The sequence below is a fragment of the Pinisolibacter sp. DMC100 genome, from assembly GCF_056313705.1.
In genome coordinates this window covers 846,264-901,744 of the sequence record NZ_JBQUZT010000002.1, presented here as the reverse complement: position 1 = coordinate 901,744, position 55,481 = coordinate 846,264, and the positions used below count along the sequence as shown (strand labels likewise).

Sequence of the window (55,481 nt, the reverse complement as noted above, 5' to 3'; positions counted from 1 at the left end):
CGAGACCGGGGAAGTCCGAGGCGATCACCCGCGAGATGCCGATGAAGCGGTCGGTGTGGTCCGACAGCGCCAGCGAGCCGGCGACGACGGCGACCTTGCCCTTGCGCGTGCCGATGAAGCGGCCGATCAGCGAGCCCGCCGTGCGGCCCGCCGCGATGTTGTCGATGCCGACGTAGCGCGCCCGATGGGAGGCCGGCACGTCGGAGACCAGCGTGATGACGTGGATGCCCGAGGCCATCAGATCGTCGATCGCCGCGCGCACCAGCGGATGGTCGAGCGCCACGACCGCGATGCCGTCGTAGCGGTGGCCGACCTCCTCGAGCGTCGAGGTGAGCGCGTTCGGATCGAAGACGTCGGTCTCGACGATGTCGACGAGCGTCCGCCGCGCCGTCAGCCAGGCGCGCTCCTTGATGACGGTCTCTTGGATCTCGCTCATGAAGGCGTTGAGGCTCTTCGGCATGACGAAGCAGAAGCGGTAGCTCTTGCCCCGCGCCAGTTCCGCCGCCGCCGCATGGGGGCGGAAGCCGAGCCGGTCGATCGTCTCCTCGACCCGCTGCACCGTCGCCTTGCGCACGCCCGGTCGGCCGTGCAGCACGCGGTCGACGGTGGCGAGCGACACGCCCGCCTCGCGGGCGACGTCCTTCAGGGTCGTGACGGAGAGATCGGCTTGCGTGTTCATGCTCCGATGGATCGCGCAATTTTCTGAGGTGCGCAACTCAATTCGTCGCTGCACCGCAAATGCCGCGCTGCGGCGAGGCCGGCGCCAATGCGTGACGTGTCGGCCGAAGGCGCGCGGAAGCGCCCTCGCTCGAGGCGTCGAGGTACCCCTCAAATCGGCCGAAACTCAACGCGCCAGGAAGCGATAGACCGTGCGTTGGCGATAGGTCTCGCCCGGCGCCAGCCGCGTCGCCGGGAACTGGCGGCGGTTGGGCGCGTCGGGGAAGTCCTGCGCCTCGAGGCAGAAGGCGGCGTGCGCCCTGTGGACGAGGCCGCCGAGCGGTGCCGCCGAGGGGCCGAGGAACTGCCCGGTGTAGAGCTGGATGCCCGGCCGGTCGGTCTCCACCTCCAGCGCCAGCCGCCCGTCGGGGGCGATCACCTCGGCCGCCACGACCGATTCGCCCGGGCTCGCCGCGATGGCGAAATTGACGTCGAAGTCGTCGGCGATCCGCCGCGCGCTGCGGAAGTCGTGACGGCTCGCGTCGACCGGCAGCACGGCGCCGGTGGGACACGTACTGTCGTCGCAGGGCGTGTAGAAGTCGGCCAGCAGCCTGAGCCGATGATCGCGGCTGTCGCCGCCGTCGTTCATGGTGAAATAGGCGTGGTTCGCCACGTTGAAGACGGTCGGTGCGTCGGTCGTCGCGGTGATCTCGTAAGTCAGCGTCGCCGCTTCGGTCAGCGTGTAGGTGCAGCGCACGACGACGCGGCCGGGGAAGCCCTCGTCGCCGTCGGGCGAGACCAGCGACAGGGTGACGGAACTCTCCGTCGTCGCCTCGAGCATCCAGTTGCGGCGCGAGAAGCCCTTCGGCCCGCCGTGCAGCGTGTTGCGGCCGCCGTCGTTGATCGGCAGCGTGTGGTCGCGCCCGTCGAGGCGGAAGCGGCCGCCGCCGATGCGGTTGGCGTAGCGCCCGACCATGGCGCCGAGATAGGCCGGATTGTCGGCGTAGGCCGTCGGGTCCTCGAAGCCGAGGACGACGCGGCGGCTGGAGCCGTCGGCGAGCGGCGCGACGAAGTCGCGGATCGAGGCGCCGATCGAGCAGATCGAGACGATGCCGCCGCCCGGCGCCACCAGTTCCACCGCCACGACGGGTTCACCGTCGCGCTTTCCGAATTCGCCGATGCGGTTCATGTCGTCCTCCGTGGCGCGCCGATGTTCGCACCTCGCACGAGGCCGAACGATAAGCCGATCCGCGTCGCTCCGCGAGAGGGGGCGACGTCGCGGAACGCGGCGATATTCCGCGCGCCGCCGCCGCATTCCGAAATCGGGGCTTGCGAGCGGAGCGATATGCGCTATCTCGAGGTGCGCACCACGAAAGTCCGCGCACGAAGTCGCGCGTTTGCGAGGAGACGTCCCATGAAGTCCCGCATCTTCGGCCGCACCGGCCATGCCGTTTCGGAAATCGGTTTCGGCGCCTGGCAGATCGGCGGCTCCTGGGGCGACGTGGCCGAGGCCGACGGCCGCGCCGCGCTGAACGCCGCGCTCGACGCCGGCATGACCTTCGTCGACACCGCCGACGTCTACGGCGACGGCCGTTCCGAGCGCATCGTCGCCCAGGTGCTGGCCGAGCGCGGCGGCAAGCGTCCCTTCGTCGCCACCAAGGCCGGCCGGCGGCTGAACCCGCACGTCGACGCCGGCTACACGGCGGAGAACCTCGAGGCCTTCGTCGATCGTTCGCTGAAGAACCTAGCCGTCGAGCGCCTCGACCTCGTCCAGCTCCACTGCCCGCCGACCGAGACGCTCTATCGCCGCGAGGTCGCCGACGCCATGGAGGCGCTGAAGGCCAAGGGCAAGATCCGCGACTGGGGCGTCAGCGTCGAGAAGGTGGAAGAGGCGCTGAAGGCGATCGAATACCCCGGCTGCGTCTCGATCCAGATCATCTACAACATGTTCCGCCAGCGCCCGTCCGAGCTGTTCTTCCGCGAGGCGAAGGCCAAGGGCGTCGCCGTGATCGCCCGCGTGCCGCTCGCCTCCGGCCTGCTCTCGGGCAAGATCACCGCGGCGACCACCTTCGCCGCCGACGATCATCGCGCCTTCAACCGCCACGGCGAGGCCTTCGACGTCGGCGAGACCTTCGCCGGCGTGCCCTTCGAGGTCGGCCTCGCGGCGGTCGAGGAGGTGCGTCGTCTGGTGCCGGCGGGCGCCTCGATGGCGGCCTTCGCGCTCAAGTGGATCCTGATGGCCGACGCGGTGACCGTGGTCATCCCCGGCGCCCGCAACGCCGAACAGGCCCGCGCCAACGCCGCCGCCTCCGATCTCGCCGCGCTCTCCGACGAGACCATGGCCGCGGCCCACGAGATCTACGTGCGCCTGATCGCCCCGCACGTCCATCACCGCTGGTGAGGAGGGCGGCGAAACCTCGCCGCTCGACCCACTTGCAGAGGCCCTTCATGCTGAGGTGCCCGACGAAGTCGGGCCTCGAAGCGCGAAGGGCCGCGTGGCAAGGCCCGTCGTGGCGAGGCCCGTCGTGGCTTCGCCCTTCGAGGCTCGCTCTGCGAGCACCTCAGGGTGAAGCCGAACGAGGACGTTCGGCGGGGGCGGCATGGACCCCCGCCATCGTCGTCATGCATACCGATCCTTCACGGCTCGAGGCGCATCATCGCCGCGTCGGGGAAAGCCGCGCGCAGGCCGCGTGAAATCCGCTTCGCCGACGAAGGGGAGGGGGCCGTTTCGCGCGCTGCCGCGACCGCCCCGCGGGAGGACGCCATGGCGCAGCAACTGCTCGACTACTGGACGGGCGCACCGCTCGTCGCCAATGCCTTTCTGCTGTTGCATCTCCTCGGCGCCTCGGCGGTCGGCCTGGTCGTCGGCTACGAGCGCACCTATCACGGCCGTGCCGCCGGCATGCGCACCTACACGCTGGTCTGCGTCGCCTCCACCATGCTGACGGCGATCTGCGGCTATCCGGCCCAGTGGTTCGGCGGCCATGTCGCGAGCCCGCTCGCCGCCGATCCGACGCGCGTCGTCCAGGGCATCGTCACCGGCGTCGGCTTCCTCGGCGCCGGCGTGATCATGAAGGAGGGCTTCACCATCCGCGGCCTGTCGACCGCCGCCTCGATCTGGATGACCTCGGCGATCGGTGTGCTGATCGGCGTCGGCTTCTACGGCACGGCGATGGGCGCCACGGTGATCACCATCGCCGCCATGACCGGCCTCGGCGATCTGGAGAAGAAGCTGCCGCATCAGACGACGCTGCATCTGACGCTCGCCTACCCGCACGACGACGTGCCGACCGGCGAGCAGATCCGCGCGATGATGCGCGACTACGGCTTCGAGGTCGCCGACTGGACCTACGACTACGCCCAGAAGGCCGGGCGCGTGCGTTGGGAGCTGGTGCTGCGCGCCGACGGCAAGGGCCGCGCCGACGCTCTGGTCAACGATCTCGCCAGTTCGCACGAAGTGCTCGAGTTCCGCCTAGCCCCCGCGCGCGCCTGACGCGCGCCGATCCAAGAGTGCCGCGCGCCTGACGCGCGCCGATCCAAGAGTGCCGTGCGCCCGAGCGGATGAGCGAACGGCGGACCCTTCGGCCCGCCGCCCGTACGCCCGTCCGCGTCGCCGCGAGGCGACCGATCCCCCCGGACGGGGCGTTCAGGTGCTCTCCTCGACCATGGCGATGGCGCCGCAGGGGCATTCGGTGGCGCAGACGCCGCAGCCCTTGCAGTAGTCGAGATCGATCTCGAAGCCCTTGCCGGGTCCGAGCTTGCGGATCGCGTTGTCCGGACACACGCCGTAGCAGTTGTCGCATTCGAAGCAGTTGCCGCAGGACAGGCAGCGCCGCGCCTCGAACACCGCGTTGGTCTCGTCGAGGCCCTGCACCACCTCCTCGAAGGTCGAGGTGCGCCGGGCGATCTCCAGCGTCGGCCGCATCTCGCGCGGCGCCTCGCCGTAGTACCAGGTGTTGAGCCGATCGAAGCTCGCGAGTTCGTTGCGCGGACCGGGCGCCCACGTCTCGCCGCGCAGCCAGGCGTCGATGTGGCGGGCCGCCTGCTTGCCGTGGCCGACCGCCACCGTCACGGTGCGTTCGGACGGCACCATGTCGCCGCCGGCGAAGATGCCGGGCGCCCCCGTCATCATGTCGGGGCCGACCTCGACCACGCCGTCGGTGACCGTCAGGCCTGGAACCCCGTCGAGGAGTGACAGATCGACGTCCTGACCGAGCGCGAGTACGACCGAATCTGCCTCCAGTGTCTCGAATTCGCCGGTCGGCTGCGGGAAGCCGGTGTCGTCGAGCACCATCTTCTCGACCGTGATGGAGCCGGCCTCGACCTGCTTGATGGTCGACAGCCACTTCATCATCACGCCTTCCTCGAGCGCCTCCTCGACCTCGAAGTCGTGCGCCGGCATGTGGTCGCGGGTGCGGCGATAGACGATCAGCGCCTCCTCCGCGCCGAGCCGCTTGGCGGTGCGGGCGACATCGATGGCGGTGTTGCCGCCGCCGTAGACGACGACGCGACGGCCGAGCAGCGGCTTCTCCTCGCCCTCCATCGAGCGCAGCACCGAGACCGCGTCGATCACGTGCGCCGCCTCGCCCGCCGGGATCCACGCCCGCTTGGCGATGTGGGCACCGACGGCGAGGAACACGGCGTCGAAGTCGCCGGCCTCGCGCACGCCGCCGATGTCGTCGATCTTGGCATTCAGCTCGATCGTGACGCCCATGGCGGCGATGCGGGCGACCTCGGCGTCGATCACCTCGCGCGGCAGGCGATATTTCGGAATGCCGAAGCGCATCATGCCGCCGGCCATCGGGCCGGCCTCGCGGATCACCACCTCGTGGCCCCGGCGGCGCAGGTGATAGGCGGCGGCGAGGCCCGACGGCCCGGCGCCGACCACCAGCACGCGGCGGCCGGTCTCGTTCTTCGGCTGGTCGAAGGCCCAGCCCTTCTCGAGCGCCAGATCGCCGAGGAAGCGCTCGACCGAGTTGATGCCGACGGCGGAGTCGATGTCCTTGCGATTGCAGCGGCCTTCGCAGGGGTGATAGCAGACGCGGCCCATGACGGCGGGCAGGGGATTGTTGGCGGTCAGCGCCCGCCAGGCGCCTTCGTAGTCGCCGGTCTCGGCCAGCGCCAGCCAGCCCTGGATGTCCTCGCCCGCCGGGCAGGCATCGTTGCAGGGTGGCAGCCGCCGGACGTATTCCGGCCGCAACGAGCGCCACGAGCCGGTCCGGTTGGCGAGCGACGAACCGGCGTCGAGGGTGATGGCGTAGGGTCGTGCCATGGGTCTCTCCCTCACTCGGCCGTGTCGTCGAGGAGGCCGTATTCCTCGATGTTGGCGTCGCACATCGCCTGCAGCCGCGCGATCCGCGGGTCCTCGCCCGCCTTGAAGAGATGGGCGAAGCGGCGCTGCAGCTTCAGGTATTCGGTGACCGGCTTGGGCTTGCGGATCTTCCGCACGCCGGTGACCCTGCCGTGCTCGGCCTCGAAGATCGGATAGAAGCCGGTCTCGACCGCCAGACGGGCGAGATGGATCGTCTCGTGCGACTGCGCCCCCCAGCCGAGCGGGCAGGGCACGTCGATCTGGATGTAGCGGGCGCCGCGGATCGACATCGCCTTCTCCACCTTGCGTTCGAGATCGTGCAGATCGGCGACCGAGGCGGTGGCGACGTAGGGGATGCGGTGGGCCATGGCGAGGCGCGGCACGAACTTGCCGGTGCCGAAGACGTTGCCCGGTTCCTCGCCGATCGCCGGCGTCGTCGCGGTGCGGGCGGCCGGCGGCGTGGCGGAGGAGCGCTGCACGCCGGTGTTCATGTAGCCCTCGTTGTCGTAGCAGACGTAGAGAACGTCGTCGTTGCGCTCGAACATGCCCGACAGGCACTGGAAGCCGATGTCGGTGGTGCCGCCGTCGCCGCCCTGCGCGATCACGCGGGTCGAACGCTTGCCCTTGACCCTGAGCGCCGCCGCGACCCCGGTCGCCACCGCCGCCGCATTGCCGAACAGCGAATGCATCCACGGCAACTGCCACGAGGTCTCGGGATAGGGCGTGGTGAAGACCTCGAGGCAGCCGGTGGCGTTGACCGCGATCAGCTGTCCGCAGGTCGCCCGCATCGCCGCGTCGAGCGCATAGCGCGCGCCGAGGGCTTCGCCGCAGCCCTGACAGGCGCGGTGACCGCAGGTGATGGCGTTGGAGCGTTCCTCCGAGGCCTGCACCGTGCGGGCGGAGGCATCCACCAGCCGATTGCCGACGGTGAAGGTGCCCTTCTGATAGTAGCGCAGCTTCTGCGCCGCCTCTTCGGCCGGACGCGGGGTGTCGACGACGTCGGTCATGGTCACGACCTCCCTTCGGCGTTCAGCTGGGCTTCCAGCGCGAGATGCTTCAGCACGGCTTCCGCCGTCGGGCCGGTGCGCCGCTTCTTGCCGACGCGGTGGATCTCGCGGCCGACGACGCGGACGTTGAGATCGACGAACTGCGTCCCCTCCCAGGGCTGGACGATCGCGTCGCGGAAGAGCTTGGCGAGCGAGCTCTTCAGGATCGGCCGTCCGCCGAGGCCGGCGACCGCCGAATGGAGCTGCGGTGGATGCGGCAGGTTCCGCAGCGCCTCGTCGACGTCGATGGCGAGCGGTCCGCCCATGCCGACCGAGATCGCCTTTTCGACGACGACGATGTCCTTGGCGCCGGCGAGCGCGTTCCGCAGCGCCGCCGACGGGAAGGGCCGGTAGGAGACGAGAGTGACGAGGCCGATCGGGTAGCCCTCGTCGCGCATCTCGTCGATCGTGTCCTTGATGGTGCCGCAGACCGACCCCATGGCGACGACGATCGTCTCGGCGTCCTCGGTGCGATAGGTGCGGATCAGCCCGCCGGACTCGCGCCCGAACTTGGCGCGGAACTGACCGGCGGTCTGGGTGATCAGCCGCAGCGCCTGCGTCTGCTTGTAGTGGGCGAGGAACTTCACCTCCATGAAGGCCTCGGGGCCGACCATGGCGCCGATCGAGATCGGATCGTCGACGTCGAGCACCTGCACCGGGTCGTAGGGCGGCAGGAAGGCGTCGACGTCGGCCTGGGTGGGCACGTCGACCCGTTCGACCGCATGGGTCAGGATGAAGCCGTCGACGTTGACCATCACCGGCATCGACAGTTCTTCGGCGATGCGGAAGGCCTGGATGTGCAGGTCGACCGCCTCCTGGTTGGTCTCGGCGAAGAGCTGGAGCCAGCCGGAATCGCGCACCGACATGGCGTCGGAATGGTCGTTCCAGATGTTGATCGGCGCACCGATCGCCCGGTTGCCGAGCGTCATCACGATCGGCAGGCCGAGACCGGAGGCGTTGTAGACCGCCTCCATCATGAACAGCAGGCCCTGCGACGCCGTCGCCGTGTAGGCGCGTGCGCCCGCCGCCGAGGCGCCGATGGCGACGGAGAGGGCGGCGAACTCGCTCTCGACGTTGATGAACTCGCAGTTGGCGAGCGTTCCGTCCTTCACCAGCTCGCCGACGCCCTCGACGATGTGGGTCTGCGGCGTGATCGGATAGGCGCAGATGACCTCCGGGCGGCAGAGCGCGATCGCCTCCGCCATCGCCTTGGAGCCTTCGATCTGTTTCAGCATCGTCGTCTCCTCAGAGCGCCGCCGCGTGGGCCTTCACGCCCGCGGCATCCTCGCTCGCCACCACATGGGCATGGGTCTCTTCCGCCGCCGCGACGTTCGCGACGCCGACCCGGCCGGGGAAGGCCTCTTCGATCGCCTTGCGGACGCTCTCGAAATGGACGAGTTCGGTCAGCGCGGCGAAGGCGCCGAGCAGCGCCGCGTTGGGCAGCGGCCGGCCGACGTGGCGTTTGGCGATCTCGCTCGCCGGTACGGTGATGGCGTGGCCCGGCGGCAGACGGCGGGCCTGATCGGCGATGCCGAGGGCTTCGAAGTCGAGGGCGGAATTGACGATCAGGAAGCCCGACGGCTTCAGACCGGCGAAGACGTCGACGACCCGAAACAGTGTCGGGTCCTGCACGATCAGGCAGTCGGGCGCCATGATCGGTTCGCGCAGGCGGATCTCCCTGTCGGCGATGCGGCAGAAGGCGACGACCGGCGCCCCCGTCCGTTCCGAGCCGAAGCTCGGGAAGGCCTGCGCGTGGCGCCCCTCCAGGAAGGCCGCGACCGACAGCATCTCCGCCGCCGTCACGGCGCCCTGTCCGCCGCGTCCGTGGACGCGTACCTCGAACATGTGCCTCTCCCCGGTCACGTCGCCGGAGCCGCCGGCCATCGACCGACGTCTCCCGCATCCCCATTGTCCCCTGCGTGTTGGATAGAATTTCTCAGAGGTCGCCAGCAATTCGTGTCGCTACGGATCGGCGATCGCGTCGTGCGTCATCGTTTTCGCATGTGCGAACACTTCAGAATTCGATGACGACGTCGCGTCGATGCGCGCTGTCGTGCGACGATGTCGCGACAACGCAAGCATATCGCAGGCGCGAAGCGAACGTATATCGATTTTGATCGGGAATATTGCCGGGTGAAAACTCGCGGAACGACGTGAAGCTGGACTGTCGTCCAGCCTCCGCGCAGGGCTGCGACGGGACGCCACGGCGATGCCCGCGGCGGTCGAGACGCTCGCCGTCGGGGCCAAGCCTGTGGCCCGACGACGAAGCTCTTGTCTGCGCTCTCAATGCCGCGAGAACAGGTCCTTGAGCTTGCACAGCGTCGTGGTGATGTCGAAGCGTGGATCGGGCAGGGCCTCGCCGGCGAGGATCCGTTCGATCGCCTTCGTCGGATCGCTCTCGCCGGTCAGCAGCACCTCGGTGCCGCGCTTCTTCAGATGCCGCACGAAGCCGTCGCCGGCACTGCCCGCGACCACCACGTCGACGCCGTCGAGCGGATGCGGTCCTTCGTCCCGGAAGTGATGGAAGACCTGATCCTTGCTCAGCTCGACGCGGGCGGGAGTGGGCAGCGGGCGACCTTCGCGATGGTCGGCGAGGTCGAAGACGAGCCAGTGGCGCGCCTGTCCGGCATGGGAGCCGACGGCTTCCCAGTCCCTGGTGGGTACGGCGATCTTCATGGGGGCTCCTCGGTCGGGATCGGACGAACGAGCCCGCCGGCGGGCGCGACGGACGCCCCATCAGACCTCGAGAGCCGCCGTGCCCGCAAGCCCCGCGGCGAGCGACGCGACGTCGCCCCGCACGTGAACGTCGACGGTGAAAGCGACTCGCGATCAGGCACTTGGGCGCATCGGCGGAATCGGATCGAGAGCGACTTGAATCGCAGTCTCAGCCGCTTGAATCGGTCTCTCAGCGGTTTGAATCGGTCTCTGAGCCGCTTGAATCGATGCGCGAGGCGGGGCGGGTGCGAGCGGAATCGTCACATGAGGCGACCGCGCGGAAGCCGCAGCCCACCGTGCCCGATCGCCCGACTCTCCACCGGAGCTTCAGCCCTGCCGGCGCCTCATGGCCTGGAACATCGGGCCGCCGAGACGCGCCGGCCAGCCGTAGCCGTTGAGGAAGACGAGATCGATGTCCGAGGCCCGCGCCGCGATGCCTTCGGCGAGGATCGCCTCGCCCTCCGCCGCCATGGTGGCGACCAGTCGGTCGACGATCTCGTCGGCCGTGAAGGGGCGACGGGCGATGCCCTTGCGCGCCGCCTCCGCCTCGATCAGCGCCGTCACCTCCGGGTCGACGGTCTTCTTCCCCTCGGGATAGGCGTACCACCCCCGCCCGGTCTTGCGGCCGAAGCGGCCGGCCTCACACAGGCGATCGGCGATGTCGACGTAGCGCTCGGCCGGATCGCGCGTCGCCGCCTTGCGCTTGCGCAGGCTCCAGGCGATGTCGAGGCCGGAGAGGTCGAAGACCGCGAAGGGGCCCATGGCGAGGCCGAAGCCCTCCATCGCCGCGTCGATCTCCTGCGGCAGCGCGCCGTCTTCCAGCATGTATTCGGCCTCGCGCCGGAACCGCGCCCAGATGCGGTTGCCGACGAAGCCCTCGCAGACGCCGGTGACGACGGCGAGCTTCTTCAGCCGCTTGGCGACGGCGAGCGCGGTCGCCAGCGTCTCGGCCGAGGTCGCGCGGCAGTCGACGACTTCCGCCAGCCGCATGACGTTGGCCGGCGAGAAGAAGTGGATGCCGACGAAGCGCTCGGGCCCGGCGACCACCTCGGCGAGATCGTTCGGATCGAGATAGCTGGTGTTGGTGGCGAGGATACAGTCGGGGCCGACCACGCCCGAGAGCCGGGCGAAGAGGTCGCGCTTGACCTCGCGATCGTCGAACACCGCCTCGACCACCAGATCGGCGTCGGCGAGCGCCGCGAGGTCGGTCGCGAAGGCCATCGACGCGAGCTTCGCCGCGCGCGCCTCTTCGCTCAGCCGGCCGGAGGCGACGGCGCGCCCCCAGACCTCGGCGATGCGCTCGCGCCCCTTGGCGAGGAAGTCGTCGGTGGTCTCGACCACCGTCACGGCGTAACCGGCATCGACGAAGGCGACGGCGATGCCGGCCCCCATGGTGCCGGCCCCGACGACGCCGACGCGGGTGACCGGGCGGGCAGCGACCCCGTCCGTCTTGGCGACGCGGGCGACCTCGCGCTCGGCGAAGAAGACATGGCGCAGCGCCGCCGCCTCGTCGGAGGCGACCAGCCGCAGGAAGACCGCGCGTTCCGCTGCCTGCCCCTCGGCGAAGGGGAGATCGGCGGCGGCAAGCGTCGTGCGCGCCGCCTCGCCGGGCGAGATCTGGCCGCGCGCCTTCTTCTCGATCGCCGCGATGGCGCCCTCCGCTTCCGCCCGGTCGAAGGGCGGCACGGCGAGATCGCGGACGCGGGCCGGCGGCTTGCCGACGAGCGTGCGGGCATGGGCGATCGCCGCCGCGAGGAGATCGCCCTCGGCGATCGCGTCGACGAGGCCGAGCGTGTGCGCCTCGCCGGCGCCGATCGGCTTGCCGGAGGCGTTCATCTCGATCGCCCGGAGCATGCCGACGAGCCGCGGCAGTCGCTGCGTGCCGCCGGCGCCGGGGATGATGCCGAGATTGACCTCCGGCTGGCCGAACTTCGCATCCGCCGCCGCCACGCGGGCATGGGCCGCCAGCGCCAACTCGCAGCCGCCGCCGAGCGCCGTGCCGTGGACCGCGGCGACGACCGGCTTGGGGCAGTCCTCGATGGCGTAACAGACCTCGAACAGCACCGGGGACGCCGGCGGCTTGCCGAATTCGCGGATGTCGGCCCCGGCGGTGAAGGTGCGGCCGTGGGCATGGAGGACGACCGCGTCGACGCCCTCGTCCGCGCCCGCCCGCGCCATCGCCGCGACCAGCCCGGCCCGAACCGCCTGCGAGGCGGCGTTGACGGGCGGATGATCGACGCCGACCAGGGCGACGCGATCGCGGATGTCGTAGGTGATGCAGGCGGTCTCTTCGCTCATGGTCTCTGCTCTCGTCGGTCTCATGGGGCGTGGGCCGATGGGAGGGTGGGGCGGTCTCGGGGTCCGTCGCGGGTGGCGAGTGCCGAACGGGCGGCGTCTGTCCGTCCCGCCTCCGGTGATGCCGGCACGCGCCGCGGTCTCGCCGCCGCCCCGTCCTCCCTGTCGGCTGCCTCGCCGTTCTCCCTGTGGCCCCTGCCGGACATCCGGTCGGCGCTCTGCGGCTTCTCTGCCGTTCTCGTCGAAAACGGTGCCGTCACCCCCGCGCCCGGTCAACGGATCGGGTGTCCGACATACGAACAAGTATCGCATACCGAACAAATCGGAGGCGGGTCGGGATCGGGGGCAGGTGCGAGGGCTAAGGCTAAGGGGGAGGGCGCAGGAGGAGCCGGGGCAAAGGGCAGGCGGGGGATGGCGGATGGGGCGAGCGAGCGTCGAAGCGCCGGGCGTCGCGGGCGCGTAAGACGTCGGCGCATGGGGGTATGGATTGTGGCGAGCGAGGGCTCGGCGAGAGGCGGGCGGATGCCGGTGGTCTCGGAAGGGGCCGTGGACCGCGGCGGGACGCAGGGCCACGGGCACGACGTCGACGCGCCCCCGCATCCGCGTTCCGTTCGCCGCGCTGCCGGAAACGCGATTTCACCCCGCCGATCGCCTCTTTTCCCGCTCCGCGCGCCCGAAATCCCCCGCCGCGACTGGAATCCGCCGCCCGAATGCGTCACAGAGGAGCGATCCAACGACGCGGACCATCATGTTCCTCACGCTTCTCGATCTGGTCGGAACCTTCGCCTTCGCGCTCTCGGGCGGCACGCGCGCCGTCGAGCGGCGGCTCGATCCGTTCGGCATCGTCTTTCTCGCCTTCGTCGCCTCGACCTCGGGCGGCATCGTCCGCGACCTGCTGATCGGCCGGGTCCCGCCGACCGCCATCGCCACCTGGCACTATGCCGCGGTCGCCTGCGTCGCCGGGCTCGCCTGCTCGCTCGCCTATCGCCAGATCGCCCGGCTCGCGGCACCCGTGGCGATCTTCGACGCCATCGGCCTCGGCTTCTACGCCGTGGTCGGCACGCGCATCGCGCTCGATGCCGGCCTCTCGGCGCCGATGGCGGCGCTGCTCGGCATGATGTCGGCGATCGGTGGCGGCATCGGCCGCGACGTGCTGACCGCCCAGACGCCGATGGTGCTGCAGAAGGAGATCTACGCCGTCGCCGCGCTCGCCGGCGCGCTGGTGCTGGCGCTCGGCGACGGCATCGGCCTGCCCGACGCGATCACCGCGCCGGTCGGCGCCGTCCTGGCGACCGGCGTCCGCTTCATGGCGATGAAATGGGACTGGAACCTGCGCCGCCCGCTCGACCACGTCGCCGCCCGCGACGACGACCCGGCGAGCGGCGACTGAGCGCCTCAGGCGACGCCGTCGATCAGCTCGGCGACGCCGCGGCCGAGCGGATCGGCCGGGTCCATGAAGCGCTCGAGCAGGGTGAAGTGATCGGCCCCCTCCGAGACGATCAGAGGCGCCGAACGTCCCGCCGCCTCCCACGCCGCGGCCATGTCGCGCGACTGGGCGACGAAGGCGGACGTCTCCATGCCCCCGACCGCGAAGAGCGCCGGGCAGGGCGCCTGTGCCGCCCGGTGAACGGGTGAAGCGGCCCGCGCTGAATCGGCGTCCAGCTTCAGGGCGCGGTTGAGCGACGTCCCGACCAGCCGCGACAGTTCGTAGACGCCCGAGAGCGCCAGCACGGCGGCGATCGGCGAGGCGGGAAGCCCCCATGTCGCCGGATCGGTCAGGGCGAGTTCCACCGCCAGATGCGCGCCGGCCGAATGGCCCGAGGCGACGATCGGCGGCACCCGACCGAGGCGTGCCTCGGCATCCGCCCGGACCACCGGCACGATCGTGCGGACGGCCTCCGTGATCTCGGCGATCGAGGCATCGGGCGCGAGCGGGTAGTTCGGCAGCACGGTGTCGCAGCCGAGATCAGCGAAGCGGTCGCCCATGAAGCGGAAGAGGGCCTTGTCCCGCATCTGCCACCAGCCGGGGTGGAGATGGACGACGACGGCGCGAGGGCCCCCCTTCGCCGGCACGAAATCGAAGACCTGACGCGGATGCGGCCCATAGGTGACGTCGCGGCGGACGCCGGCGCGCTCCGCCGTCGCCTCGCTCGCGCGGGCGAAGCCTTCGATCAGCGGCGGCCACGAGGGCTGCACCTGACCGCCGACGAAGTCGAATTCGGCGGTGGGGTCGATCGCGGCATCGGTCATGGACGGCCTCACAGTTCGAGGTGGCGGGCGGCGAGGCTGCGGTCGCGGGCGATCTCGCTCGACGGACCCTGCCAGACGATGCGACCCTTCTCCATCACCACGTGACGATCGGAAAGCGCGGCCGAGGCGTCGAGATGTTTGTCGACCACCAGAATGGCGAGCCCGTCGCGCTTGAGAACCGCGAGCGCCGCCCAGATCTCGTCGCGCAGCACCGGGGCGAGGCCTTCCGTCGCCTCGTCGAGGACGAGCAGCGCCGGATCGGTCATCAGCGCCCGGCCGATCGCCAGCATCTGCTGTTCGCCGCCCGAGAGCTGGTCGCCCATGTTGCGCCGCCGTTCGGCGAGGCGGGGGAAGAGTTTGTGGACCCGTTCGACGGTCCACGCCGCGCCGGCTTTACGCGAGGCGGTGGCGACGAGGTTCTCCTCGACGCTGAGCCGCGGGAAGATCTGCCGCCCCTCCGGCACCAGCCCGAGCCCCTCGCGCGCCCGGACATGCGGCGCCGCCCGCGTCATGTCGCGGCCTCGGATCGTCACGCGGCCGGCGGTCGGGGCCAGCAGGCCGAAGAGCGTTCGGATGGTGGTGGTCTTGCCCATGCCGTTGCGCCCCATCAGCGTCACGGTCTCGCCGGGGGCGACCGAGAGCGACAGGTCGAAGAGCACGCGCGCCTCGCCGTAGCCGGCCGAGATACCTTCGAGGGCGACGAGGGCGGTCATGCGGCGCTCTCTCCGAGATAGGCGCGGCGCACGGTCTCGTCGGCGCGGATCTCGTCCGCCGAACCGGTGATCGCCACAGTGCCGGCGATCAGCACGGTGATGCGGCTCGCGAGGCGGAAGACCGTCGCCATGTCGTGCTCGACCAGCAGCATCGGCACGGAGCCGGCGAGCGAGGCGAGGAGTTCGGTCAGCCGATCGGTCTCCTCGCGCCCGGTTCCGGCCATCGGCTCGTCGAGGAGCAAGAGTTTGGGTTCCTGCACCAGGCCCATGGCGAGTTCCAGCGCCCGCTTCTCGCCGTGGGAGAGCGCGCCGGCGCCGATGTTCGCCCGATCGGCGAGGCCGACGCGGTCGAGCGCCTCGCGGGCGCGGGTGCGGGTCTTCGTTTCCGACGTCGCCGGGCGGAAGAAGCGGAAGGGCGAGCCGTCCTTGGCGATGGCGGCGAGCTGGACGTTGTCGAGCGCGGTGAAGCCGGGGACGACATGGGCGGTCTGGAACACCCGGGCGAGTCCGGCCCGCGCCCGCGCCGCCGCGTCGAGCCGCGTCACGTCGTGCCCGGCGAAGATCACCCGGCCGCGGTCGGGGGCGATGGTTCCGGCGATCTCACCGACCAGCGTCGACTTGCCGGCGCCGTTCGGCCCGATCAGCGCATGGATCTCGCCCGCCTCGACCGTGAGCGAGACGTGGTCGGTCACCGGCAGCGCGCCGTAGGATTTGACGAGCCCGTCGAGGGCGAGGATCGGCTCAGCCATTGGCCGCCCTCCGAGGCCAGAAGGCGCGGAAGTCGATCACCCGGGCGAAGACCACGGCGAGGATGAGCAGGCCGAGCCCGGCCTTCCAGTATTCCGTCGTCGAGCCGAGGAACTCCTCGACCAGCACCACGGCGATCGCGCCGACGACCGCGCCGGAGAGCCGCCGCGCCCCGCCGAGCACCACCATGACGATGAGTTCGCCCGAGCGGTGCCAGTTCATCAGCTGCGGCGAGACGAAGCCGGTCTGCTCGGCCATCAGCCCGCCGGCTACGCCTGCGATACCGGCCGCCAGCACCCAGGCGGCGAGCCGCACGCGGAAGACCGGAAAGCCGAGCGCCGTCGTCCGCGCCTCGGCGTCGCGCGCCGCGCGCAGCACGAGGCCGAAGCGCGCGCGCACCACGGCGTGGAGGAAGAGCGAGGCGACGGCGAGCGCGCCGATCGCCACCCAGGCGACGTTCGCCTCCCAGCGGAAGAACTTGGCGCCGAACAGCGTCGCCTTGCCGGCGAGGCTCATGCCGTCGTCGCCGCCGAGCGCCGACTGCGCCGCGAAGACGAAATAGGCCATCTGCGCGAAGGCGAGGGTGATCATGATGAAGTAGACGCCGCGCGTCCTGAGCGCCAACGCCCCCGTCGGCCAGGCGAAGAGCGCCCCCGCCGCGAAGGAGAGCGGCAGCAGCGCCGTCACGTCGCGCACCCCCATTTCCCCCGCGATCAGCACCGCATAGGCGCCGAGCCCAAAGGGGGCGGCATGGCCGAAGCCGACCATGCCGCCCTGGCCGAGCGCGAAGGAGAGCGACAACGCCGCGAGCGCCAGGATCGCCGCGCGCGCCGCCAGCGTCACCCAGAAGCTCTCGCCGAGGAACTGGCCGGCCGCGGTGAAGGCGGCGAGCGCCAGGATCGCCGTCGCCGGATGGACGAGGACGCGCGCGAGGCGGTCCGAGAGGGCGGGGGACGTGGTCTCGGTCATGGCGTGCGCGTCCAGGCGCGTTCGCCGGTGAAGAGCCCGGTCGGCCGCACGATCAGCACGATCGCCATCAGCACGTAGATCGCCATCGAGGCGACGGCGGGCCCGGCCTGCGCCGCGGTCGAACGGTCGACGACGAGGCGCAGGATGTCGGTGGCGAAGGCCCGGCCCAGCGTGTCGACGAGGCCGACGATGATCGAGGCGACGAGCGCCCCGCGCACCGAGCCGATGCCGCCGATGACGATGACGACGAAGGCGAGGATCAGCACCGTGTCGCCCATGGCGGGTTCGACCGACAGGATCGGTCCGGCCATGGCGCCGGCGAAACCCGCCAGCATCGCCCCGAAGGCGAAGACGAAGAGGAACACCCGGTCGATGTCGACGCCGAGCGCCGAGACGATCGACGGGTGGGTCGATCCGGCGCGCAGCAGCATGCCGGTCCGCGTCCGCGTGATCAGGAACCACAGCAGGAAGGCGACGGCGAGCCCCGATCCGATGATCATCAGCCGCCACACCGGATAGGCGAGGCCGGCCATCAGCTGCACCGAGCCGTCGAGACCGGCCGGCAGGCGGAAGGGCAGGGGTGCGGCGCCGAAGATCGCCTTCACCGCATCGGTGACGACGAGGATGACGGCGAAGGTGGCGAGCACCTGTTCGAGATGGTCGCGCCGCGTCAGATGCCGGAAGAGCAGGAGCTCGAACAGGAAGCCGAGCACCAGCGATCCGCCGAGGCCGAGGACGAGGCCGAGGCCGAAATGGCCGGTCTTCGCCACCGCCACCGAGGTGAGGTAGGCGCCGAGCATGTACTGCACGCCGTGCGCCAGATTGACGAAGTCCATCACGCCGAAGACCAGCGTCAGCCCGGCGGCGACCAGGAACAGGATCAGCCCGAACTGCAGCCCGTTGAGGATCTGGACGGCGAGAAGCGTGAAGGACATCGGCGGCGATCTGGTGAGGGCGTCGTCTCCCTCCCCCCCTGGGGAGGGTCGGGGAGGGGCTGAGGTTGGGGTCACCCGTTCGGCTTCACCCTGAGGTGCTCGGCTCTGCCGGGCCTTGTGAGGCGCGAAGCCCCGACGGGCCGTGCCACTCGGCCCTCCGCCCTTCGAGGCTCGCTCGCGCTCGCACCTCAGGGTGAAGGGCCTCCGCATCGCGCTACCCCCTCCGACCCGGCTTCGCCGGGCCACCTCCCCCGCCGGGGGGGAGGAAGGGGGCGGCATCCGTCGCCTCACTTCAGCGCGCAGTCCGCGCCGTAGGTGTCGCCGGCCTTGTCGAAGACCTTGTCGACGATCTCGGTGGCGAACTTGCCGTCGGCGCGCTTCACCGCCTTCACGACGTAGAAGTTCTGCTTGGGGAAACCGTTGGGCTGGAAGGTGAAGGAGCCGCGGACCGACTTGAACGGGGCGGACGCCAGCGCCTTGCGGAAGGCGTCTTTGTCGGTGGTCTTGCCGCCGGTCGCCTTCAGCGCGCCGTCGATCAGCATGGCCGCGTCGTAGCCCTGCGCCGCGTAGAGCGAGGGAACGACGCCGTATTCCTTCTCGTAGGCGGCGACGAAGGCCTTGTTCTCGGCCGTGTCGAGGTTCGGCGCCCATTCGGCACCCGAGAGCAGGCCGACGGCGGCGTCCTGGGTGGCGGGCAGCGTCGTCTCGTCGACGGTGAAGGCGGAGAGGAACGGCACCTTGCCCGAGAGGCCGGCCTGATTCCACTGCTTGACCAGGTTCACGCCCATGCCGCCCGGCATGAAGGTGAAGACCGCGTCGGGCTGGGCCGCGGCGATCTTGGCGAGTTCGGCCGAGAAGTCGAGCTGACCGAGCTGGGTGAAGATCTCGTCGACCACCTCGCGCTTGTAGGCGCGCTTGAAGCCGGCCATCGAATCCTTGCCCGCCTGATAGTTCGGCGTCATCAGCACGACCTTCTTGTACCCCTTCGACTGGGCGTAGGCGCCCATCGTCTCGTGGTTCTGGTCGTTCTGGTAGGAGGCGGCGAAGAAGAAGGGCGAGCACGCCTTGCCGGCGAGCGGCGAGGGGCCGGCGTTGCCGGAGACGAGGAAGGTCTCGGCCTCGAACACCGGCTTGGCGACCGCCATCATCACGTTGGAGAAGACCACGCCGGCGACGACGTCGACCTTGTCACGATCGAGCAGCGCCTTGACCTTGGTGACGGCGACGTCGGGCTTCAGCTCGTCGTCGACGACGATGACCTCGGTCGGCTGACCGCCGAGCTTGCCGCCCAGTTCCTTGACCGCCAGCTGGAAGCCGTCGCGCATGTGGACGCCGAGCGCCGCCGACGGGCCGGAGAGCGTCGCCAGGAAGCCGATCTTGATCGGGTCCGCGGCGGCGGGCGCCACCGAGGCGAGAAGGAGGGCGGCGGAGGCGGCGAGGGCGGCGTTGCGAACCATCTCTTGTGTCCTTGGGCGAAGTGACGCGGTGGGCGGGGCCAGAAATCCCGATCGCGCCGACGGCGGGCGGCCTTCGGCGAACGATGCCCCCTTTATAGAGGGATCGCCGCCGCCTTGTCGCCTGCGGCTTCCGTCGCGGTCGCGGGCGGCGTGCCGAAATCGCGGGCAGGAGGGGGCCGCGTCGCGTCGAGCCTTCCGCCGTGCCGCGCCGGCGATGCCCGCGGCCTCCCACCCCTCGGGCGGTCGTCGCCGTGCGCGGGATCGGGAGGTCGGAAGATTGTGTCGATGGGCCTTCGACCGCCTTGAAATGCACCGCCCGGTCGGGCATAGAGATCGCGCCGGAGACGTGGCCGAGAGGCTGAAGGCACTCGTTTGCTAAATGAGCGTACCCCCAAAAGGGTACCGAGGGTTCGAATCCCTCCGTCTCCGCCATACGCCCTCGATATCGCGGGACATTGCCGCTTTTCGCCCGCCGCGCCGAATTGTCCCTATGTTTCCGTGACTTGCACGGGCGCGTCGGCGGGACGTGCACCGCGAGACCATCGAGGTACGGGAATCGCGGCTCTCGGACGCCGGAAGTCTCGACTGACCGATTTCGCGGTACACTTTCCCTCCGCCGCGCTCCCCGAGCCGCCGGAACGACGAACCCCGCCTCAGGAGGCGGGGCACGGGATGTCATGAGGTTGGTTTGCCGTGTTCGGTGGCGTCACCGGAATCCGAGCGCCCGCGCCGTGATGGATCATCTGGTTGAGATCACCCGGGAGCTGCGCCGGCCGCCGGTGCCGGCCGAGCTGCCCGACGCTCCGGCTCGAGCCGGGCGTGCTCGACGCGAAGTCCGGACTGGTCGGGTTGGACCCGATGTCGGGTGTTGTCCGCCAAAGGCAGCCTCGAAGCCGGATCGCAGGAGCCTCTGCTCACCCTGAAGCTCCGTCCGGAAGGGCGACCCCGCGCTCGCGTGCCGAAAGCAGGCCCGATCCCTTCGAGGCCGTCCGCCCCCCGTCAGGCAAGCGCTCGCGCAATCACGCCGTCATGTTTCTTCAGGAACGCCCGCAGGCGTTCGTCATAGTCCGGCACGACCGCCTGTCTGACCGAGGGGCGCTCGGCAAGCGCCTTCCGCCAAGCCTGCACCTTCGGCAGGCGATCGAACACGCCGAGATCGGCGAGCTGGTCGAACACGTCGAAGTAGCGGAAGGCCGGCGCGAAGACGGCGTCGACGACCGAGAAGTGCCCACCGGCGAAGAACGGGCCTGTGCCCAACTCAGCCTCGATCCGCACGAACTTCTCCTTCAGGAGCGCGACCTTCTGGTCGAAGGCCGGGCGGTCCTTCGTGGTCTCGATCACCCAGATGTCCGCGAGGATCGAGGAGCCGAACTCCATCCAGGCGCGATGCCGAGCCTTGACGAGCGGATCGGCGGGGTGGAGCGCGGGGCCGTGGGTCTCCTCCAGATACTCGACGATGACGGCGCTTTCGAACAGCACTTCCTCGCCGACCTGGAGAAGCGGCACCTTGCCGAGCGGCGAGATCGCCTTGAACCAGTCGGGCTTGGCCGCCAGGTCGACGTCGATGCGCTCGAAGGGAACACCCTTCTCGCGGAGCACGATCGCCGCACGCTGCACATAGGGGCAGAGGTCAAAGGAGACGAGGGTCAGGGCTTGGGTCATCAGGCTTCTCCCCAGACATGGAACACGCTGTCGCCCTCGACGCGCGTCGAAAGCGTCATCAGGCGCGCGTCCTTCGACGCGGGACCGTCGATCCGCCGGCCACTCGTCCTGTCGAAGCGGGCCTGGTGCCAGGGACGGACGAAGGCGCCGTCCTTGCATTCCAGCGGACAGCCGAAGTGCAGGCAGACATTGGCGACGGCGCGCGGCCTGCCCTCGGCGAAAAAGACATGCAGTTCCCGGCCGAAGAAGGGGACGATCACCGAACCCTCCTTCGGAATGTCTTCGAGCTCGATCGGTTCGTGTTTCATGGCGTCCTCCTTCAGGCGGCCCGGGTCGAGAGGAACGGGAGCGGCCTGGAGCGCTGGAGCGCGAAGGCGCCTTCACCGAGCAGGACCTGGACGAGGGCGAGCAGCGCCAGATAGAGCGGATATTCCCAGCCGCCGTTCGGGTAGCCGAACATCCAGCCGTTGCCCGCATGTGCCCAGGTGGCGCCGAGCAGGATGGGCAGGAGGATCAGCGCGACCCAGCGGACCTGCACGCCGAGCACCAGAAGGACGCCGCCGATCGCCTCCAGCGCGAAGACGACATAGGCGGACCAGCCGGGCAGGCCGATCGAGGCGAAGAACTGCGCGGTGCCCGGCAGCGTGAACACGAAGAGCTTCAGGATGAGACTGTGGGCGAGGAACATCGCGCCGAGCGCGATGCGAAGGAGGAAGGCGGCGAGGTTTGTGGTGGTTGGGATCATCGGGGTTCTCTCCAGGCAAGTTAAATGCATGTGCATTGATATGAATGCATCTGCATCCATATGTCAAGCTTGATGCAACTGCATGGAGTGATATGCTCTGGCCATGACCACGAACCCCTCTGACCACCACATCCTCGCCTGGGCCCGTCTGGTGAAGGCGTCGCAGCGTGTGTTCGGCGCGATCGAAGCCGACCTCAAGGCGGCGGGCTTCCCGCCGCTCGGTTGGTACGACGTCCTGCTCGAGCTCAGGCGCTCGGACGGCGGACGGCTCAGGCCGCTCGAGATCGAGGGCCGCCTGCTGATCGCCCAGCACAACGTCTCGCGGCTGATCGACCGGCTCGAGAAAGGCGGCTATGTCGCGCGCGAGCCTTGCGAGGAGGACGGCCGCGGCCAGGTCGTCGCGATCACCGAAGACGGGCGCGACCTGCTGAACAGGATGTGGCCCGTCTATCGGGCGGCCATTCAGAAGCACGTCGCGGCAAAGCTCGACGACGCCGAAGCGGCCAGCCTCGCGGATCTGCTCGCGCGCCTGGTTGCGTGAGCGGACGGGCATTCTCTTCGCCGTCGGCGAGCCTCAGAGCCTTTCCGTGTTTCATGGAAACTCGGAAAGGCTCTGTCTCTTTGTCTTGACGCGTTTCCGGACGGCGAACCGGCTTCCGCTTCGCCTGGAAACGCTCTAGGGCCGGTGCGCCTTGGGGTCGGTGCCGGTGACGCCGAAGCGGGATCGCCGCTTCGGCGTGACCAGTTCGGCGGGGCCGGCGAAGCCGTCGATGATCGGGCAATCCGGCCGGTCGTCGCCGTGGCAATGCTCCGCCAGATGCCTGAGCGTGTCGCTCATCGCCTGGAGCGCCCGCGCCTTCTCCTCCAGCACCGCGATCTGTTCGAGCGCGATTGCCTTGACATGGGAGCTGGCGCGGCCGCGGTCCCGCCACAGCGCCAGCAGGGTCTCCATCTGCTCCACCGAGAAGCCGAGATCCCGCGCCCGGCTGATGAAGCGAAGCGTGTGGACGTCGTTGTCCGAGTAGACGCGGTAGCCGGACCCGGTGCGCAGCGGCGGTGCGATGAGCCCGATGGCTTCGTAATAGCGGATCATCTTGACCGAGACGCCGCTGGCCTTCGAGGCTTCTCCGATGTTCATGACGCGCTCCGTGCGGGGACGAGGGGAACGGGGGGCGGGGCCGGCGTATCGCCACCCCCGGTGCCGGAGCCGAGCGGCGGCGCGAAACCGCGCAGCCGCAGGGCATTGGTGAGAACGAAGACGCTGGAGAGCGCCATCGCGCCCGCCGCGATCACCGGCGACAGCAGCATTCCGTTCGCGGGATAGAGCAGCCCCGCGGCGACCGGGATCAGCGTGACATTGTAGGCGAAGGCCCAGAACAGGTTCTGGCGGATGTTGCGGATCGTCGCCCGGGAGAGCGCGATGGCGGTGACGACGCCCCGGAGGTCGCCCGACATCAGCACGACGTCGGCACTCTCGATGGCGATCTCGGTGCCGGTGCCGACGGCGATGCCGACATCGGCCTCGGCGAGCGCCGGCGCATCGTTGATGCCGTCGCCGACGAAGGCCACCTGACGGCCACCTGCCCGGAGCGACCGGAGGGCCGCGACCTTGCCGTCGGGCAGTACCTCGGCGACGACCTCGTCGATGCCCAGTTCCTCGGCGACGGCACGCGCGGTGCGGCCGTTGTCGCCGGTGATCATCGCGACGCGGAGGCCCAGCGCGTGCAGCGCGGCGATGGCTTCGGCCGAGGTCTCCTTGATCGGGTCCGAGACGGCGATGATCGCGGCGAGCCGTCCGTCGAAGGCGGCGTAGAGGGGCGACTTGCCCTCGTCGCCGAGGCGCCCGGCGATCTCGGCGAAATCCGAGACGTCGATGCCGGCGCGGGCCATGGCGCGGTCGGCGCCGACGCTGACCGAGATGCCGTCGACCTCGCCGGAGACGCCGAAGCCCGGATCGGCGAGGAAGGACGTCACCGGCCGCAGCCGTTCCGCCGGAACGGCGGCGACGATCGCCTCGGCGATCGGGTGCTCGGACTTGGTCTCGAGGCTGGCGACCAGCGCCAGCACGTCGTCGCGTTCGAAGCCGTCGCGCACCTGGACGTCGGTCAGCGCCGGCCGGCCCTCCGTCAGGGTCCCGGTCTTGTCGAGCGCGGCGACCTGGGCCGAGCGGAGCGACTGCAGCGCGTCGCCCTTGCGGAACAGCACGCCCAGCTCCGCCGCCCGGCCGGTACCGACCATGATCGAGGTCGGGGTGGCCAGCCCCATGGCGCAGGGGCAGGCGATGATCAGCACGGCCACGGCGTTGACGAGCGCGAAGGTCAGCGCCGGCGACGGCCCGAAGGCGTACCAGGCGGCGAAGGTGAGCGCCGCGGCGGCGACCACCGCCGGCACGAACCACGCCGTCACCTTGTCGACGGCGGCCTGGATCGGCAGCTTGCTGCCCTGCGCGGCCTCGACCATGCGGATGATCTGCGCCAGCACGGTATCGGCGCCGACCTTGGCGGCGGTGAAGGTCACGGCGCCGGTGCGGTTGATGGTGCCGCCCACGACCTCGTCGCCGGCGCGCTTGCGGACCGGCAGGGGCTCGCCGGAGATCATGGATTCGTCGACATGCGTCTCGCCCGACGACACCACGCCGTCGACCGGGATGCGGTCGCCCGGACGGATCTCGATCACGTCGCCGACGACGACCTCGTCAATCGCGACGTCGACGGCCACACCGTCACGCACCACCCGCGCGGTCTTCGGCTGCAGCCCGATCAGGCGCTTGATCGCCTGACTGGTCCGCCCCTTGGCGCGGGCCTCGAGATAGCGGCCGGTGAGGATCAGCGCGACGATCACCGCGGCGGCCTCGTAGTAGACGTAAGCCGTCCCCGGCGGCAGGAGCGCGGGCGCGAAGGTGGCGACGACCGAGTAGCCCCAGGCGGCGCTGGTGCCGAGCACCACGAGCGAGTTCATGTCGGGGGCGAGGCGCAGCAGGTTCGGGATGCCCTTCCGGAAGAAGCGCAGGCCCGGGCCGAACAGCACGATCGTGGCGAGCGCGAACTGGAGGAGGAGATTGGTCCGCATCCCCAGCGTGGCCATGATCCAGTCGTGGATCGCCGGCACGTAGTGCGAGCCCATTTCCATCACGAAGAGCGGCAGGGTCAGGACGGCGGCGAGCGCGAGCGCGTTGCGCAGGTGGCGGGTCTCGGCCTCCCGCCGGTCCTCGCCGCTCTCATGCGCCTCCGGCGTGACCGAGCGGACCACGTCATACCCGGCCGCCCCAATGGCCGCCTCGAGCGCCGCGCGGGGAACGGCCCCCTTGGCGACGACGACGGTCGCGGTCTCGGTCGCCAGGTTGACCGAGGCCGAGACCACGCCGGGGAGGGCGGTGAGCGCCTTCTCGATGCGCGCCACGCAGGAGGCGCAGGTCATGCCCGCGATCCGCAGCGTGAGGGTGTCCTCACCGACGCCGTAGCCCGCCCGCCCGATGGCGGCGACGACAGCGGCCGGGTCGGGTGTGCCGGCGAAGGCGACCGTGGCGCGTTCCGTCGCGAGGTTGACGCTGGCCGAGGCGACGCCGGGCACGGCGCGGAGTGCCTTCTCGACGCGACCGACGCAGGAGGCGCAGGTCATGCCCTCCACCTGAATCGCGAGTGGCGGAAAGTCGGTGCCGGACGCATCCGGGCGGGTGAAGTCGGTGGTCTGGGTCATGTCGGCAGTCTTTCTGGTGAAGCTGCCTCATGAAGTAATCCCTCCCACGGTGGGAGGGTCAAGTGGGATCGGACCGACAGAATTGCGTTGTCCGCGTCTTGACCCTCCCACCGTTGGAGACCCCACCTTCGCTCGTGTCCAACCGAGAAGGAGACCGACGATGTACACATTCGACGTGACCGACATGACCTGCGGCCACTGCGCCAGGACGATCGAGGCGGCGGTGAAGGGCGTCGACGGGGCGGCGGCCGTGACCGTCGACCTGACCGCCCACGCCGTGCGGATCACGAGCGCCGAGCCCGCGTCGCGCTTCGCCGTCGCGATCGAGGATGCGGGCTACACGCCGCAGCTTCGCGCCTGAGGATCCCGCGCGGGCGAGCAAGACGGGGCGCGGCACAGGCCGGGAAAAGCAGAGCGCAGGCAGGCCCTCGAGCCTCTCGGGCTTGTCCGGACAGCCGTGCCGGGAAGGGAAATCCGGGCTGGCGACGACGTGGAATCGGGTCGAGGCCAGACGCCGTCGGATCAGGGCCTTATCCGGTGCGGCGGCACCGCGGATGCCGAGGTGCGCGAAAGGCTGCCCGAAATTCACGCCGGCCGGCCGGATTGGCCGCTTTGCCGCCTGACCGGCGGGCCGCGGGTCCGAAGACCGTGCGGCGGCTGGATTCCGTTCTTGCCGCTGCTCCCGAACTCGTGTTGTGAGGGGGGGGCACCTACCTCGGGCTCTGAGCATGGCGGCTCGTCGTGTTTGCTCACCTGCCGGGTCGTCGTCGGACCCGCCTTTCCGGAAGGCGGAATGTCCGTGATCGGTCCTGTGGCGCCAGATGCAGACTGGCAACGATCAGTTCGGTCATTCGGTCCTCCACGGCATGTCCAGCGTTGCCCGATAGATGCCCGGTGCGGCGAGACCGGCCGAAAATCGCCCTCCATCCTGAAACTTCACTCGAAGGCGTTCGGCCACGTTCTTCAGTCCGACCCCCATTCCGACGGGCTTCGGCTCGATCGTTTCCATCGGCATGTCGTTCTCGACGATCACCAGCAGCCGGTCGGTCTCATGACGGGCAGAAAGCGAAATGTTGACCTTGCCCGTCATTGCTCCGACGCCGTGCTTGATCGCGTTTTCGATGAGAGGCTGGAGGATCAGACTGGGCACCAGCGCATGACGTACATCGTCCGGTATGTCGATGTTGAAGGTCATCCGGTCTGAGAACCGCTCATGTTCGATTTCCAGATACTCCTCCTGCAATGCCAGCTCTTCGGACAGGCTGACGTCGTGGAACGGGTCCAGCGTCAGCGTCGTGCGCAGGAATGTCGAGAGCGACAGCACCATCCGTTCGGCACGTGTCGCGGAGCCTTCTTCGATCAACCCGGCGATCGAGTTGAGCGTATTGAAGAGAAAATGTGGATTTACCTGATAGCGCAGAACCCGCATTTGCGCGGAAAGCGCCTCTTCCCGAACCAAAGCCAATCGGCGCTCGCGATCTGTGACATCGAAGCTGTACAGAAGCGTCAGAAACACGCTCGACCAACCAAAGTACACCGCCCAGCACGTGAACAGTTCTCTTACGTTGTAATCGGCGGAATAATTCAGATTGTCTGCAGCATAAAACGTCTTGTAAAACTCCATCGTTAGGAGATAATCTGCAATGGAAACGGCTGCTGATATCAGAAAACATATAAATATATTATAAATCATCTTGTTTGTGCGTAAGTACCAGACTGCGACTGACATGATGAGAAGGGATAGGCTCCCGGACACGATGTCGACTATGCCGGAGTGGCCGACGAAACCCCTCGAGCCATTTTCATTCAGTTCCACGCCGGAGAAATATGCGACAGAGCCATAGAACAATCCTGCCAGAAACAGATGTGCCAGCCCCAATCTGAAAGATTCAATGAAGATCGATATTCGACTCTGCATTCCATCTTCCATCTTATTTGCCCTTTACTCGTCATGTTTGCAAAGAAATACCAATGAGCTGATCTGCTTTCCGTCATCGTGGTGACGATACGTTGTCGCGACGGATCTGTTCTGCCGGGTTCAAGAGAGTCTACATCAGCCGGCAACATTACTAAAACCGGCCTGATGGCGTCGCCTTTTGTGCGCATGTCTTCTCGCCCGTGAAAGGGCGAAGCACGGGACCACCTTTCGAGAGGGAAATCTCTTGTCCCGGTGAACTGGTACATCTGGGCCGATTGCCTTCGGACGTGGGGCGTGGCCAGACTGGTCGCATGAAGTTGCTTCGTGTTGGGGGGGGCGACGGCTCTCGGCCGGCAGTTCCATGAAGCGATCGATGTCGCATTTTGCAGTTGTTCGAGAACAACAAGGGGGTGCCGGACATGGCATCCGGCTTGAACTGTTCCGCAATTGTCCAATTCACATGAAACGGTTCGCGAGAATACCAAATTCTCTGGTCATTCAACCGAAGCCATGCGGCGTCGCTGGTGCCCATCAAGGAGAACGATCTTGAAGTTTGCACGATCGGGTCGTTTCGTCGCGGTGCTTTCCGTCGGCTTGCTGGGATCGATCGCGACTGCGGCCCGAGGTCAGGATGCCATTTGGGAGCATCAGCAGAGAATTCAGGCGCAGCAAGCCGAAGAACGTCGGATCATGGAGATGGGCGCCGATCAGGCGTGTTGCGGCGGCACCGAAGGCGGACAAGACGAGAATGCCGCTCGTTTCAACTACTATCCGCCGGAAGCATGGGACGACTGGGTGCGCCGTGGTCGGATAATGGAACGTCAAGCAGAGCAGGTGCGCAGGGCGAGCGACCCCGACTATCGCGCGCTGGCCGATGGTACCTGGACCTTCGACAACAAGGTGACGACAGACGGGACGCGGATCTGTGCCGCGACCTTCTGGACCTTGCGGGGAGGGGTCGCACTGATTCATTGGGGCGGAAAGGAAGACACGACACTGCTCGGTTATTTCGGCCCCGCAATTCCGGGTCCGAGGCAACCCAAGATCGTTGCGCTCGCCTTGACCCAGTCGGGTGAAACCCAAAGGGTTCGAGCGATCAACATGCGTTTCCCGCCGGCCAGGCATCTGGGGGCTGCCGTCTTCATTGTCCCGTCTGCGAAGGCTCTGGTTTCCTCGATCGAGGACAGGCAGGATTTCCAAGTCGACATGGGCGGCAAGACGATATTCCAAGGGGCATGGCACAGTGGTCGCAAGACACGCGCTGCCTTGTCCTCCTGTATCGGAAGTTGAGTGATATCGAACCGCCTCGGGTTTGTCGGAGGCTCCCGCTCTCGAGAGGAGGGAGCCATCACGTGCACGACGACGAACGGAGCTCCTTGCGGGAAGTGCGTAGCCGCGCGGTCAGGCTGGTCTTCGAGCTCGAGGGCGATCACGTTCCCGCTGGGCCGCCATCGCCGCCCGACGCAAGGCGACGAGCCTCCGACGGTCCGGCGCGGCATATTTTCCGTTTACGGCTTCCGGTTCGGTAGGGTCGCCAGTATTTCGCGAACCGCTGCGATGACCGCCTCTGGTTTCTCCAGTGGAATTGCGTGGCCGCTGTCGACCCAGACCTGTCGCGACCCGGGATTGAGGCGGGCGATGTCCATTCGTTTGGCATTGCTGTCGCGGGCGAGATCCGATGTTTCCTTCATCGGTTCGGCCGCACTCAATACGATCACGGGTTTGCCGGTGAGCGGAGGCAATGCCGAGAGTTCCGAGCCGGTTGCCGGTAGAGCATCCAACTCTTCATGCGCCGCCCCCGGAAGCGTCACACCAAAGGCGAGCTTGGCCGACAGCGGCCAGTTTTCCTTCGCACCGGCTCCACTCAGCTGCTCCGGATGAGTCGAATCGACCAACACGAGCCCCGCCACCTCGTCCGGATGACGACGCGCATAGAGTTGAACGTAGAGCCCGCCGCTGGAGTGGCCGACCAGCAGGTAGGGCGGCGCAATCCCCTTCGCCCGAAGCGTCGCCCGGAGTTCTTCGACGATGGTCGTGCCATCGCGCGGCGTCGTCGCGGGCGAGCTCGCACCGATGCCGGGGCGGTTGTAGGCGAACACGGCGGTTTCCCTCGCGATGTCGGGCAGGATCTTGGACCACCACTCCAATCGCCCGCCGAGTCCGTTTTCGAAGACGACCGTCGGCGTACCGCTTCCTGCGGCAACGTGCTCGACCCTATGTTCCGCGATGACCGAAGTGGTGACGCCCTCCATCGAGGCGCAGCCACCGAGCGCGAGTGTCGTGACCATGAGCGTTGCGGCTATCGCGCTCTTGCTTCGAATGCGTGGCATGGGAGAGCTCTCGATATGTCGATGTTCTTCAATCGTGCTTCGACATCGACGTCAGAACATGGCGATATGCAGGGATCATCGACTGCGGATCCGACGCCCGGTGTGCCCTGATTTCGTTCTCGATCAGCCCCTCGAAAAACGCCACGAAGTCGTGGTGTCCCGTATCCGAGGAGACGCTTCCGTCGAAGTCCCCGCCGGCAAATTGAACCTGAAACAGGTCATCGAGGGTGATGTTGCCTCGCTCGAACTGGGTCTTGCCCCAGGCCACATATTCAGCCTTCGTCATGTTGGTGAAGTCTGGCCGACTGAGGTTGCCGGCCGACAAGGCATCGGCTTTGGCGTGGGCTGCCTGAGCTTCCGCAAGATGTGCGCCGAAGGGGCCGGACTCTCGCGGTTCCCTGGGAACGCGCGGCTTCACGGTCTCTGGTCGATACGTATGAAGAGGTGACCCACCAATTTTCATTGCTTGATCCTGCGCAGTGAGCGGGTTGGAGAGCCGCGGTTTCAGTGTGCAGGGTTTCAATAATGCCGACTTGGTGCCCGTGCCCATACGTTGGCGAGCACCGGTACCTCGGCCGGCCCCGACCTTCCCCCCCGGGGGATGTCCTCGTTCCGAGCTGGAATCCGTCGACAGAAGACGGACGACGCGAACGGGCTGGCATCCGGATCGATGCCTTCCGGACGAACGAGGCCATTCCGATGGAAGTCTTCGGACGAAGTCGCGCGGATTCTGGTCATGGGCGGCGGCAAACCGGGCGCAGGCTCGGAACCCGCGGCATGATGCACCGGTACCCGTCGAGAGGTGCCGTGTCTGCGCGTCTTCGCCTACGCTGGTCCTGTTCTTGAGAGAATGCGAGGCAGGCGTGAAGACCGGCTCGACACCACCCTCGACGGCGTCGGCGAACGGCCGGGCAGCCCGAACGGCAGACCTGCCGCCGAGCCGGCCGACACTCGACGGGTCGGTTCGTCATCACATGCGACTTCTTGGAGAGGGGCGAGGACGTGATCGACGACGCGGTGAAATCGGGCCGAGCCGATGGCTCGCACTCCATCGTGCCGGCCCACCGGCATGGTCGGGAACCCAGGTCGCAGGGTTCGACCCAGCCGTCGCGCGGAAGCAGGTCTCGGTTCCTGTGCGTCGCAGGAGCGGCGGCGTTCCTCTCGGTGGTCGCAGTTCCTGCCCTCGCCGAGCGGCCCGGCAAGCCCGCGCTGGATACGCTCCTCCGTGCCTTCGCCGAACGACGTGACGAAAAGGCCATGCAGGAAATTCCGTCGATCGAATGGAACGGCGTGAGCTATCCGAACGACAGCGAGAAGGACAATTCCTACCTCTACATGCTGCGAGGACGGCTACGCCTCGTCGGCTTCGGCGAGGTCGACGTGCCGGTCGGCGTCGGTGCGGGCCAGACGACGCGCAAGGCCAATGAGGGCGAGGTGAACTTCGAGGTTCGATTTTCGAGCGTGAACAACCCGGCGATCCGGGGACCCGTGCAGATCACGATGGTCAAGCGCTACCCGAGCCCAGATCACGAGGCCGTCCTGGAGCGCAATCTTCCGGGCGCGCGGGTGGTGGTGCTCGCCGACGCCTGCGCGCGGGACTCCCTCGGACGCCCTTACCTGCGCGCGCGTTCGGCCTATTACCGGATCGAACTGCCCCAGGCACCGACCGCGGTCTTCGCCCTGGTGAGACCCGATCCCGACGGCGGCAATTCCGGGCCCGGCGACACCACCTTCACCTTCTCGCTCTTCACGCCCGGCAAAGACATGACCACGAGCGCCTGCACGCTCCACGCGCCCGCCCCCTGAAGTCCCAATGCGAGAGGACCGCGGCGTGCCGGCCCACTCACGCCGGGTGAACGTCATGCCCCCGAACGCCGATGCGGTCGACGGGCTGCCGTCGCCACCGTGACGAAACCCGCGCGTCTGCGAGAGACAGACGGCGGGGAAAGGATCGTCGATCCGCGGGCGGCGGAGACGACTTCGCGCGAGGCGTCGCCTCAGCGACTCACCCGGCGAGTGTCGGCCACGAGATACCAGCAGCCGTTGCGCGGCTCGAGCAAGAGGGTGCCGTCGGTCGGCCCGGAGGCATCGTGGAGCCGGCCGTCGAGATAGCGGGCCGTCCCCAAGTTCTCCTCGTCGTCATAGGGGGGGCCGTAGATCACGCGTGTCCATTCCACGGCGATGTCGTTGGTCTGGCTGACGTTCAGTTCCATCACCACGTGCTCGTCGCGCCCGTGCTGCAGAGGCTGCGCCGCCTTCCACATGAAGTCGACCATCCGGATCGGAAATCGGTCGTAGGCCTCCCGAGGAATCAGCGTCGTCTTGCCCGCGCCCTCGGCGTCGAGCTCCGAATATTCGACCTTCTCGGCAGTGAAGGCGCGCCGCACCGCGGGCGATTGCACCATCAGGCCGAAGAACGCGTTCGCGTCGTTCGAACGGCAGGCGAGCTTCGCCGCCTCCACCTGTCGCGCCTCGAAGGCGCGGCGCTCGTCCTCGCCCATTTGCGGCCCGCGCGCCTCGACCGGCCGAGCCGCCTCGACGATCGTCGCCAGAAGAAGGCAAAAGAGGAGAACGGCGGAGGGACGGACGGTCGGGCGCATCGGCATCTCTTCGGGTGGGGACGGGTCGAGCCTAGGTGACGTCCGGCCGCATTGTCGATCTCCGGCGGTGCACTGGTACGCCGGATGCGTCGACCGGATTCGGGGAAGCGACATGGGATTCCCGATCGAAGTCCGAGAAAGATCCATGCACCCGCTCTTCCGATCGATCGTCGCCGTCGCCGCTCTGGCGAGCCCCGCGTGGGGCCAACCGACCGACCCGCCTCCGTCCCCTGAGGCTCGCGAGCCGTCCCACCGCGACGACCCCCGGTCCGGGCGGTCGAGCCGGGAGACGCCGCCAGACGGCGCGTCACCGTTTGCAGCGAATGCGGGGATGCCCGTCGAGCGTGGCCTTCATGTCCCGAGATCCGGTCTCCAGGACGAACCGCGAGCTCTCGACGCGGATCGCCGAGGCGTCGAACATCGCCGCCATCACCTCGTCCCACAGTCCCACGGTCTCGAGACCGCCGTCGACCGGCTGCAGGTCGAGACGAACCGTCTCCCGCCCCTCGGCGTCGACCACCACCAGAGATGCCGGCGTGCCGAACAGCCGTTTCACCGCCTTGCCGTAGGTCTTTTCGTCGGCCGTCGTGACCCCCGTTCCCGGTGGAGTGGCGCCGACGCGAAACCGCCAATAGCCCTTGCCGGACGCGGCGTCGGCGCGGCAACCGAGGACGAACTCGATCGCCGCCCCGCCCGGCATCGAGAGGTCACCCGCCACGGTTTTCCCCGGCTCCGCGAAGACGTGGCGCACCCCTCCGCCCCAGGCATGGCTCTCGGACCAGTCCGCCGTCTCGCCGTGCTCGACGATCGCCGGCGGAAAGGACGCGGCGACGCCGATCGTCGGATCCGCCGGAACGACGGTCGCCACTGCGAGGAAGGACGACAGGAGAAGACATCTCGTCGAGGAGAGAGGCATGGGCGTCAGTCCCGATCGGTGTGGCCTCGCGCGGAGGGAGCGTCGCGATGACAGGCGAATTTCGACTTCAGCTGAGCTTCACCCGGAAAGATCCCGATCATTCCGGTCTCGAGGTGGAGGCGCGGCGTCTCGATCTCGAGGCGCGAGGCATCCATGAAGTCTCTGACGTTCTCCGGTCGGAACGCCTCCACGATCAACGCCCCGTTCGTCGGCGAGAGGGCGAAGCGCCGGAAGGGCTCGTCCATTTCGTCGAAGAGCACCAGGTGTCCCGGAGAGGAGAGGAGCCCGCGCGAGCCGGCGTCGAACGCGCGCTCCTCGTCGCCCGTCAAGCCCGTCCGCGGTGCGGTGACGTAGACATGAAGCCCCCACCGGCTCCGCGCCGGGTCGAACCCGTCGCAGCCCAGCCTCAGGCGGATACCCGCACCCTGGAGAAACGACGAACGCGAGTCGTTCGAGTCTTCCGGCCCCACGACCCGGGTCATGCCGCCGCCCAGGCCGCTCGAATAGACCCATTCATGCGTGGTGGCCGTGTCGCGCAGCCGGACGAGCGGTTCGCCGGAGGCGGCGAAGACACCCGGTGAGGGCCCCGGGGACACGAGAAGAGCGCAGGCACACACCCAGATGCGGAGGCGCATGCGACGTGTCGGAGAGGAAGGATCGAGCCGCATCGTCGTCAATCCATCGCATAGACGCTGGCGTCGTAGACGAGACCGGCCTCGCTCCCGTCGGGTGTCAGCACACGCAACGCCGTCCAGTCCTCGTTCGCCTCGTAGCCGAGGTCGATCGACACCATCGGACCGAGCGCGAGCGGCGCGTAGTCCCCACGCGCGGCGGCGGCGCATCCGTGTTTCGGCAACGTGCGCACCAACACGTCGCGTTGCCGCTTCGCCGTCGTTCGCTCCTTCTGCGCGAGCCTGACCGCAGAGACCACGGCCGCCGCCGCTTCCAGCGTCGGGCAGCGATACCCCCTGTGATAGGTCCCGTGCCTCAGTCCGGTCAGACGAATTCGGCCATCCGGTGTGTGGACGGACTCGCCGATCCAGTCGTCGAGCGATTGCGGACGATCCTGCGCATGCAGCGGGGCAGCGGCGATCAAGAGCAGGGCGAGCGCGGGCAGCGGCTTCATCTACGGGTCCTCCGAGGGGCGCCCCGGCCTTCTCGGTTGCACGGGTACACATCGAGGTTTGCGGAGCGTCGGTGGACGACGAATAATGGAGCTCGGAGGAGCGCGGCCGTTGAGCTCACACGGCCGGCTTCTCGGACGTGGGCGCGGTGTCCGAAAGCGAGCGGTCTTCGGTGATCTACTCGACGCAGTCCGACGCCCGTCCCCAAGCCTCGGCCTGACGCCGGGTCGAGAAATCGAAGGAACGAAGGATCTGGGAGACATGATTGCGCACGGTGAAGTGGGAAAGCGCCAGACGTCGCCCGATCTCCTTGTTGGAGAGCCCTTCGGCGAGCAGACGGAGAACGTCGCGTTGGCGTTCGGTCAGCAGGGGCCGGAGACGATCGCGGCCCGTCTCGGCACGATCCGACGTCACGCTTGCGAGGCCGACGACCGCGGCTCCTTCCGGAAGTAGCGTTCGCAGCGAAGCGAGAAAGGACGGCGCGTCCTCGGCGCGCATCGACACGAGAACCATACCGCCACGCGCAACGGGGAGACGCCGCGGAAGCGAAGACTGCGAGCTGGTTGAGACGGAGCTGCCGTACATGGAGACCTCCTTCGCCGAAAGCCTGTTGCCGATCGAGTTCGAGAGCAGGCTATCGACGGGCGAGGGCCGGTGCATTTTCGCTCCGACGGCGGGCAGGCGAAGGTCGACGAACCGCAGACGTTTTCTGCGAATGGCGACGGGACGCCGACGAACGGCTGCACCCGCACGGGACGGCGAAGAGAAAGCAGAGGGATGGAACGCGAAACGACGAGATGCACCGTTCGGCGGGCGGGCCTGCGCTTCGGCCTCGTCTTCTGGGGCGGGGTCTTCATCTTCTCGAGCGTGCTCTGGGGGCTCGTCGGGACCGACCCGATCGAATCCGCCCTGGGCAAGCTCGTCCACTACATGCTCTGTTCCCTGATCACGGCAGGCATTTCCGTGGTGCTCTTTCGCCTGCACGAATGGGGCAAGGTTCGTTCGCTCGATTTCTCGCTGCCCTTGCTCGTGGTGGCGTCGTTCCTGCTCTCGCTCGCCGCCGCGCCGCTGTGGGCCTTCCTCGGTTACGCCGTCTATGCGATCTTCATCTGGCCGCAACTGGCGGTCTTCGACTGGAAGGACTTCGCCTACGACATGGCCTATGGCGCGGCGCTCTTCTTCGGCTGGTCCTGCCTCTTCACCACCCTGCTCTTCAGCTTCGAGATTCACGAGCGCGAACTCAAGCTCGCGGCGGTGCGCGAAGAGGCCCTCGCCGCCCAGATGCGGGCGTTGCGCTATCAGGTGAACCCGCACTTCCTCTTCAACACGCTGAATTCCGTGGCGGGTCTGATCGAAGAGGGCGACGGCACCCGTGCCGGCAGGATGGTGCTCTCGCTGTCCGAATTCCTGCGCACCACGCTTTCGATCGATCCCATGAGCGACGTGCCGCTCGCCGACGAACTCGCCCTGCAGAGCGGCTATCTCGCCATCGAGCGCGAGCGCTTCTCCGACAGGATGGCGCTCCGCATCGACATGCCGGAGGAGGTGTGCGCGGCGCTCGTGCCGAGCCTGATCCTCCAACCGCTGATCGAGAACGCGATCAAGCACGGGGTCAACGTCACCACCGGGCAGGTCGAGATCGCCCTCAGTGCTCGGCGCGAGGCCGATCGGCTGCACCTGGTGGTGGAGAACGACATGCCCCTCGAGGCGATGTCCGCCCCGAAGCCGCCGGGGATGGGAATGGGCCTGCGCAACGTCGCCGAGCGGCTGCGCGGGCGCTTCGACGACGAGAGCGTCTTCTGCTCCGGTCCCGTCGCGCCGGGCCGGTTCCGCGTCTCCATCGACCTCCCATGGAGGCCGGCATGACCGGCGCCGTCGTTCTCGTCGTCGACGACGAACCTCTGGCGCGGCGCAGGCTGGTGCGGATGCTCGCCAAGCTCGACTGGATCGGCCCGATCTTCGAGGCGAAGGATGCCGCGGAGGCCCTTCGGAGCATCGCCGAGAACGACCCCGACATCCTCCTCCTCGACATCCAGATGCCGGGCGGCAGCGGTTTCGACGTGCTCGAACGTCTTCCGGGCCGCGCCCCGGTGGTCGTCTTCGTCACCGCCTTCGATCACCATGCGTTGAGGGCCTTCGAGGCGAACGCGGTGGACTATGTGACGAAGCCGGTCGAGCCGGCCCGCTTTGCCCACGCGCTCGAACGAGCGCGCCTCGCGCTGGAAGGGCGGGCGCAGGCGGATCGTCTGGCGGAGCTCGCGGAGACGGTGGCCGCGCTCCGGCGCGCGCTCGAGGACAAGCCGCGTCTACGGCGCGAATTCTGGGTCAAGGCGCGCGGGGAACATCAGCGCCTCGCGCTCGACGCCGTGACGTGGTTCCAGGCCGAGCGCGACTACGTCCGCATCCATGTCGCCGGTGCGGCTCATCTCTATCAGGACAGTCTGGCCGGCATCGAAAAGAGCCTTGGCAGCGATACCTTCATGCGCATTCATCGCGGCGCCATCGTGCGGCTGGGCGCCATCGTGCGGCTGCGCCCCGCCCCGTTCGGCGCGCTGATCGCGGTGTTGAGCGACGGCACGGAACTGCGCGTCGGACGCACCTACGGGCCGTCGGTCAGGGCGCGCCTCCTGAAGACCTAGGTCGCATTCTCCGCTCGGCCGGGACCGGCTCGATCGGGTTCTAACGCTCGAGGGCGATGCCGTGGCGCACCAACCAGTCCGCGACGGCTCGCCGGTCCGCACGGGCCCGCTCGGTGAGCACCCTCTCCGGCGTCATGAAGACATAGGTCTGGAAGGTCTTGCCCTGCCGATTGCGCGCGCGGGGTGGCGCGCCCTGTTCGAGGAACGCCAGAACCTCGGCCGAGGCGCCGATCTGCGCCGCGACGTGCAGCGGCGTGTTGCCCATGTGATCACTCACGTCGAGACGCGCCCCGGCGTCCCGCAGCATCTCGACCTGAACCGTCCGGTTCCCCATCAACGCCTCCATCAGGGGTGTGCGACCCGTGCTCGCGTTGCGGACATCGACGTCGACGTGCCGGTCGAGGAGCATGCGCAGATAGGCGGTGTCGTTCGCCTTCGCCGCGAAGTGAACGGCGCTGTCGCCGTCGAGGCCGGTCCGAGTGGGATCCGCTCCGAGATTGAGCAGAATGCCGAAGCCGATGAGGCTCTTTTGGAGCATCATCCACTGCAACAGCGTGACGCCACGATCCCCGCGCGCGTTCGGACTGGCGCCCGCACGCACCAGTTCGGCGGCACGGGTGACGTTGCGCGTGAGCGCCGCGTCCGCCAGGGCTGCGGCCTTCGGATCGGCGAAGACGTCGGCCGAGGATGGGCCGGCCCGAGCCGGGGTGATCGCGCAGACGGCGAGGATGCCGAGGATGCCGAAGAACGTCCGGCGGAAGGGGAGAAGGGTCATGGTCCTCACCTCGCCGGCGGCTCGAAGGTGGCGAGCGTGAAGCCTCTCTCGCCCCGGATCGTCAACGTGCTCCCCTCGCAGTCGCGGATCGTCGTCTCGAAACTGTGGCTGATCTCGACCCGACCGAGGTCCGCACGCATCCGCCCGTGGTGGAACCACAGCGTCGCCTCATAGTGCAGACGATCCGGCGGTGATTTCTGCACGCCTTCGGTCTGGAGCGCCACCTCGCGCGTCGCGCCGTCGGGCGCCGTGGTCTTCGCCGCGACCGCCCTCCGGTCCTCCGCCGCGAGGCGCTCGATCTCGGCGGCGCAGGCGGCGGGCGAGGGGAACACGGTCGTGACCGGTGGCATCGCCATCCGGCCACCCGCCGTCGCCGTAGTCGCCGCACCGAGGATCGAGATCATACCGCAGAAGACGATGCCGGAACGAGCCATGGTTCCTCCTCTGGCAGACCCGATACGACGAAGCCGAACCAACGACCGGTGTGCGGCTCCGGCGGGCGTCGGTGCGTTCACCGGAGGCCGGGAAGGAACACGGCCCTCCCGAGCATGGGGTCGTCGGAGCCGTTGACTTCGATCGGTGACAATGTGACCGCAACTCGAACCGGAACGAAGCGTCGGGATGTACCGGTTCCTCGCCGGTGTCGGGTGGTGGGCGGGCTCGGAGGAGAGCCACGCATGGACCGGTCGGCGTCGAATCTCGGATCTCACTCGCGTTCGTCGAAGTTCACGAGGCCGATCGGCGCTGGTTCTGGAAGGAAACAGTGCTTTGGATCGACGGCTTCGTATTCGAGACGCGGTGACGGTCGGCTTCGTCGTGGATCGCGCGACCATGGAAGCCGACCAGATCGTCTTCACCCTTCACGCGGGAGCCCACCGAGCGCATTGCCGCGGTCTGCGACACCCGAGCCGACCACGCCCACGACCGATGCCGAGGCCGCGATGCACCGGTACGGCGCTGACCATTGTCTTCGCTTCCCGAAAAGCCGAACACGAACGCTCCGTCGGGAGTTCGGCTGCGGCCGAAGCCGTCGTCGGGTCGCCGACATGCGGGTCGGCTGCCGGCAGCAGGGCCACGACGGGAAACCTGCGCGGCCGGCTGTCCGCCGGCCGGGCACGAGCACGGGACCGAGAGGATTGCGGATGCCGTCGACCAGGATCAGAGATTACTTTTCCCCGGCCGCCGCCGCGGTCTGCCTTGCCCTCGCAGGCCCGGTGTCTGCGCAATCGGCCGAACCGCCGGTCGATCGCCTCGGCATTCCCGGCCCGATCGAGTTCGCCGGTACGCAGTATCATCTCGCCTGGAGCGCACAGCCGTCGCCCGACTACATCAAGCATGAATATTTGCCATCGGGTCAAAAGCCGGGGACCTACGCCGACATGATCAGCGTGGAACTGCTGACATCCGGCATGAGTTCGGCCGACGTCGTCAAGGCTCAGACGAGAATGCTCGATCGGCGCAAAGCTACCGATTCGCTCGTCAACTACAGACTTCTCCAGAATCCGAACAACGGCCAGGCCGTGCTGGACTTTCTGATGAGCGACGAACGTTCCGGCACTCTGATCGTCGAATGGGCGGCCCATCGCTACGTCCCTGTGACGATGCCCGGCGGGAAATCCGCAGTCATCCTCTTCGCCATCAGCCGCAGGCACTATGGCGAGGGGGCCGGTGACTTTCTGAAGGCTCTCGCGGCGAAGCGCATTGCGGACATCGACACACTGGTGAACCACGCGGTTCCGGGCGCGGAGCCCGTGAACCAGGCTCATCGTCCATGATCGCGGTTCTCCGTGTTCCCGGCTTGCCGAGCCTCGGATCGACGGTCGCAGCCTTCCCTGCCTTCGCCTCGTCGGACGGCCTCGATGTCGATGACGAGACCGGCATCGTCGTTTCTGGCGCACGGGAAGAACGAACGGCCCATGCACCTTTCGACGTGGCGGAGATCCTCCTCCGCTTCCTCGGCATCTGGTCGGCCACGCTGATCTTGCCTCCGGTTTACCCCCGTTCATAACCAGAGCCCGTTCCGCATCGCAGCTCTTCGCGCGGGATTTGGCGGCGACCCCAGGGGCGAGGGACGTTGTCGCCGATGCGCGAGACCCGACGGAGCGACACGGCTTCCCCGCCGGCGCAGGTGGTCGGCGACCGCTGACCGGGATCGCCGTGGCCCGCCCAGACATCACCGTGGACGAACCGTCGACGTCGGCACCGGCCTCACCGAGTGCGAATTCCGCAATCCTGCGAGCCTGTCCGAGAAACCGCGTCGATCCCGCGTTGCTCCCGCGGCGCAATCGCGGCAGACTGCGTCGATCCGCCGTATCGACCGGCGGAGAAGGAGCCAGGACCGGCAAGAGTCCGGCTCGGAAGGTCGTCACGGCGGCCTTCGAGGAGGAAACCGACATGTCGACGTCGCCCCACGCCGATCACGTGCGTGAGATCGAACGGGTGAGCCGAGGACTCGCGACCGGTCGGGATCCGGTCGTGGTCGAGTCCTGGATGCGCTGTCTCGAACACCATCGGCTCGATCCGGCGCGCACCTGCGAGGCCTTCATCGTGCCGGCATCGCGGCTGCGCGAACATCGCCAGCAGTCCGAGGACCTGATCCGCATCGCCCGCTCCGGGCTCGAGGGGCTGTTCGCCCAGGTCGCCGGGCAGCGCTACGTGCTGCTGCTCGCCGATCGCCAAGGGGTGACGGTCGAATTCCTCGGCGATCCGGTGATCGAGGCGACGCTGCGGCGCTCGGGGCTCTATCTCGGCTCGGAATGGTCGGAGGGGCGGGCCGGCACCTGCGCCGTCGGCGCCTGTCTCGAGACCGGCGAGGCGCTGACGATCCACCAGAGCGACCATTTCGACACCACCCACACGCCGCTCTCCTGCACGGCGGCGCCGATCTACGACGCCCACGGCGAACTCGCGGCGGTGCTCGACATCTCGTTGCTCAGTTCGCCGGTCCTGAAGGCGAGCCAGAACCTGGCGCTGCATCTCGTCACCGCGACGGCGCGGCGGATCGAGCTCGCCAATCTGATGGACCGCGCCCGCGACGAATGGGTGCTGCGGTTTTCGCGATCGCCCGAATTTCTCGACGTCGATCCGGAAGCGGCGATCGCCATCGACGGCTCCGGCCGCATCTCCGGCATGACGCACGGCGGGGCGGAGATCCTCGCCCGCTCCGCCCGTTGCGACTGGCGCGATCCCACGCAGCTGATCGGCCGGCCGATCTCGCGCTTCTTCGAGATCGAGGTCGACGATCTGCCGAACTTGACCCGGCGGCGGCCGGCGCGCGAGCGCCTCATCACCGGCCGCGACGGCGACACGCTGTTCGTCCATGCGATCGAAACCCAGCCGCGCGCCCGCACGATCGCCCGCGCCGCCGTCCGTCCACCCTCGGTCGAGGCCGCGCCGTTTCTACCCCGCGGCGACGGCGACGCGGCGGTCGAGGCGGTCGAAGCCAAGGCGGCCAAGCTCGCGCCGACCGGCCTGCCGATCCTCCTGCAGGGCGAGACCGGCACCGGCAAGGAGCACCTCGCCCGCGTCATCCACGCGATGAGCGGGCTCTCCGGCCGCTTCGTCGCCGTCAATTGCGCGGCGATCCCCGAACCGCTGATCGAGAGCGAGCTCTTCGGTCACTTGCCCGGCGCCTTCACCGGCGCTTCGGCGAAGGGACGCAAGGGGTTGATCGAGGAGGCCGACGGCGGAACCCTGTTCCTCGACGAGATCGGCGACATGCCGCTGACGCTGCAGAGCCGTCTCCTGCGGGTGCTCGCCGAAGGCGAGGTGATGCCGGTCGGGGCGAGCGAGCCGCGCCGGGTCCGGCTCCGGGTGATCTCGGCCTCGCATCGCCATCTGCCGTCGCTGGTCGCGGCCGGATCGTTCCGCGAGGATCTGTTCTATCGGCTGAACACGGCGACGCTGACCCTGCCGCCGCTGCGCGAGCGCGCCGACTTCGACCGGCTCGTCGAGCGACTGCTCGCCCGTCGGATGGGGGTGGGGCGCGTTCCGGTGCCGACGGCGGCGGCGCTCGCCCGGCTGCGCGCCCATCGCTGGCCCGGCAACGTCCGCGAACTCGACAACGCGCTCGCCTTCGCCGCCGCCCTCTCGGAAAGCGGCGCGATCGATGTCGCCGATCTGCCGGAGGTGTTCCACCGGCCGGCCGAACCGGTCGGCACGATCGCGCCGACCGGCGCGGCGGCGACGCTCACGGCCGTGCTCGCCGCCTGTGGCGGCAACGTCTCGGAGGCGGCTCGCCGGCTCGGGGTCGATCGCACGACAATCCATCGTCGCCTGCGGCGGGAGGCGCGCCGGCCGACCTGAGGCACGCCACGGGCGAGGCGCCACAGGTGCGGCGACCGCCGCACCACGCCGGCCCGCGCGCGACGGCATATCCGTGAAAACACGCAAGAATTCGTCGTGCGGTCGCTGGCACGGCGGTTGCCCCTCTCGGGTTCACCGGCGCCGGAGAATGCGCCGGTCGCAGAGAACTCGAGGAGGAACCGCATGTTGGACGTCAATCCGAGTGCCAAGATCGCCACCGTCGTCGCCGATCTCGGTCGAGCCCTGGAGGCGGGCGACGTCGAGGCCGCACTCGCCCTGTTCCAGGCCGACTGCCATTGGCGCGATCTCGTCAGCTTCACCTGGAACCTCCGTACGATGGAGGGCAAGGATCAGATCCGCGAGATGCTGACGAGCCAGCTCGCGGCGATCCGCCCCACCGCCTTCGCCGACGACTTCGCCGCCGGAGCGAGCCATGCCGGTGGTGTCACCGAGGGCTGGTTCTCCTTCGAGACCGAACTCGCCCGGGGCTATGGCCACATCCGCCTGAAGAACGGTCTGATCTGGACCCTGCTCACCACCATGTCCGAGCTCAAGGGCCACGAGGAGCCGAAGGGATTCCGTCGGCCGATGGGCGCCGAACACGGCCACGACCGCAACCGCAAGACCTGGATGGAGAAGCGCGAGGAGGAGACCGCGACGCTCGGCTATTCGGTTCAGCCCTACGTGCTGATCATCGGCGGCGGCCAGGGCGGCATCGGCCTCGGCGCCCGCCTGCGTCAGCTCGGCGTGCCGACCATCATCATCGAGAAGAACCCGCGCCCGGGCGACAGCTGGCGCAACCGCTACAAGTCGCTCTGCCTGCACGATCCGGTCTGGTACGACCATCTGCCCTATCTGCCGTTCCCGGAGACTTGGCCGGTGTTCGCGCCCAAGGACAAGATCGGCGACTGGCTGGAGATGTACACCAAGGTGATGGAGCTCAACTATTGGAGCTCGACGGTCGCCAAGTCGGCGAAATACGACGAAGCGACGAAGGAGTGGACCGTCGTCGTCGAGCGCGAGGGCAAAGAAGTCGTCCTCAAGCCCAAGCAGCTGGTGCTGGCGACCGGCATGTCGGGCAAGGCCAACGTACCGAAGTTCCCCGGCCAGGACGTCTTCCGCGGCGAGCAGCAACATTCCTCCAAGCACCCCGGCCCCGATGCCTACGCGGGTAAGAAGGTCGTCGTCATCGGCTCCAACAACTCGGCGCACGACATCTGCGCGGCGCTGTGGCAGGCCGACGCCGACGTCACCATGGTGCAGCGCTCCTCGACCCACATCGTGCGCTCCGACAGCCTGATGGAGATCGGCCTCGGCGGCCTCTATTCGGAACAGGCGGTGGCGGGCGGCATGACCACGCGCAAGGCGGATCTGATCTTCGCTTCGCTCCCCTATCGGATCATGCACGAGTGGCAGATCCCGCTCTACGACCAGATGCGCGAGCGCGACGCCGACTTCTACGCCGCGCTCGAGAAGGCCGGTTTCATGCTCGACTGGGGTGCGGACGGCTCCGGTCTGTTCATGAAATACCTGCGTCGCGGCTCCGGCTACTACATCGACGTCGGCGCCTGCGACCTGATCATCGACGGCTCGATCAAGCTGAAGTCGGGCAGCGACGTCTCGCACCTGACCGAAGACGCGGTCGTGCTGAAGGACGGCTCGGTTCTCCCCGCCGATCTCGTCGTCTACGCCACCGGCTACGGCTCGATGAACGGCTGGGCCGCCGACCTGATCTCGCAGGAGGTCGCCGACAAGGTCGGCAAGGTCTGGGGTCTCGGCTCGGCGACGCCGAAGGACCCCGGCCCCTGGGAAGGCGAGCAGCGCAACATGTGGAAGCCGACGCAGCAGGAGGCGCTGTGGTTCCACGGCGGCAACCTGCATCAGTCGCGCCACTATTCGCAGTACCTGTCGCTCCAGCTGAAGGCCCGTCAGGTCGGCCTGCCGACGCCGGTCTGGGGCCTGCAGGAGCGCCACCATCTGTCGTGAGGCCCGACGGCCGGACGGCGTCGCCGCCGTTCGGCCGTCGCCCCGTTCGGTCCGCACAGGAGCAGGCGGTCGCGCCGCAGGATGCGCTTCAGGTGGGCGAACGGCATTTCGACCTTCTTTCGAAGCCGGCGCGAGGTCGCGTACTCCGGCGTGGTCGCGATGTCTCGCGCCATGTCGCGAGCGCCCTCCCAGATCGAACGCGGGATCTTGCGAAGCTCTGCACGCGGGCGGTATCGGGACTCGAGCGACCTGCCCGCACGACCGCCGAGGGCTCCACATCGACGATGATCGCGTGGTCGAGATCGATGAGGTCGTTCGTCGAACAGGCGAACCGGGCCAGCCCGCCGCCGGCTCCGGTCCACCGGGCGGCGGGATTCGTCGGCGACAGGAACCTCGGCACCACCTCGGTCGCCCCTCCTGCCGAAACACGTCTGGTCAATCCGCGTGCGATTGGAAGAGGGCGGATCGCAATGCGATCTCGCGTCGCCACCTCGATCTCCACGCGCGAGCTCGCGAGACGGTCAGGCAACCGCCGTCTCACAGACTCGTCAACTTCGGACGCCCGTCGACGGTGAGGCGCATCCGGCCGCGGTCGACCCGCAGGAGCCGGAGCGGCAGGGATTTCTCCTCCAGCCGACGGCGGAGCAGCAGCAGACGCGTCTCCAGATTGTCCTTGAGGTCGGGGAGTTTCAGGCCGTCGGCCAATCGCAGCTCCCGATTGGTGAACTCGTTGCGCCCCTCGCCGTCGACCACGCCGAGCATGTGGACGAGCAGGCGACCCGAGACGCCCTTGATGACGTATTCGTCGTCGACGAAGACGCTGTCGTCGAAGCGGTGGTGCACGATGCGGATCGTCCGTCCGGTCGAGCGCGGCACGATCGTCGGGGACGGGGGCGCGGTGCCTTCGGCACTCGCTTCGGCGACGGCGATGCCGGCGGCGATCTGACGGGCGAGTATGGTGAGGATCGCCTCGTCGTCGGCATCGAAGGCGAGGCGTCGCCGGCTTTCGGCGAACAGGACTCCGCGCATCTCTCCGCCCGCGGTGAGCGGCACGGCGATCCGGCTGAGAGCGTCGGCGAGCCAGGGAACGGCGATGCTGCGGGTGCGGTTCTCGTCGTCGGACGAGGCGTGGACGGCGGCGGCGAAGCGGCGCTCGCGGCTCAGGTCGGCGATGCGGACGGTCAGTCCGGACTCTGCCGCCACGCCGATCTGACCGACCCCGATCGGCACCTCGGACCCGATCCCCGATCGCTCGTAACCGAGACTGCCGATCGTCGTGAGGACGCCCCGGGTCGGGTCGAGAAGGAGGATCAGCACGTGCTCGAGACCGAGATCGGCGGCGAGGCCGGCGAGCGCCGTCTCGATGATCGCGTCGAGTTCGTTCCGATCGGCGATCTTCCCCACCAATTCGGCGATATCGGCGTAGGAGCGGGGCCGTGTGAACACCGGGTCGACGGTCTCCACCGGCGAGGGGACCAGGTGGATCGCCTCGACGCGGTAGATGTCGACGCCGCGAAGGCGCATCACCGACGTCGGGCCGGTCTCGGTACGGGCAGCTTCGAGACGGGCCGAGAGACGGTCGAAGATCGGGCCGTCGAGCAGGGTTTCGCGAAAGTGGACGTCGAGCCGGTATTGCGCGCCGCTGCGACCGTCGACCAGAAGCAGGGTGGCCCGGGGATTTTCTCGAACGTTCTTGGCGGTCTTGCCGAAGAACTGGTTCGACAGGGCGACACGGGTGGCGTCGACGGCGACGACCTGGGAGAGATAGGACACGTTCGGTCGCCCGCTCGCGTCGGTGGTCACCACCAGGGACGGGATGACCCCGTCGAAACAGGCCGAGAGATCGGTGAGACGGATCGTCATCGCGCGAGCTCCAACCGCGACCCGGCCGTCGCCCCCGGGGTCTGGACGTAGATCGCGTCGATCGCCACCGAGACCACCACGGCCTCGCGCGGCGTCAGCCACGGGGCCATCACCGCGGCGGGGACGCCGAGCTCCTCCAGCGTCACGGAGACCGTCGCGATGTAGCGATCGGCCAGGGCGACATCCTCCGGTTCCGCCGGCCGCCACCGACCGCGCCCCTTCACCTGATAGGCGACGTAGTCGCTCGGCCGCACGAAGGTGACGGCGACCTCGCCGTGATGCTCGATGTCGTCGATCAGCGCGGGCCATTGCCAGCGCGACACCACGAGCTCCACCACGTCGCCGTGTCCGAGGCGTGCGCCCATGGCTCGACCGAGCGACGGGCGGAGATCTGCGTCGCAGCTCGCGACGACGATCATGACGGGGCTGACGAAGAAGGCCCGTCGCTCTTCATCCAGGATCATGGCTCCTCCGCTGCCTTCGGCGCTTAGGAATGTCTTAGGATCGGGGACGCTCACTTAAGGTTCATTTAGGAAGGCCCACGTCGGCGAGGCGCTTATGAGAAGGCTCCATCGTCTCACGGGGAGCCCCCGATGTCCTCCATCGAAATCACCCATCCGAGATCGGTCGTCGCCGTCGTCGGCGCCGGACCGGCGGGTCTCGCTTCGGCCGCCCATCTCCTGCGCCACGGCCTGGAGCCCGTCCTCTTCGAGGCCGCCGCCGACCTCGGCGGGCAATGGAACGGCGGCACGCCGGGCTGCGCCACCTGGCCCGGCATGCGCACCAACACCAGCCGTATCATGACCGCCTTCGCCGATCTCGACCATCCGGCGGGAACCGCCACCTATCCGACGCGCGAGGCGATGCTCGAGTACCTGCGCCGCTATGCCGACGTCATGGCGGTCACTCCGCGCATCCGGTTCCGCACCCGCGTCGAGACGATCGCGCCCGGCGAGGGCGGTTGGCTCGTCACCTCCTCGGGGGAGGGGGACACGCGGCGCGAGGTCTTCGCGCGGGTGATCGTCGCCAGCGGCCGGCACGGCGCTCCCTTCGTGCCGCAGATCCCCGGCCTCGAGACCTTCACCGGACGTCTCGGCGTCGCCCATGCCGGCTCTTACGACGGCGAGGCGCGCCATCGCGGCGCCACCGTCGTCGTCGCCGGTTGCTCGATCAGCGCCCTGGAGATCGCCTCGGCGCTCGCCCTCGGCGGGGCGCGACGGGTGATCGTCAGCCGGCGACGGCAGCGCTACGTCCTGCCGAAGTTGAACGCCGGCCTGCCGACCGACCATCTGCTCTTCAACCGCGCCGCGGCGCTGGCCGGCGAACGGTTGCCGCCGGCGGCGCTGGCGGCGGGATTGAAGGCCGCGGTCGTCCGCGCCGGCGGCGATCCGGCGCCCTATGGGGCGGGGGCGGCCGACCCCGACGTCTTCGTCGCCGGCATCACCCAGTCGCAACACTTCCTGCCGGCGGTCGCCGAAGGCCGCATCGAAACACGGCCGTGGATCGCCTCGGTGGCGGGGCGCGTCGTCCGCTTCACCGACGATACGACGATCGAGGCCGACGCCGTCCTGTTCGGCACCGGCTACCGTCTGTCGTTGCCGTTCCTCTCGGCCGATCTCGCCCGGACCCTCGGGCTCGACGAGGGGAGCGCCGATCTCGCCGATCACACGTTCCACCCCGATCTGCCGGGGCTCGCCTTCGTCGGCCTCTACGACCTCGTCGGCCCCTATCTGCCGGTGCTGGAGCTCCAGGCCCGTTGGGTCGCCCATGTCTTCGCCGGGCTGCAAGCCGCCCCGAGCGACGGCGACCTGCGTGCGGCGATCGCCCGTGGACGGGCCGCACGGGCGATGGGGCCGCCGCCGATGCATGCCCTGGCGATCCTCTTCGCCCGTCGCGCCGGCGTCGAACCCGATCCGCGCGACTGGCCGGAGCTGGAGCGCACGCTGCTCTTCGGGCCGCTGTCGCCGGCGAGCTTCCGCCTCGTCGGCCCGGATGCCCGCGCCGATGCGCCGGAGCGCACCGCCGCGGCGGGCCGTGCCTTCGGTCGCGACGGCGGCAATGCCTACACCGACGAGGAGGCGGGGCTGCGCGACCGCCTCCTCGGCGATCCCGCGGTCGCTGCCGCCTGAGATCGATGCGGCGCGGCCGGCGGGGTTCGACCACCGCCTGCGCCGATCTCCTCCCACATCGCCGCCGCGGGGCGGCTCGACATCACCAACCGAGGAAATACGCCATGTCCAGATTGTTGTTCTTCCCCGTCATCATCGTCGCGTCCTTGTGGGGCGCGGCGCGGGTCCAGGCCGCCGACGGTCCGATCGAGCGCGGGCGCTATCTGGTGACCATCACGGGTTGCTCGGACTGTCACACGCCCGGCGCGCTGCTGGGCAAGCCGGACGCCGGGCGCTTCCTCGGCGGTTCGGACGTCGGCTTCGACATCCCCGGTCTCGGGGTCTTCGTCGGCCGCAATCTGACGTCCGACCCCGAAACCGGGTTGGGGAAGTGGTCGGACGACGAGATCGTCGCGGCGATCACCACCGGCATACGCCCGGATGGACGCCACCTCGCCCCGGCGATGCCCTGGCCGGGTCTTTCGAAACTGACCAAGACGGATGCCCGGGCGATCGTCGCCTATCTGCGCAGCCTGCCGCCGGTGAGGAACGCCGTGCCGGGTCCGTTCGGCCCGAGCGAGATGCCGACCACGCTCGTCCTCACCGTCCTGCCCGGCGGGGTTCATGCGAAGCTGAGGCAGCCTTCCCAGTGATTGATGACACCACCCGGACGGCATCTGTTCTTCCGGCGCGATCTCTGGTGTCGTGAGGCGCACGCCCACGACCGGACGATCGGAAGATGCCGAACGGCATCTTCTTCGTGTCGAGAACCGATCTGCCGGAACGTCACCGCCCCGACACGACGATCCGGAACCGCTTCGACCGATGGGCCGAAGCGGGGATCCGGATCGGCGTGTTCGAAGCTCCGGCTGTGACGCGGCGCGGGGTCTCCCGGCAGATCGGCGCGGCGAGTGGTTGAAACGACGCGGGGTGATGGGGTCGAACCAGGTTCCCGTCGAGTGGCGCGAGAAGGGTCCTCGACGTTCGTCGAGAGGACGAGCATGCCCCCCCCGAGCCCACAGGCGCACGGCCTTACCGCTCCGCCGCCGGGCTTCGTCAAAGTACCGCGCGCCTGCTGCACCGGGCGATGCTGCGACTGCGCCATCGCCTCGGGCGGTGACACCCCCTGGTTCGCTCGTCATCGACGAGAGGCGCTTCCGCCGACCACTCGTCGCCGGCTCGGCGCGTGTCGAGGGGGCCGTCGGCATTCTATTCGGCCGGCTCGGCCCGGATCGGATCGTGCTCCGGTTCGATCGTCGAGGCGTGGTGGTGGAGGAGGGGGCGGCCGCCCGTCAGGGCGCGGATGACGACGTAGAACACCGGCGTCAGCACGAGGCCGAAGACCGTGACGCCGATCATGCCGGAGAACACGGCGACGCCCATCGCCCGACGCATCTCGGCGCCGGCCCCGGTCGAGGTGACCAGCGGCAGAACGCCCATGACGAAGGCGAGCGAGGTCATCAGGATCGGCCGGAGCCGGAGCCGGCTCGCCTCGATCGCCGCGGTGATCGGCGTCCGGCCGGCGAACTCCAGTTCGCGGGCGAATTCGACGATCAGGATGGCGTTCTTCGCCGACAGGCCGACCAGCACGATCAGGCCGATCCGGGTGAAGATGTTGGCGTCTCCGCCCGACAGCCATACGCCCGTCATCGCGGCGAGCAGTGCCATCGGCACGATCAGGATGATCGCGATCGGCAGAGCGAGGCTCTCGTATTGCGCCGCGAGCACCAGAAAGACCAGGAGCAGTGCCAAAGGGAACACGATCGTCGACGAATTGCCGGCGATGATCTGCTGATAGGTGAGCTCGGTCCATTCGAAGCCGAAGCCCTTGGGCAGGGTTTCCGCCGCGATCCTCGCCACGGCCGCCTGGGCCTGATCGGTGGAGAAGCCGGGCGCCGTGTTTCCGTTGACGTCGGCCGCGAGGAAGCCGTTGTAGCGCATCGCCCGTTCGGGACCGGCCACCGGCCGTATCCTGAGCAACACCGACAGCGGGATCATCTCGCCCGACTTCGACCTGACCTCCAACTTGCCGATGTCCTCCGGCCGGGCGCGGAACGGCGCGTCGGCCTGCATCCGCACCGAATAGGTTCGGCCGAAGCGGTTGAAGTCGTTGACGTAGAGCGACCCGAGATAGATCTGCATGGTCTCGAACACGTCGGTGACCGAGACGCCGAGCTGGCGCGCCTTGACCCGGTCGACGTCGGCGAAGAGCTGCGGCACGTCGATCTGGTAGCCGGAGAACGGTCGCGCCAGTTCCGGTACCTGGGCGGCGCGGGCCAGGAACGCCTTGACGACGCCGTCGAGCGCCTCGTAGCCGCGCCCGGCGCGGTCCTCGATCTGCAGCTTGAAGCCGCCGATGGTACCGATGCCCTGCACCGGCGGCGGCGGGAACATGGCGATGAAGGCGTCCTGGATACCGGCGTACTTCTTGTTGAGCGACAGGGCGATCGCCCCGCCGGAGAGCGCCGGCGAACGACGCTGCTCGAAATCCTTCAGCACGACGAAGACGATGCCGGCGTTGGAACTGTTGGTGAAGCCGTTGATCGACAGGCCGGGGAAAGCGAGCGCGTTCTCGACCCCGGGCTCGGCCAGCGCGATCTCGCCCATGCGACGGACCACCTCCTCGGTGCGATCGAGCGTCGCGCCGTCGGGCAATTGGGCGAAGCCGACCAGATACTGCTTGTCCTGACCGGGCACGAAGCCGCCGGGCACCGCCTGGAACACCGCCCAGGTGCCGCCGAGCAACGCCGCGTAGACCGCCATGGCGAGGCTCTTGTGCCGGGCGACGCGGCCGACGCTGGCGCCGTAGGCCGCCGATCCGCGCCGGAAGACGGTGTTGAAGCCGCGGAAGAACCAGCCGAAGAGGAAGTCGATGATCCGGCCGAGCCGATCCTTCGGCGCGGCGTGGTCGCGCAGCAGCAGCGCGGCGAGCGCCGGCGAGAGCGTCAGCGAGTTGATCGCCGAGATCACCGTCGAGATGGCGATGGTGAGTGCGAACTGCCGGTAGAACTGGCCGGTGAGCCCGGTGATGAAGGCGAGCGGCACGAACACCGCGACCAGCACCAGGGCGATGGCGACGATCGGCCCCGACACCTCGCGCATCGCGTGATAGGCCGCCTCGCGGGGGCCGTGGCCCTGCTCGATGTTGCGCTCGACGTTCTCGACCACGACGATCGCGTCGTCGACGACGATGCCGATGGCGAGGACTAGGCCGAACAGCGTCAGCGCGTTGACCGAGAAGCCGGCGACGTACATCACCGCGAAGGTGCCGACGATCGACACCGGTACCGCCAGCAGCGGAATGATCGACGCCCGCCAGGTCTGCAGGAACACCACGACGACGATCACCACCAGGGCGATCGCCTCGAACAGGGTTTCCACCACGGCGCGGATCGAGGCGCGGACGAAGCGGGTGGTGTCGTAGACGATCCGGTATTCGACGCCCTCGGGCATGGTCTCCTGGATCTCCGCCATCACCTCGCGGACGCGATCGGAGATCTGGATCGCGTTGGAGCCCGGCGCCTGGAACACCGGCACGGCGACCGCCGGCTTGTTGTCGAGCAGCGAACGCAGCGCGTAGGACGAGGCGCCCATCTCGATCCGGGCGATGTCGGAGAGCCGGGTGATCTCGCCGTTCGGTCCGGATTTGACGATGATCGCGCCGAACTCCTCCACCGTCCGGAGACGACCTTCGGCGTTGATCGACAGTTGCAGGTCGAGCCCGGGCACCGAAGGCGCCCCGCCGACGACGCCGGCCGCCGCCTGGACGTTCTGGGCGCGGATCTCGGCGGCGACCTCGGTCGCCGACAGGCCGTGGGCGGCGACCCTTTCGGGGTCGAGCCACACCCGCATCGAATAGTCGCCGGCGCCGAAGATCTGGACGTCGCCGACCCCGGGGATGCGGGCGAGCCGATCCTTGACGTTGAGCAGCGCGTAGTTGCGCAGGTAGGTGACGTCGTAGCGATCGTTCGGCGACAGCACGTGGACGACCATCATCAGATCGGCCGAACTCTTCACCGTCGTGACGCCGAGGGCGCGGACGTCGGCCGGCAGCCGCGCCTCGGCTTGAGCGACGCGGTTCTGGACGAGCTGCTGGGCCTTGTCGGCGTCGGTGCCGAGCCGGAAAGTGACCGTCAGCGTCATCAGCCCGTCGGTGGTCGCCTGGCTCGCCATGTAGAGCATGTTCTCGACGCCGTTGATCGATTCCTCGATCGGCGTCGCCACCGTCTCGGCGATCACCTTGGGGCTGGCGCCGGGGTACTGCGCCCGCACCACGATCGAGGGCGGCACCACCTCCGGATATTCGGAGACCGGCATCGAGACGAGCGCGAGCAGGCCGGCGACGAAGATCAGGACGGAGAGAACGCCCGCGAAGATCGGCCGGTCGATGAAGAACTTGGAGAGGTTCATGGTGATCCTCGTTGAGGTACGGCCGACTGGTCGCCGCGCCGGCGGGCGCCGCGGGATGGAACGACGAAAGGGAGAGAGAACGCCGCCGGTCCGCTTCGGCGAGGTCGGCCGAGGTCAGTCGCTCGACGCGAGACGCGGCACGGCGCGGGCGCCCATCGCGACCTCCTGCGCCGCGACCGGCGAGCCGGGACGCACGCGCTGGAGACCGTTGACGATCACCCGTTCGCCCGCTGAAAGCCCCTCGGTGACGACCCTGAGGCCGTCGACCGAGCGACCGAGCGTCACCAGTCGGAACGCGGCGCGATCGTCGGCACCGACCACCATGACGTAGCGCTTGTCCTGATCGGACCCGACCGCCCGTTCGTCGACCAACAGCACCGATTCGGGCTCGGCCCGCCCCATCTTCAGGCGAACGAACTGGCCGGGCATCAGATCCCCGGTCGGATTGGCGAAGACGGCGCGCAGATGGACGGTCCCGCTCGCCGCGTCGACGTGGTTGTCGATCAGTTGCAGCCGGCCGACCGCCTTGCCGCGGCCGTCGACGGTGGTCATCTCGACGGGAATGTGGTCGAGCGCGGCCCGAATGCCGCCGCCGTCGGAGAGACCGTCGAGGGCCCGCCGCAGGATGCTCTCGTCGACGTCGAAGGCGGAGTGGATCGGATCGATCGACAGGAGCGTCGTCAGCACCGGCGCCGAAGGTCCGCCGTCGACGAGGTTGCCGGCGGTGATCTCACGCCGGCCGACACGCCCGGCGACCGGGGCGACGATCTCGGTGTAGCCGAGATCGAGACGGGCCGAGGTCAGCGAAGCCCGAGCGGCGCGGAGGTTCGCCTCCGCCTCCTTCTCGGCGTTGACCCGCCCGTCGAGCTCGCGGGAGGAGACGGTGCGGGTGTCCCACAGCTTCTGACCGCGGTCGAGATCCGACCGCGCGGTCGCCAGCCGTGCTTCGGCGGCCGCCACCTGGGCCTCGGCCCGCGCGACGATCGCCGCGTAAGGGGCCGGGTCGATGGTGACGAGCCTGTCGCCCACCGCGACCGGCTGGCCTTCGGCGAAGTGGACGGCCTGCACCACCCCGGCGATGCGGGCCCGCACGTCGACCTTCTCCACCGCCTCGAGCCTTCCCGAGAACTCGTCCCAGAACATCGTGTCGCGACGGGCGACCGTGGCGACCGTCACCGGGACGGCAGGGGGTGCGGCCGGAGCCGCGGTGACGGTCGCTTCCGCCGCGGGGGCGAAGGAGCCGGGAAGGCCGGATCGGGCGAAGAGGACGGCGGCGACGGCGAAGCCCACCAACGCCACGACGGGCGAACCGACGCGGCGCGGACGGTCGGGGCTGCTCGGAACGGGAGTATCGAGGGGTGACGACATCGGCTTGCCTCACATCTGTAGTGACCACTACAAATGAGGCACTGGACAGCACCCGTCAAGCCTCTTATGTAGTGAATGATAAGAAAGTGTCGGGAGACATGCAACATGGCGATGGGCAGACCCCGCGCCTTCGACCGAGAAGCCGCACTCGACCGGGCGATGGACGTGTTCTGGCGCAAGGGCTACGAGGGCGCGACGCTCGCCGAGTTGACGCGCACGATGGGCATCAATCCGCCGAGCCTCTATGCCGCCTTCGGCAACAAGGAGGGCCTCTTCACCGCGGCGCTCGACCGGTACAGCGCCCGCATCGAGAGCTATCTCGCCGACATCCTCGCCGCCCCGACGGCGCGCGAGGTCGTCTCGCGGATGCTGCACGGCAAGGCCGACTATCTGACCGACCCCGCCAACCCGCCCGGCTGCCTCTATGTCCAGGGCGGGCTCGCCTGTGGCGACGATGCCAAGAATGTCCCCGCCGAACTCGGCCGCCGCCGTGCCCGCGCCGAAGTGGCGCTGCGCGAGCGCTTCGAACGGGCCTCGGCCGAAGGCGACCTTCCTCCCGACGCGATTCCGGCGGTGTTGGCGAGCCTCGTCATGACGCTGATCCAGGGCATGGACGTGCGCGCTTCGGCCGGCGCCACGCGCGAGGACTTGCACAGCCTCGTCGATCTCGCACTCGCCGGATTGTTCCCGGCGCCGGCCGACACCGCACTCCAGACCGCCCCCTCTGGGCGGAGCTGACCGCCGGTGAGAGCACGAGCGTCGCTCGTCGTGTTCACCAAACGCCCCGGGCCGACACCTCTCCGGGTCCCGGCAACCAGCAACCCTCGATTTCTGCAGCACGAACTCGTCGATCCGGTTCGGTTGGTCGTCCGGTCGTCGATCTGTCGAGTATGTCGGTGAACCCGGGTTGTGCTCCCGCGAGCCCCCGCCATCGACGATCTCCGAAGGCGCGAGACTCCCGAGATCGTGCAGCCGTCGAAGCCGCCGACGCTCTCTGCCGCCCGCGTGACGACTCGGCCAGTTCGCCGAATCCCCGGCGGCATCGGCCCGGCGTATTTCTTTCGCCGGGCATGAAACGCCGTCTCGCCGATGCCCGCCGCGCGGTAGACCTCGCCGACCGCCGGCGAAGCGACTTCGTCGTCGTCGTGCTCCGTCTTCCGACCCGCTCCCGAACTGGAAATTTCCAGTTCGGGATGGCGGGAAAGGTGAGCGGCCGGTCAACGGCGTGTCCCTCGACACGCCGCGCGTTCCTTTGCGTCCGCTCCTCGCAGAGGTCGCCGAGCACGTCCTGTCCGGGCTCGCCTCAGCGCCGCGTCGAACCGAGATCGCGGGATATGCGCTCGCCGGTCTCTTTCAGCCGTTCCACCAGATCGGCGAATTCTTCCGCGCCGATGTTCTCGACGATGGTCGAGGCACTGACGGCGGCGACCATCCTGTTCTCGTGATTCCACACCGGAACCGAGGCGCAACGCACACCGCGGACGTTCTCCTGCTCGTCGAGCGCCCAACCGGCTTCGCGAACCTTCGCCAGTTCGACGAGGAAGGCGGCGCGATCGGCGATCGTCGCTTCGGTGACCGGCTCGAAGTCGTAGTCGGCGAGTGTCGCCTCGAGGGCGGGCTTGGGCAGGAAGGCCGTCAGCACCTTGCCGATCGCGGTGGAATGGAGCGGCATGCGGCGGCCGATCCGCGAATAGGCGATGATCGAGCGGGCGCCTTCGATCTTGTCGATGTAGACGCCGAACTTCCCGTCCTGGACGCCGAGATGCGCGGTCTGTCCCGTCTCGGCGGCGAGGCGCACCAGATGGGGCCGGGCGACGGAGACGAAGTCCTTGGTCTTCAGCACGAGGAAGCCGCGCTCGAACAGCTTCATGCCGAGTCTGTACGGGGCATTGGGCTCGGCCTGCTCGATGTAGCCGAGCGACTGGAGGGTCTTCAGAAGCG

51 protein-coding genes, 1 tRNA gene and 1 pseudogene (2 of these 53 cut by a window edge) are annotated in these 55,481 nt (G+C 68.6%); 18 read left to right on the top strand and 35 right to left on the bottom strand.

Annotated features, from left to right (window positions below):
- Together ACT541_RS13010 and ACT541_RS13005 are read right to left on the bottom strand one after the other, a co-directional pair.
- Positions 1–679, bottom strand: the 5' portion of a protein-coding gene (locus ACT541_RS13010; RefSeq protein ID WP_476137497.1) for a LacI family DNA-binding transcriptional regulator. It extends 365 nt beyond the left edge of the window; the window shows 679 of its 1,044 coding nt (coding positions 1–679); the start codon lies at positions 677–679; the stop codon falls past the left edge of the window.
- Positions 680–844: 165 nt separating this feature from the next.
- On the bottom strand, positions 845–1,846 hold the full coding sequence (locus ACT541_RS13005) for an aldose epimerase family protein (protein ID WP_476137496.1): 1,002 nt from the start codon (positions 1,844–1,846) through the stop codon (positions 845–847).
- Between the two features lie 225 nt (positions 1,847–2,071).
- Here ACT541_RS13005 and ACT541_RS13000 point away from each other — a divergent pair, with 225 nt between their 5' ends.
- The gene (locus ACT541_RS13000) at positions 2,072–3,058 is read left to right on the top strand and encodes an aldo/keto reductase (protein WP_476137495.1); all 987 of its coding nucleotides are present in this window, start codon (positions 2,072–2,074) and stop codon (positions 3,056–3,058) included.
- Positions 3,059–3,421: 363 nt separating this feature from the next.
- Positions 3,422–4,150, top strand: a complete 729-nt coding sequence (locus ACT541_RS12995; RefSeq protein WP_476137494.1) for an MgtC/SapB family protein — start codon at positions 3,422–3,424, stop codon at positions 4,148–4,150.
- Positions 4,151–4,303: 153 nt separating this feature from the next.
- Here ACT541_RS12995 and ACT541_RS12990 read toward each other — a convergent pair whose 3' ends face one another.
- The 6 genes from ACT541_RS12990 to ACT541_RS12965 all read right to left on the bottom strand — a co-directional run bounded on the left by ACT541_RS12990 (position 4,304) and on the right by ACT541_RS12965 (position 12,027).
- Positions 4,304–5,929 carry an NAD(P)-binding protein gene (locus ACT541_RS12990; RefSeq protein WP_476137493.1) on the bottom strand — a complete coding sequence of 542 codons (1,626 nt, stop codon included), beginning with the start codon at positions 5,927–5,929 and terminating at the stop codon, positions 4,304–4,306.
- Positions 5,930–5,940: 11 nt separating this feature from the next.
- A complete protein-coding gene (locus tag ACT541_RS12985; protein ID WP_476137492.1) occupies positions 5,941–6,975 on the bottom strand; it encodes a thiamine pyrophosphate-dependent enzyme in 1,035 nt (344 codons plus the stop codon).
- A gap of 2 nt (positions 6,976–6,977) precedes the next feature.
- A complete protein-coding gene (gene porA, locus ACT541_RS12980) occupies positions 6,978–8,249 on the bottom strand; it encodes a pyruvate ferredoxin oxidoreductase (protein WP_476137491.1) in 1,272 nt (423 codons plus the stop codon).
- Positions 8,250–8,259: 10 nt separating this feature from the next.
- Positions 8,260–8,859 (bottom strand): 2-oxoacid:acceptor oxidoreductase family protein, encoded by a 600-nt coding sequence (locus ACT541_RS12975; protein ID WP_476137490.1) that lies wholly within the window; start codon positions 8,857–8,859, stop codon positions 8,260–8,262.
- Positions 8,860–9,297: 438 nt separating this feature from the next.
- Entirely contained in the window at positions 9,298–9,690 is a 393-nt protein-coding gene (locus ACT541_RS12970) for a NifB/NifX family molybdenum-iron cluster-binding protein (protein WP_476137489.1), read from the bottom strand.
- A 366-nt stretch (positions 9,691–10,056) separates the two neighbouring features.
- Positions 10,057–12,027, bottom strand: a complete 1,971-nt coding sequence (locus ACT541_RS12965; protein WP_476137488.1) for a 3-hydroxyacyl-CoA dehydrogenase NAD-binding domain-containing protein — start codon at positions 12,025–12,027, stop codon at positions 10,057–10,059.
- Positions 12,028–12,772: 745 nt separating this feature from the next.
- Between ACT541_RS12965 and ACT541_RS12960 the strand changes: the two genes are divergently transcribed.
- Positions 12,773–13,414, top strand: a complete 642-nt coding sequence (locus ACT541_RS12960; RefSeq protein WP_476137487.1) for a trimeric intracellular cation channel family protein — start codon at positions 12,773–12,775, stop codon at positions 13,412–13,414.
- A 5-nt stretch (positions 13,415–13,419) separates the two neighbouring features.
- Here ACT541_RS12960 and ACT541_RS12955 read toward each other — a convergent pair whose 3' ends face one another.
- The 6 genes from ACT541_RS12955 to ACT541_RS12930 form a co-directional block, all read right to left on the bottom strand.
- On the bottom strand, positions 13,420–14,274 hold the full coding sequence (locus ACT541_RS12955) for an alpha/beta hydrolase (protein WP_476137486.1): 855 nt from the start codon (positions 14,272–14,274) through the stop codon (positions 13,420–13,422).
- Positions 14,275–14,282: 8 nt separating this feature from the next.
- Complete coding sequence (locus tag ACT541_RS12950; protein ID WP_476137485.1) at positions 14,283–14,987, bottom strand: ABC transporter ATP-binding protein; 705 nt, start codon at positions 14,985–14,987, stop codon at positions 14,283–14,285.
- Positions 14,984–15,736 carry an ABC transporter ATP-binding protein gene (locus ACT541_RS12945; RefSeq protein WP_476137484.1) on the bottom strand — a complete coding sequence of 251 codons (753 nt, stop codon included), beginning with the start codon at positions 15,734–15,736 and terminating at the stop codon, positions 14,984–14,986. The genes ACT541_RS12950 and ACT541_RS12945 overlap by 4 nt, the downstream gene beginning before the upstream one ends.
- A complete protein-coding gene (locus tag ACT541_RS12940; RefSeq protein ID WP_476137483.1) occupies positions 15,729–16,703 on the bottom strand; it encodes a branched-chain amino acid ABC transporter permease in 975 nt (324 codons plus the stop codon). The genes ACT541_RS12945 and ACT541_RS12940 overlap by 8 nt, the downstream gene beginning before the upstream one ends.
- Positions 16,700–17,638 (bottom strand): branched-chain amino acid ABC transporter permease, encoded by a 939-nt coding sequence (locus tag ACT541_RS12935; protein WP_476137482.1) that lies wholly within the window; start codon positions 17,636–17,638, stop codon positions 16,700–16,702. Before ACT541_RS12935 ends, ACT541_RS12940 begins: the two co-directional genes overlap by 4 nt.
- A gap of 287 nt (positions 17,639–17,925) precedes the next feature.
- Positions 17,926–19,095: an ABC transporter substrate-binding protein gene (locus tag ACT541_RS12930; RefSeq protein ID WP_476137481.1), complete on the bottom strand. Its 1,170-nt coding sequence runs from the start codon at positions 19,093–19,095 to the stop codon at positions 17,926–17,928.
- Positions 19,096–19,435: 340 nt separating this feature from the next.
- On the opposite strand from ACT541_RS12930, the gene ACT541_RS12925 reads away from it, so the two are divergent.
- A tRNA-Ser gene (locus tag ACT541_RS12925) sits at positions 19,436–19,527 on the top strand.
- 567 nt (positions 19,528–20,094) lie between these two features.
- Here ACT541_RS12925 and ACT541_RS12920 read toward each other — a convergent pair.
- The 3 genes from ACT541_RS12920 to ACT541_RS12910 are packed head-to-tail and all read right to left on the bottom strand — an operon-like array spanning position 20,095 to position 21,502.
- Positions 20,095–20,757, bottom strand: coding sequence for a glutathione S-transferase family protein (locus tag ACT541_RS12920; RefSeq protein WP_476137479.1), 663 nt, complete (start codon positions 20,755–20,757; stop codon positions 20,095–20,097).
- The gene (locus ACT541_RS12915) at positions 20,757–21,065 is read right to left on the bottom strand and encodes a Rieske (2Fe-2S) protein (RefSeq protein WP_476137477.1); all 309 of its coding nucleotides are present in this window, start codon (positions 21,063–21,065) and stop codon (positions 20,757–20,759) included. The genes ACT541_RS12920 and ACT541_RS12915 overlap by 1 nt, the downstream gene beginning before the upstream one ends.
- An 11-nt stretch (positions 21,066–21,076) precedes the next feature.
- Complete coding sequence (locus ACT541_RS12910) at positions 21,077–21,502, bottom strand: DoxX family protein (RefSeq protein WP_476137475.1); 426 nt, start codon at positions 21,500–21,502, stop codon at positions 21,077–21,079.
- A gap of 103 nt (positions 21,503–21,605) precedes the next feature.
- On the opposite strand from ACT541_RS12910, the gene ACT541_RS12905 reads away from it, so the two are divergent.
- Positions 21,606–22,043: a MarR family winged helix-turn-helix transcriptional regulator gene (locus tag ACT541_RS12905; protein ID WP_476137473.1), complete on the top strand. Its 438-nt coding sequence runs from the start codon at positions 21,606–21,608 to the stop codon at positions 22,041–22,043.
- 135 nt (positions 22,044–22,178) lie between these two features.
- Here the strand turns inward: ACT541_RS12905 and cueR are convergent, their stop codons facing one another.
- Positions 22,179–22,640: a Cu(I)-responsive transcriptional regulator gene (gene cueR, locus ACT541_RS12900; RefSeq protein WP_476137471.1), complete on the bottom strand. Its 462-nt coding sequence runs from the start codon at positions 22,638–22,640 to the stop codon at positions 22,179–22,181.
- A complete protein-coding gene (locus ACT541_RS12895; RefSeq protein WP_476137469.1) occupies positions 22,637–25,198 on the bottom strand; it encodes a heavy metal translocating P-type ATPase in 2,562 nt (853 codons plus the stop codon). The genes cueR and ACT541_RS12895 overlap by 4 nt, the downstream gene beginning before the upstream one ends.
- A gap of 160 nt (positions 25,199–25,358) precedes the next feature.
- Here ACT541_RS12895 and ACT541_RS12890 point away from each other — a divergent pair, with 160 nt between their 5' ends.
- A complete protein-coding gene (locus ACT541_RS12890) occupies positions 25,359–25,559 on the top strand; it encodes a heavy-metal-associated domain-containing protein (RefSeq protein WP_476137467.1) in 201 nt (66 codons plus the stop codon).
- Positions 25,560–26,045: 486 nt separating this feature from the next.
- Here the strand turns inward: ACT541_RS12890 and ACT541_RS12885 are convergent, their stop codons facing one another.
- Positions 26,046–26,822 (bottom strand): sensor histidine kinase, encoded by a 777-nt coding sequence (locus ACT541_RS12885; RefSeq protein ID WP_476137465.1) that lies wholly within the window; start codon positions 26,820–26,822, stop codon positions 26,046–26,048.
- A gap of 840 nt (positions 26,823–27,662) precedes the next feature.
- Between ACT541_RS12885 and ACT541_RS12880 the strand changes: the two genes are divergently transcribed.
- On the top strand, positions 27,663–28,406 hold the full coding sequence (locus tag ACT541_RS12880) for a hypothetical protein (protein WP_476137463.1): 744 nt from the start codon (positions 27,663–27,665) through the stop codon (positions 28,404–28,406).
- Positions 28,407–28,624: 218 nt separating this feature from the next.
- On the opposite strand, the gene ACT541_RS12875 is transcribed toward ACT541_RS12880, so the two are convergent.
- Complete coding sequence (locus tag ACT541_RS12875; RefSeq protein WP_476137461.1) at positions 28,625–29,446, bottom strand: alpha/beta fold hydrolase; 822 nt, start codon at positions 29,444–29,446, stop codon at positions 28,625–28,627.
- Between the two features lie 28 nt (positions 29,447–29,474).
- A complete protein-coding gene (locus tag ACT541_RS12870; RefSeq protein ID WP_476137459.1) occupies positions 29,475–29,996 on the bottom strand; it encodes a hypothetical protein in 522 nt (173 codons plus the stop codon).
- A gap of 452 nt (positions 29,997–30,448) precedes the next feature.
- On the opposite strand from ACT541_RS12870, the gene ACT541_RS12865 reads away from it, so the two are divergent.
- The gene (locus tag ACT541_RS12865; RefSeq protein WP_476137457.1) at positions 30,449–31,252 is read left to right on the top strand and encodes a hypothetical protein; all 804 of its coding nucleotides are present in this window, start codon (positions 30,449–30,451) and stop codon (positions 31,250–31,252) included.
- Between the two features lie 191 nt (positions 31,253–31,443).
- Here ACT541_RS12865 and ACT541_RS12860 read toward each other — a convergent pair whose 3' ends face one another.
- From ACT541_RS12860 to ACT541_RS12840, 5 genes are all read right to left on the bottom strand, one after another.
- Entirely contained in the window at positions 31,444–32,193 is a 750-nt protein-coding gene (locus tag ACT541_RS12860; protein ID WP_476137455.1) for a hypothetical protein, read from the bottom strand.
- Positions 32,194–32,353: 160 nt separating this feature from the next.
- Positions 32,354–32,962, bottom strand: coding sequence for a hypothetical protein (locus ACT541_RS12855; protein ID WP_476137453.1), 609 nt, complete (start codon positions 32,960–32,962; stop codon positions 32,354–32,356).
- 5 nt (positions 32,963–32,967) lie between these two features.
- Positions 32,968–33,597 carry a hypothetical protein gene (locus tag ACT541_RS12850; protein ID WP_476137451.1) on the bottom strand — a complete coding sequence of 210 codons (630 nt, stop codon included), beginning with the start codon at positions 33,595–33,597 and terminating at the stop codon, positions 32,968–32,970.
- Positions 33,598–33,635: 38 nt separating this feature from the next.
- The gene (locus ACT541_RS12845) at positions 33,636–34,088 is read right to left on the bottom strand and encodes a hypothetical protein (RefSeq protein WP_476137449.1); all 453 of its coding nucleotides are present in this window, start codon (positions 34,086–34,088) and stop codon (positions 33,636–33,638) included.
- Between the two features lie 175 nt (positions 34,089–34,263).
- Positions 34,264–34,746, bottom strand: coding sequence for a helix-turn-helix transcriptional regulator (locus ACT541_RS12840; protein WP_476137447.1), 483 nt, complete (start codon positions 34,744–34,746; stop codon positions 34,264–34,266).
- Positions 34,747–34,863: 117 nt separating this feature from the next.
- Between ACT541_RS12840 and ACT541_RS12835 the strand changes: the two genes are divergently transcribed.
- Positions 34,864–35,952, top strand: coding sequence for a sensor histidine kinase (locus ACT541_RS12835; protein WP_476137445.1), 1,089 nt, complete (start codon positions 34,864–34,866; stop codon positions 35,950–35,952).
- The gene (locus ACT541_RS12830) at positions 35,937–36,725 is read left to right on the top strand and encodes a LytR/AlgR family response regulator transcription factor (protein WP_476137443.1); all 789 of its coding nucleotides are present in this window, start codon (positions 35,937–35,939) and stop codon (positions 36,723–36,725) included. Before ACT541_RS12835 ends, ACT541_RS12830 begins: the two co-directional genes overlap by 16 nt.
- A 40-nt stretch (positions 36,726–36,765) precedes the next feature.
- Here ACT541_RS12830 and ACT541_RS12825 read toward each other — a convergent pair whose 3' ends face one another.
- A complete protein-coding gene (locus ACT541_RS12825) occupies positions 36,766–37,500 on the bottom strand; it encodes an ankyrin repeat domain-containing protein (protein ID WP_476137441.1) in 735 nt (244 codons plus the stop codon).
- Positions 37,501–37,505: 5 nt separating this feature from the next.
- Positions 37,506–37,934 (bottom strand): hypothetical protein, encoded by a 429-nt coding sequence (locus tag ACT541_RS12820; protein WP_476137439.1) that lies wholly within the window; start codon positions 37,932–37,934, stop codon positions 37,506–37,508.
- Between the two features lie 708 nt (positions 37,935–38,642).
- On the opposite strand from ACT541_RS12820, the gene ACT541_RS12815 reads away from it, so the two are divergent.
- The 4 genes from ACT541_RS12815 to ACT541_RS12800 all read left to right on the top strand — a co-directional run bounded on the left by ACT541_RS12815 (position 38,643) and on the right by ACT541_RS12800 (position 43,791).
- Complete coding sequence (locus ACT541_RS12815) at positions 38,643–39,275, top strand: hypothetical protein (protein WP_476137437.1); 633 nt, start codon at positions 38,643–38,645, stop codon at positions 39,273–39,275.
- Entirely contained in the window at positions 39,272–39,508 is a 237-nt protein-coding gene (locus ACT541_RS12810) for a hypothetical protein (protein ID WP_476137436.1), read from the top strand. Before ACT541_RS12815 ends, ACT541_RS12810 begins: the two co-directional genes overlap by 4 nt.
- A 386-nt stretch (positions 39,509–39,894) precedes the next feature.
- Positions 39,895–41,805: a sigma-54-dependent Fis family transcriptional regulator gene (locus tag ACT541_RS12805; RefSeq protein WP_476137434.1), complete on the top strand. Its 1,911-nt coding sequence runs from the start codon at positions 39,895–39,897 to the stop codon at positions 41,803–41,805.
- Between the two features lie 183 nt (positions 41,806–41,988).
- Positions 41,989–43,791, top strand: coding sequence for an NAD(P)-binding domain-containing protein (locus tag ACT541_RS12800; RefSeq protein WP_476137432.1), 1,803 nt, complete (start codon positions 41,989–41,991; stop codon positions 43,789–43,791).
- Here ACT541_RS12800 and ACT541_RS12795 read toward each other — a convergent pair.
- From ACT541_RS12795 to ACT541_RS12785, 3 genes and pseudogenes are all read right to left on the bottom strand, one after another.
- Positions 43,734–44,009: pseudogene (locus ACT541_RS12795) on the bottom strand (hypothetical protein); the annotation flags it as partial. The gene ACT541_RS12800 and the pseudogene ACT541_RS12795 sit on opposite strands and share 58 nt — an antisense overlap.
- Positions 44,010–44,328: 319 nt before the next feature.
- A complete protein-coding gene (locus ACT541_RS12790; RefSeq protein WP_476137430.1) occupies positions 44,329–45,654 on the bottom strand; it encodes a GAF domain-containing protein in 1,326 nt (441 codons plus the stop codon).
- Positions 45,651–46,118 (bottom strand): pyridoxamine 5'-phosphate oxidase family protein, encoded by a 468-nt coding sequence (locus ACT541_RS12785; RefSeq protein ID WP_476137428.1) that lies wholly within the window; start codon positions 46,116–46,118, stop codon positions 45,651–45,653. Before ACT541_RS12785 ends, ACT541_RS12790 begins: the two co-directional genes overlap by 4 nt.
- Before the next feature lie 129 nt (positions 46,119–46,247).
- Between ACT541_RS12785 and ACT541_RS12780 the strand changes: the two genes are divergently transcribed.
- From ACT541_RS12780 to ACT541_RS12770, 3 genes are all read left to right on the top strand, one after another.
- Positions 46,248–47,783, top strand: a complete 1,536-nt coding sequence (locus tag ACT541_RS12780) for a flavin-containing monooxygenase (RefSeq protein WP_476137426.1) — start codon at positions 46,248–46,250, stop codon at positions 47,781–47,783.
- 104 nt (positions 47,784–47,887) lie between these two features.
- On the top strand, positions 47,888–48,415 hold the full coding sequence (locus tag ACT541_RS12775; protein WP_476137424.1) for a c-type cytochrome: 528 nt from the start codon (positions 47,888–47,890) through the stop codon (positions 48,413–48,415).
- Between the two features lie 86 nt (positions 48,416–48,501).
- A complete protein-coding gene (locus tag ACT541_RS12770; RefSeq protein WP_476137422.1) occupies positions 48,502–48,681 on the top strand; it encodes a hypothetical protein in 180 nt (59 codons plus the stop codon).
- Between the two features lie 290 nt (positions 48,682–48,971).
- Here the strand turns inward: ACT541_RS12770 and ACT541_RS12765 are convergent, their stop codons facing one another.
- Positions 48,972–52,172, bottom strand: coding sequence for an efflux RND transporter permease subunit (locus tag ACT541_RS12765; protein WP_476137420.1), 3,201 nt, complete (start codon positions 52,170–52,172; stop codon positions 48,972–48,974).
- 114 nt (positions 52,173–52,286) lie between these two features.
- Positions 52,287–53,540, bottom strand: coding sequence for an efflux RND transporter periplasmic adaptor subunit (locus ACT541_RS12760; RefSeq protein ID WP_476137418.1), 1,254 nt, complete (start codon positions 53,538–53,540; stop codon positions 52,287–52,289).
- 105 nt (positions 53,541–53,645) lie between these two features.
- Here ACT541_RS12760 and ACT541_RS12755 point away from each other — a divergent pair, with 105 nt between their 5' ends.
- A complete protein-coding gene (locus ACT541_RS12755) occupies positions 53,646–54,278 on the top strand; it encodes a TetR/AcrR family transcriptional regulator (protein ID WP_476137416.1) in 633 nt (210 codons plus the stop codon).
- Positions 54,279–54,843: 565 nt separating this feature from the next.
- Here ACT541_RS12755 and ACT541_RS12750 read toward each other — a convergent pair.
- Positions 54,844–55,481 carry the 3' portion of an IclR family transcriptional regulator gene (locus ACT541_RS12750; RefSeq protein WP_476137414.1) on the bottom strand. It continues 124 nt past the right edge of the window, so 638 of the gene's 762 nt are visible here — the last part of the coding sequence; the start codon falls outside the window, past its right edge; its stop codon occupies positions 54,844–54,846.

Excerpts from the sequence above, each read along its gene's own strand:
- ACT541_RS13005 (WP_476137496.1), bottom strand. The coding sequence starts at position 1,846 with ATGAACCGCATCGGCGAATTCGGAAAGCGCGACGGTGAACCCGTCGTG.
- ACT541_RS13000 (WP_476137495.1), top strand. The coding sequence starts at position 2,072 with ATGAAGTCCCGCATCTTCGGCCGCACCGGCCATGCCGTTTCGGAAATC.
- ACT541_RS12995 (WP_476137494.1), top strand. The coding sequence starts at position 3,422 with ATGGCGCAGCAACTGCTCGACTACTGGACGGGCGCACCGCTCGTCGCC.
- ACT541_RS12990 (WP_476137493.1), bottom strand. The coding sequence starts at position 5,929 with ATGGCACGACCCTACGCCATCACCCTCGACGCCGGTTCGTCGCTCGCC.
- ACT541_RS12985 (WP_476137492.1), bottom strand. The coding sequence starts at position 6,975 with ATGACCGACGTCGTCGACACCCCGCGTCCGGCCGAAGAGGCGGCGCAG.
- porA (WP_476137491.1), bottom strand. The coding sequence starts at position 8,249 with ATGCTGAAACAGATCGAAGGCTCCAAGGCGATGGCGGAGGCGATCGCG.
- ACT541_RS12975 (WP_476137490.1), bottom strand. The coding sequence starts at position 8,859 with ATGTTCGAGGTACGCGTCCACGGACGCGGCGGACAGGGCGCCGTGACG.
- ACT541_RS12970 (WP_476137489.1), bottom strand. The coding sequence starts at position 9,690 with ATGAAGATCGCCGTACCCACCAGGGACTGGGAAGCCGTCGGCTCCCAT.
- ACT541_RS12965 (WP_476137488.1), bottom strand. The coding sequence starts at position 12,027 with ATGAGCGAAGAGACCGCCTGCATCACCTACGACATCCGCGATCGCGTC.
- ACT541_RS12960 (WP_476137487.1), top strand. The coding sequence starts at position 12,773 with ATGTTCCTCACGCTTCTCGATCTGGTCGGAACCTTCGCCTTCGCGCTC.
- ACT541_RS12955 (WP_476137486.1), bottom strand. The coding sequence starts at position 14,274 with ATGACCGATGCCGCGATCGACCCCACCGCCGAATTCGACTTCGTCGGC.
- ACT541_RS12950 (WP_476137485.1), bottom strand. The coding sequence starts at position 14,987 with ATGACCGCCCTCGTCGCCCTCGAAGGTATCTCGGCCGGCTACGGCGAG.
- ACT541_RS12945 (WP_476137484.1), bottom strand. The coding sequence starts at position 15,736 with ATGGCTGAGCCGATCCTCGCCCTCGACGGGCTCGTCAAATCCTACGGC.
- ACT541_RS12940 (WP_476137483.1), bottom strand. The coding sequence starts at position 16,703 with ATGACCGAGACCACGTCCCCCGCCCTCTCGGACCGCCTCGCGCGCGTC.
- ACT541_RS12935 (WP_476137482.1), bottom strand. The coding sequence starts at position 17,638 with ATGTCCTTCACGCTTCTCGCCGTCCAGATCCTCAACGGGCTGCAGTTC.
- ACT541_RS12930 (WP_476137481.1), bottom strand. The coding sequence starts at position 19,095 with ATGGTTCGCAACGCCGCCCTCGCCGCCTCCGCCGCCCTCCTTCTCGCC.
- ACT541_RS12920 (WP_476137479.1), bottom strand. The coding sequence starts at position 20,757 with ATGACCCAAGCCCTGACCCTCGTCTCCTTTGACCTCTGCCCCTATGTG.
- ACT541_RS12915 (WP_476137477.1), bottom strand. The coding sequence starts at position 21,065 with ATGAAACACGAACCGATCGAGCTCGAAGACATTCCGAAGGAGGGTTCG.
- ACT541_RS12910 (WP_476137475.1), bottom strand. The coding sequence starts at position 21,502 with ATGATCCCAACCACCACAAACCTCGCCGCCTTCCTCCTTCGCATCGCG.
- ACT541_RS12905 (WP_476137473.1), top strand. The coding sequence starts at position 21,606 with ATGACCACGAACCCCTCTGACCACCACATCCTCGCCTGGGCCCGTCTG.
- cueR (WP_476137471.1), bottom strand. The coding sequence starts at position 22,640 with ATGAACATCGGAGAAGCCTCGAAGGCCAGCGGCGTCTCGGTCAAGATG.
- ACT541_RS12895 (WP_476137469.1), bottom strand. The coding sequence starts at position 25,198 with ATGACCCAGACCACCGACTTCACCCGCCCGGATGCGTCCGGCACCGAC.
- ACT541_RS12890 (WP_476137467.1), top strand. The coding sequence starts at position 25,359 with ATGTACACATTCGACGTGACCGACATGACCTGCGGCCACTGCGCCAGG.
- ACT541_RS12885 (WP_476137465.1), bottom strand. The coding sequence starts at position 26,822 with ATGGAGTTTTACAAGACGTTTTATGCTGCAGACAATCTGAATTATTCC.
- ACT541_RS12875 (WP_476137461.1), bottom strand. The coding sequence starts at position 29,446 with ATGCCACGCATTCGAAGCAAGAGCGCGATAGCCGCAACGCTCATGGTC.
- ACT541_RS12870 (WP_476137459.1), bottom strand. The coding sequence starts at position 29,996 with ATGGGCACGGGCACCAAGTCGGCATTATTGAAACCCTGCACACTGAAA.
- ACT541_RS12860 (WP_476137455.1), bottom strand. The coding sequence starts at position 32,193 with ATGGATCTTTCTCGGACTTCGATCGGGAATCCCATGTCGCTTCCCCGA.
- ACT541_RS12855 (WP_476137453.1), bottom strand. The coding sequence starts at position 32,962 with ATGCCTCTCTCCTCGACGAGATGTCTTCTCCTGTCGTCCTTCCTCGCA.
- ACT541_RS12850 (WP_476137451.1), bottom strand. The coding sequence starts at position 33,597 with ATGCGCCTCCGCATCTGGGTGTGTGCCTGCGCTCTTCTCGTGTCCCCG.
- ACT541_RS12845 (WP_476137449.1), bottom strand. The coding sequence starts at position 34,088 with ATGAAGCCGCTGCCCGCGCTCGCCCTGCTCTTGATCGCCGCTGCCCCG.
- ACT541_RS12840 (WP_476137447.1), bottom strand. The coding sequence starts at position 34,746 with ATGCACCGGCCCTCGCCCGTCGATAGCCTGCTCTCGAACTCGATCGGC.
- ACT541_RS12835 (WP_476137445.1), top strand. The coding sequence starts at position 34,864 with ATGGAACGCGAAACGACGAGATGCACCGTTCGGCGGGCGGGCCTGCGC.
- ACT541_RS12830 (WP_476137443.1), top strand. The coding sequence starts at position 35,937 with ATGGAGGCCGGCATGACCGGCGCCGTCGTTCTCGTCGTCGACGACGAA.
- ACT541_RS12825 (WP_476137441.1), bottom strand. The coding sequence starts at position 37,500 with ATGACCCTTCTCCCCTTCCGCCGGACGTTCTTCGGCATCCTCGGCATC.
- ACT541_RS12820 (WP_476137439.1), bottom strand. The coding sequence starts at position 37,934 with ATGGCTCGTTCCGGCATCGTCTTCTGCGGTATGATCTCGATCCTCGGT.
- ACT541_RS12815 (WP_476137437.1), top strand. The coding sequence starts at position 38,643 with ATGCCGTCGACCAGGATCAGAGATTACTTTTCCCCGGCCGCCGCCGCG.
- ACT541_RS12810 (WP_476137436.1), top strand. The coding sequence starts at position 39,272 with ATGATCGCGGTTCTCCGTGTTCCCGGCTTGCCGAGCCTCGGATCGACG.
- ACT541_RS12805 (WP_476137434.1), top strand. The coding sequence starts at position 39,895 with ATGTCGACGTCGCCCCACGCCGATCACGTGCGTGAGATCGAACGGGTG.
- ACT541_RS12800 (WP_476137432.1), top strand. The coding sequence starts at position 41,989 with ATGTTGGACGTCAATCCGAGTGCCAAGATCGCCACCGTCGTCGCCGAT.
- ACT541_RS12790 (WP_476137430.1), bottom strand. The coding sequence starts at position 45,654 with ATGACGATCCGTCTCACCGATCTCTCGGCCTGTTTCGACGGGGTCATC.
- ACT541_RS12785 (WP_476137428.1), bottom strand. The coding sequence starts at position 46,118 with ATGATCCTGGATGAAGAGCGACGGGCCTTCTTCGTCAGCCCCGTCATG.
- ACT541_RS12780 (WP_476137426.1), top strand. The coding sequence starts at position 46,248 with ATGTCCTCCATCGAAATCACCCATCCGAGATCGGTCGTCGCCGTCGTC.
- ACT541_RS12775 (WP_476137424.1), top strand. The coding sequence starts at position 47,888 with ATGTCCAGATTGTTGTTCTTCCCCGTCATCATCGTCGCGTCCTTGTGG.
- ACT541_RS12770 (WP_476137422.1), top strand. The coding sequence starts at position 48,502 with ATGCCGAACGGCATCTTCTTCGTGTCGAGAACCGATCTGCCGGAACGT.
- ACT541_RS12765 (WP_476137420.1), bottom strand. The coding sequence starts at position 52,172 with ATGAACCTCTCCAAGTTCTTCATCGACCGGCCGATCTTCGCGGGCGTT.
- ACT541_RS12760 (WP_476137418.1), bottom strand. The coding sequence starts at position 53,540 with ATGTCGTCACCCCTCGATACTCCCGTTCCGAGCAGCCCCGACCGTCCG.
- ACT541_RS12755 (WP_476137416.1), top strand. The coding sequence starts at position 53,646 with ATGGCGATGGGCAGACCCCGCGCCTTCGACCGAGAAGCCGCACTCGAC.